The organism is Pseudomonas sp. AAC (genome assembly GCF_000725445.1).
In the GTDB taxonomy this organism is placed as follows: domain Bacteria; phylum Pseudomonadota; class Gammaproteobacteria; order Pseudomonadales; family Pseudomonadaceae; genus Pseudomonas; species Pseudomonas citronellolis.
In genome coordinates, this window is record NZ_KL647099.1 from 167,222 (window position 1) to 219,806 (window position 52,585).

The window sequence follows — 52,585 nt, forward strand, 5'->3', positions numbered from 1 at the left end:
CGGCGGCGAGACGGCCATCGGCCTGGTGGAGCGCTACCCGAACCTGCTGGTGGCGCAGACGCTGTCCAAATCGCGTTCCCTGGCCGGGCTGCGCGTCGGCCTGGCGGTCGGCCACGAGGACCTGATCGAGGCCCTGGAGCGGGTCAAGAACAGCTTCAACTCCTACCCGCTGGACCGCGTGGCCCAGGCCGGCGCCATCGCCGCCTTCGAGGACCGCGAGTACTTCCAGCGCACCTGCCAGGCGGTGATCGACAGCCGCGAGAAGCTGGTCGGCGAACTGAGTGGCATGGGCTTCGAGGTGCTGCCGTCGGCGGCCAACTTCATCTTCGCCCGCCACCCGCAGCACGACGCCGCCGAACTGGCCGCCGGCCTGCGCGAGCAGGGTGTGATCGTCCGCCACTTCAAGCAGGCGCGCATCGCCCAGTTCCTGCGCATCAGCATCGGCACCGAGGAGCAGAACCAGGCGCTGCTGGACGCCCTGCGCACGCGGCTCTGAAACGCGACCGGCGGAAAAAGCAACGGCGCCCTCGGGCGCCGTTCTTCGTTACTGCTGCTGCGGCTGCTGCACCGGCGGAGTGGGCGGCGGGCGCAGGCCCACTTCCGCCTCCAGGGTGACGTGCTTGCCGTTGCGCAGCACCTGGATGCTGATCTTCTCGCCCGGCTTGGTGCGCGCCACCTGGTTCATCGCGGTGCGGCCGTCGGCGGCCTTCTTGCCGTCGATGTCGAGGATGATGTCGCCCGGCTGCATGCCGGACTGGGCGGCCGGGCCGTCGCGGTAGACACCGGCGACCACCACCCCGCCCTGGTCCTGCAGGCCGAAGGACTCGGCCAGCTCCGGCGTCAGCGGCTGCACCTCGACGCCCAGCCAGCCGCGGATCACCGAGCCGTGCTCGACGATCGACTTCATCACCTCCAGCGCCAGCTTGATCGGGATGGCGAAGCCGATGCCCTGGGAGCCGCCGGACTTGGAGAAGATGGCGGTGTTGATGCCCACCAGGTTGCCGCTGGCGTCGACCAGGGCGCCGCCGGAGTTGCCCGGGTTGATCGCCGCGTCGGTCTGGATGAAGTCCTCGTAGGTGTTCAGCCCCAACTGGTTGCGGCCGGTGGCGCTGATGATGCCCATGGTCACCGTCTGGCCCACGCCGAAGGGGTTGCCGATGGCCAGGCAGACGTCGCCGGTGCGGATGCCGTCGGAGCGGCCGAGGGTCATCACCGGCAGGTCCTTGAGGTCGATCTTGAGTACCGCGAGGTCGGTTTCCGGGTCGCTGCCGACCAGGCGCGCCGTGGTTTCGCGGCCGTCGCGCAGGGCCACGACTATCTGGTCGGCGCCGGCGGTGACGTGGTTGTTGGTCAGCAGGTAGCCCTCGGGGCTCATGATCACCGCCGAGCCCAGGCTCGACTCCATGCGCTTCTGCTGCGGCAGGTTGTCGCCGAAGAAGCGGCGGAACAGCGGGTCGTCGAGCATCGAGTTGCCCGGCCGGCTGACCATCTTGGTGGTGTACAGGTTGGCCACCGCCGGCGCGGCGCGGGTCACAGCGTCGGCATAGGTTCCGGGGCCCTGCTGCAGGCGGCTGAGCAGGGGCGCCTGCTGCAGGTGGACTTCCTGTTCGGGCAGGCCGACCCATTCGGGGTTACGCTGGATGATCAGCAGCGCCAGCAAGACGCCGACAAGCGCGGGCCAGCCGAGAAAACGCAGGGCCTTCAGCATCGGAGGACGATCCTTGGGGGTTGCTCGGCCTGGGGAAGGCCGCTAGGGTGGCCGCCATTATACGGGCGGCGTGGCAAGAAAATAGCCGTCTCCCCTAATGCCTGGAGGAAATTCGATGGCGATCGATCTGACCGAGCTGGTCGAAGAGGCCGACCGCTACCTGGACGCCGCGCGCATCCAGGACTACTGCCCCAATGGCCTGCAGGTGCAGGGCCGGCCGCAGGTGCGGCGCATCGTCAGCGGCGTGACCGCCAGCCAGGCGCTGCTGGACGCGGCGGTGGCCGCGCAGGCCGATGCGGTGCTGGTCCACCATGGCTACTTCTGGAAGGGCGAGAACCCTTGCGTGGTGGGCATGAAGCAGCGCCGCCTGAAGACCCTGCTGGCCCACGACATCAGCCTGATCGCCTACCACCTGCCGCTGGACCTGCACCCGCAGGTGGGCAACAACGTGCAGCTGGGCCAGCAGCTCGGCCTGGACATCGAAGGCCCGCTGGAGCCGGGCAACCCGCGTTCCATCGTGCTGCTGGGCGCGCCCGCGGCACCCGTGGCGCCGGCCGATTTCGCCGCCCACGTGGCCCGGGTGCTGGGCCGCGAGCCGCTACTGGTGGAAGGCGAGCGGCCGATCCGGCGCATCGCCTGGTGCACCGGCGGCGCCCAGGGCTACATCGACCAGGCCATTGCGGCGGGCGTGGACGCCTACCTCACCGGCGAGGTCTCCGAGCAGACGGTGCACAGCGCCCGCGAGAACGGCATCACCTTCATCGCCGCCGGCCACCACGCCACCGAGCGCTACGGCGTGCAGGCGCTGGGCCGCTACCTGGCCGAGCGCTTCGGCATCGAGCACCGCTTCATCGACTGCCCGAACCCCGCCTGAGCGCCGCGGGCGCTCACGGCGTCGAGGCGTAGCGGCGCCGGGCCTGGTCCACGGCCGCGCCGAGCTGCCAGACCGCCATCGCGTAGTGGGTGCTGTGGTTGTAGCGGGTGATCACGTAGAAGTTCGGCAGGCCGTACCAGTACTGGTAGTTGCGGCCCATGTCCAGGCGCAGCAGGCTGGCGCTCTGGTGCTTGCCCAGCGGCGCCTGCGGGCGCAGCCCGGCGGCGCTCAGCGTCTGGAGCGGATACTGCGTCTTGAAGCCATCCTCGAGCCCGCGCGCCTGGCCGCTGGCCGGCACGGCGATGCTGTCGTGGGTGACCCAGCCGTGCTGCTGGAAATAGTTGGCGACGCTGCCGATGGCGTCCTGCGGGTCCCACAGGTCGACGTGGCCGTCGCCATCGAAGTCCACCGCGTAGCGGGCGAACGAGGTCGGCATGAACTGGCCGTAGCCCATGGCGCCGGCGTAGGAGCCGCGCAGGGCCAGCGGGTCGTCGCGCTCCTTGCGCGCCAGCAGGAGGAACTGCTCCAGCTCGCCGGTGAAGAAGTCGGCGCGCCGCGGGTAGTCGAAGGCCAGGGTGGCCAGGGCATCCATGATCCGCGTCTTGCCCATCACCCGGCCCCAGCGGGTTTCCACGCCGATGATGCCGACGATGATCTCCGGCGGCACGCCGTAGATCTTCGAGGCGCGTTCGAGGGCGTCTTCGTACTGGTTCCAGAAGGCCACGCCGTTCTGGACGTTGTCCGGGGTGATGAACTTCTTGCGGTAGCGCAGCCAGGCGCCGTTCGGCCCGCTAGGCGCCTGGTAGGTCGGCGCCTGGCGGTCCATCAGGCGGATCACCCAGTCCAGGCGCTGGGTGCGGCCCAGCACGTCCTGCAACTGCTGGCGATCGAAGCCGTGCAGGCTGACCATCCGGTCGACGAAGCGCTGGGCGTTGGGGTTGTTGGCGAAGTCGCCGGTCAGCGGGCGGATCGGCTGCACCGGGTTCGCCGGGGTGTATAGGCGCGTCGTGCCGGTGGTGGCGCTTTTCTGCGGGGCGGCTGCCGGCGTCGGCGCGGTGGGCTTGCTGCTGCAGGCGGCGATGAGAAGGAACAGAGGCAGGAGCGGAGCGATACGGCGCATGGGAAATCTGCTGGGGCGTGGGGAATGAGGAATAGGGTAGCGCAGATGGGGGCGCTTACCGGGGCCTACTCTAGCGGAGGGCGGGATGCGCTTCCTCCTGAATCTGTTTCCGGGCTCGGAGCGGGTGGCGGCTTTGCGGGTGAAGGGCAGTTCGTCGGAGAGGCGGGCGTCTGTGGATATCTCGTTTCCAGCGGCGCGCCCCATCCGCCCGGCCAAGCCCGGGGCCTTAGTCTCCTGGGCGCTGGCGCGGTCTGACAAGTGGCTATATGGGTATATTCTTTCGGTATAAGTGGCCGCCCGGTTAGAGTCTGACGTTGTGGTAGAGTGCGCCCTCGTCTACGGCCCGAAGGCCGTCCATAAGCAATTCCGTGAGTAGCCATGGTCGACAAACTGACGCATCTGAAACAGCTGGAGGCGGAAAGCATCCACATCATCCGCGAGGTGGCCGCCGAGTTCGACAACCCGGTGATGCTGTACTCGATCGGCAAGGACAGCGCGGTGATGCTGCATCTCGCGCGCAAGGCCTTCTTCCCCGGCAAGCTGCCGTTCCCGGTGATGCACGTCGACACCCGCTGGAAATTCCAGGAGATGTACCGCTTCCGCGACAAGATGGTCGAGGAGATGGGCCTGGACCTGATCACCCACATCAACCCCGATGGCGTGGCCCAGGACATCAACCCCTTCACCCACGGCAGCGCCAAGCACACCGACATCATGAAGACCGAGGGCCTCAAGCAGGCGCTCGACAAGTACGGCTTCGACGCCGCCTTCGGTGGCGCCCGCCGCGACGAGGAGAAGTCCCGCGCCAAGGAGCGCGTCTACTCCTTCCGCGACAGCAAGCACCGCTGGGACCCGAAGAACCAGCGCCCGGAGCTGTGGAACGTCTACAACGGCAAGGTGAAGAAGGGCGAGTCGATCCGCGTCTTCCCGCTGTCCAACTGGACCGAGCTGGACATCTGGCAATACATCTACCTGGAACAGATCCCGATCGTCCCGCTGTACTTCGCCGCCGAGCGCGAAGTCATCGAGATGAACGGCGCGCTGATCATGATCGACGACGAGCGCATCCTCGAGCACCTCAGCGACGAGCAGAAGGCCAGCATCCAGAAGAAGATGGTGCGCTTCCGCACCCTGGGCTGCTACCCGCTGACCGGCGCGGTGGAATCCACCGCCACCACGCTGCCGGAAATCATCCAGGAAATGCTGCTGACGCGCACTTCCGAACGCCAGGGCCGGGTCATCGACCACGACCAGGCAGGTTCCATGGAAGAGAAGAAGCGGCAGGGGTATTTCTAAGCTTGAAGCTGAAAGCGGGAAGCTTGAAGCAAGAGCGGCAGGGATGGCTGCATGGATTTCGAAAAACTGGATGTGTGGAAGCGGGCGGCCCGGCTCTCGGCAAATCTTTATCGAGAACTGGGTAGCCTGAGAGACCTGGGGTTCAGGGACCAGATCACTCGAGCTGGGCTTTCGATTCCGAGCAATATTGCCGAGGGCATGAGCCGGGACGGGGCTCGGGAGAAGGTCAGGTTCCTGCTGATCGCGAAAGGCTCCTGTGCGGAGCTACGAACGCAACTGTACATCGGACTGGATGTTGGTTTTGTGCCGAGGGATTTTGCGCAGACCAGTATTCAGGAAACCCGGGAAATCGCCGCCATGCTGTCCAGTCTGATTCGCGTGATACGCCAAGACTGATACTGCGATGCGCTGTTGGCTTCAAGCTTCCAGCTTCAAGCTTCCAGCTCGGAGAATGCAATGAGTCACCAATCCGATCTGATCAGCGAGGACATCCTCGCCTACCTGGCCCAGCACGAGCGCAAGGAACTGCTGCGCTTCCTCACCTGCGGCAACGTCGACGACGGCAAGAGCACCCTGATCGGGCGCCTGCTGCACGACTCCAAGATGATCTACGAAGACCATCTGGAAGCTATCACCAAGGATTCCAAGAAGGTCGGCACCACCGGTGACGAAGTCGACCTGGCGCTGCTGGTCGACGGCCTGCAGGCCGAGCGCGAGCAGGGCATCACCATCGACGTGGCGTACCGCTACTTCAGCACCGCCAGGCGCAAGTTCATCATCGCCGACACCCCCGGCCATGAGCAGTACACCCGCAACATGGCCACCGGCGCCTCCACCTGCGACCTGGCCATCATCCTGATCGACGCCCGCTACGGCGTGCAGACGCAGACCCGCCGGCACAGCTTCATCGCATCCTTGCTGGGCATCAAGCACATAGTCGTGGCCATCAACAAGATGGACCTGAAGGACTTCGACCAGGGCGTCTTCGAGCAGATCAAGGCCGACTACCTGCAGTTCGCCGAGAAGATCAACCTGAAGACCAGCTCGCTGCACTTCGTCCCCATGTCGGCGCTCAAGGGCGACAACGTGGTCAACAAGTCCGAGCGTTCGCCCTGGTACACCGGCCAGTCGCTGATGGAAATCCTCGAGAGCGTCGAGATCGCCGGCGATCGCAACCTGGACGACATGCGCTTCCCGGTGCAGTACGTCAACCGCCCGAACCTGAACTTCCGCGGCTTCGCCGGCACCCTGGCCAGCGGCATCGTGCGCAAGGGCGACGAGGTCGTGGCGCTGCCGTCGGGCAAGGGCAGCAAGGTCAAGTCCATCGTCACCTTCGAGGGCGAGCTGGAACACGCCGGCCCCGGCCAGGCCATCACCCTGACCCTGGAAGACGAGATCGACGTCTCCCGCGGCGACATGCTGGTCCACGCCGACAACCGCCCGCTGGTCACCGACGGCTTCGACGCCATGCTCGTGTGGATGGCCGAGGAGCCCATGCTCCCGGGCAAGAAATACGACATCAAGCGCGCCACCAGCTACGTGCCGGGCTCGATCCCGAGCATCGCCCACAAGGTGGACGTGAACACCCTGGAAGAGACCGCCGCCAGCGAACTCAAGCTCAACGAGATCGCCCGCGTGAAGGTCAGCCTGGATGCGCCCATCGCCCTCGACGGCTATGCGCAGAACCGCACCACCGGCGCCTTCATCGTCATCGACCGGCTGACCAACGGCACCGTCGGCGCCGGCATGATCATCGCCGCGCCGCAGGCCGGCCAGAGCCATGCCAGCCACCACGGCCAGGGCGCCCACGTGAGCCGCGAGGAGCGCTCTGCGCGCTTCGGCCAGCAGCCGGCCACGGTGCTGTTCAGCGGCCTCTCCGGCGCCGGCAAGAGCACCCTGGCCTACGCCCTGGAGCGCAAGCTGTTCGACATGGGCCGCGCGGTCTACGTGCTGGACGGCCAGAACCTGCGCCATGACCTGAACAAGGGACTGCCGCAGGACCGCGCCGGGCGCACCGAGAACTGGCTGCGCACCGCCCACGTCGCCAGGCAGTTCAACGAAGCGGGGCTGATCAGCCTGTGCGCCTTCGTCGCCCCCAGCGCCGAAGGCCGCGAGCGGGCCAAGGCGCTGATCGGCGACGAGCGCCTGATCACCGTCTACGTCCAGGCATCGCCGCAGGTCTGCCGCGAGCGCGACCCGCAGGGCCTGTACGCGGCCGGCCAGGACAACATCCCCGGCGAGTCCTTCCCCTACGACGTGCCGCTGGATGCCGACCTGGTGATCGACACCCACCACCAGTCGGTGGAAGAGGGCGTGAAAGCGGTCCTCGACCTGCTGCGCCAGCGCGGCGCGATCTGATCGCGACAGCGTTGTGAAAAGCCCCGCCTAGCAGGCTGTGTGAAAACCCGAGCGGCTCTTCGAAGAGTGCGTTCCTACGTGAAATCTGAAAAGGCTTGGCTATTCAGCCAACCCAGAATCCGCGTAGAAACGCGAAATCCAGGTTGTTTTTTAACCAGCTGGACCGATCCGGAGGTTTTCACACAGCCTGCTAGGCGGGGCTTTTTCTTTGGTGCTCGGCGGGGGCCGGAACGCCACGCCTCACGGTGAGCTGTAGGAGCGGACTCCGTCCGCGATTCGCGCGCAGGGCGCGCTCCTACAAGGGGTGCGAAAGGTAGGATGTTGCGCTCCCTGGTTTGCCTGGCCTCTCTGTAGGACGCCCTGCTAAGACGATATTTGGTATCCGAAGGTCGTGTACTGGTTTGGCTACGAGTGCGTGAGTAGTAAGCCGATGGCCATTTGCCGAGGGTAGGCGGGGTGGGGGACTGGAAAAGCATCCAGGTTAATGGTGTAATTTCACCCGGTTTATGGATGAATTTACATAATGTACCCACGCAAAATCCGCCAGTACACGCTTGAAGCTTTGGGTGACTCTCCGGTCGTTCTGGTCAATGGCGCCCGCCAGACAGGCAAGAGCACCCTGGTTCGAACTCTGGAGCAGGATGTCCGCTATTTCACCTTTGACGATCCGGCTGTGCTGGCGGCTGCTCAAGCCGACCCGTTCGGCTTCATCGGGGCGCTCGAAGGGGCGGTCTGCCTGGATGAAGTGCAGCGAGCTCCCGGGATTTTTCTGGCCATAAAGGCCGAGGTGGACAAGGATCGTACGCCCGGCCGTTTCCTACTGACCGGATCGGCCAACGTCCTGCTACTGCCCCAGATTGCCGATTCTCTGGCCGGGCGTATGGAGGTGTTGACGCTCTGGCCGCTGGCGCAGAGTGAAATTGCCGGCCGGCCAATCAGCATGATCGATAGGCTGTTCGACGGGGAGTTCCCGGATCGCTGTGCCTATCAACGCGATGACTTCATCGGGCGGCTGATGGCTGGGGGCTATCCGGAGGCATTATCGCGTACGAGCGAGCGCCGGCGCGAAGCCTGGTTCGACAACTACCTGAGCACCATCCTGTTGCGTGACGTTCGTGATCTGGCCCAGATCGAGGGGCTGACGGAGCTGCCCCGGTTGATGCAGTTGCTGGCCGCGCGTAGTGGTGGCCTGCTCAACGCTGCTGAGCTGTCCCGCGCCACAGGCATTCCGCAGACGACTTTGAAGCGCTACCTGACGCTGCTGGAAACACTTTTCCTGATTCGACAGGTTCCGGCCTGGTCCTCCAATCTGGGCAAACGCCTGCAGAAGTCCCCCAAGCTATTCGTGACGGACTATGGGCTGATGGCTCACCTGCTGGGGGTGAGCAAATCCGGCGTATCAGCTTCGCTCGGTTTGCCGGGTGACCTAGTGGAGGCCTTTGTATATGCGGAGCTGGCCAAGCATCAGACGTGGGCGGAGATACGCACGACATTGATGCACTATCGAACTTCCACGGGGATGGAGGTCGACTTTGTCCTGGAGAACCGGCGGGGTGAGCTGGTCGGGGTAGAGGTCAAGGCGGCTACCACGATCAGTGCGAAGGACTTCAACGGCCTGCGTCACCTGCGTGATACGACCCCTCGGCAGTTCAAGCGAGGAATCGTTTTCTACACGGGGGAGCAGGTGGTGCCTTTCGACCAGCAACTGACGGCCGTTCCGCTTTCTCTGTTCTGGGGATGATTGGCTGAAACGGTTCTTCAGATGCGCAATTGCACTTCTCTTGACTGTCCATTGACCACACATTGCGCCTCCCCTGGCTCGTGGCTCGCTCAGGGACTTTTGCGGGGAACCGTCGGAAATCGTCTGACATTGTTGGGCATCGATTGCAGCGAGCGCCATTTTTAGTTTTTAAAAATCAAAGCCTTACAGTCTAAATGCGTAGATGGGGTGCGTGGTGGGGGCGGCGTAGGACTTCATCCGTGATCCGCGCCGACATCTTCGATCATCGCGGACAAAGTCCGCTCGCTGTGCTCTTTCCATGAATCAGCCTCCGAGTGGAGGGCTGACTATCGCGGACGGAGTCCGCTCCTACAGGGGATGCTCGTCGCCAGTGCCTGTAGGTCGCTTCTGAAATGAAAAAGCCCCGCCATGGCGGGGCTTTTCTGCGGGCGCTGCGGGCTCAGAGCTTGCGCTTGAGGCCGTAGGTCTCGTCCAGGGTGCCGGGGCCTTCGCCGCTCTTCGGCGCGTAGTCCTTCGGCGCTTCCTGGCTGGCCGGCGGGGTCAGGCGCTCGCGGCGTTCGGGGTAGCCGTCCTCGGCGTGCAGGGCGGCCAGCAGGCGCTGCTTGGTCTGCTCGTCCAGGGCCAGGCGCTCGGCGCTCTCGGACAGGTGTTCCTGGACGTCCTGGTAGCTCTGGGTGAGCTTCTTCACCAGGCTGGCGGTGGTGTTGAAGTGCGTCACCACCTCGCGCTGGTAACTGTCGAAGCGTTCCTGCAGGTCATCGACCTGGCGTTGCATGCGGTTGGGTGCGGCGCTGGGCAGCAGGCGAGCGATCAGGAAGCCGACAGCGGCCCCGACGAGCAGAGCGATGACCGGGACCAACCAGGTGGTGAGGGACTGTTCCACGCGAATCCTTCCTCTATAGACGGCTTTGCTTTACGTTAGCGGCTTGCACCTGCGCTGTATACCACGGGGCGAGGCCTCGGTGTCGGCGCGGTATCGAGCTAGACGAGACGACCCGCTTCGGGGTCACGGAGTTGTTGTTTGTCCACCCGCGAAATCCCCCTGTTCATCGATGGCCCGGACGGCCCCCTGGAAGCCCTGCACCTGGACACCCCCGACGCCATCGGCGTGGCGCTGATCTGCCATCCGCACCCGCTGTTCGCCGGCACCATGCAGAACAAGGTGGTCGCCACCCTGCAGCGCATCGCCCGCGATGCCGGCTACGCGACCCTGCGTTTCAACTTCCGCGGCGTCGGCCAGAGCGCCGGCAGCTACGCCGAAGGCCGTGGCGAAATCGACGACGCCCTGGCCGCGGCCCGCTGGCTCGGCGGGCGACATCCCGGCCTGCCGCTGACGCCGATGGGCTTCTCCTTCGGCTCCTGCGTGGCCGGCAATGCCGCCGCGCGCCTGGAAGGGCAGGGCGTGGCCCTGCGTCACCTGTTCATGCTGGCGCCGCCGGTGGAGCGCTTCGCGGTCGAGCTGCCGCGGCAGTGCCCCATCACCGTGGTACAGCCCGAAGATGACGAAGTGGTGACCCCGGCCCGCGTCTACGCCTGGAGCGAGTCGCTGGCTCTGCCTCACGAACTGCTGCGCGTGCCCGGGTGCAGCCACTTCTTCCACGGCAAGCTGATCGAGCTCAAGGACCTGCTGCAGCCCCGGCTCGCGCCGGCCGGCGCCGCGGGTTAACATCCAGGCCGCTCATTTTTCCCGCGCTGATTTCTGGTATCCCATGACGACCCGCATCCTCACCGGCATCACCACCACCGGCACCCCGCACCTGGGCAACTACGCTGGCGCCATCCGCCCGGCGATCGTCGCCAGCCGCGACCCGCAGGCCGACTCGTTCTACTTCCTGGCCGACTACCACGCGCTGATCAAGTGCGACGACCCGCTGCGCATCCAGCGCTCGCGCCTGGAGATCGCCGCCACCTGGCTGGCCCTGGGCCTGGATACCGACAAGGCGACCTTCTACCGCCAGTCCGACATTCCCGAAATCCCCGAGCTGACCTGGCTGCTGACCTGCGTCTCGGCCAAGGGCCTGCTCAACCGCGCCCACGCCTACAAGGCCTCGGTGGACAAGAACGTCGAGGCCGGGGAGGACCCGGACGCCGGCGTCAGCATGGGCCTGTACAGCTACCCGATCCTGATGGCCGCGGACATCCTGATGTTCAACGCGCACAAGGTGCCGGTCGGCCGCGACCAGATCCAGCACGTGGAAATGGCCCGCGACATCGGCCAGCGCTTCAACCACCTGTTCGGCAACGGCAAGGAGCTGTTCACCCTGCCGGAAGTGGTGATCGAGGAAGAAGTGGCGACCCTGCCGGGCCTGGACGGGCGCAAGATGTCCAAGAGCTACGACAATACCATTCCGCTGTTCGGCAGCAGCAAGCAGCTCAAGGATGCCATCGCCCGCATCGTCACCGACTCCCGCGCCCCCGGCGAGCCGAAGGACCCTGACAACTCGCACCTGTTCACCCTCTACCAGGCCTTCGCCACGCCGGCGCAACTGGCCGAATTCCGCGCCGCGCTGCTCGAAGGCCTGGCCTGGGGCGAGGCCAAGCAGCGCCTCTACGAGCTGCTGGAAGCCGAGCTGGGCGAGGCCCGCGAGCGCTACCACACGCTGATCACCCGCCCGGGCGACCTGGAGGACATCCTCCTGGCCGGCGCCGCCAAGGCCCGCCGCATCGCCACCCCGTTCCTCGGCGAGCTGCGCGAAGCAGTTGGTCTGCGCTCCTTCCGCGAGCAGGTGCAGGTGGCCGGCGAGGGCAAGAAGAAGGCCGCCAAGAGCGCGCGCATCGTCAGCTTCCGCGAGGACGACGGCAGCTTCCGCTTCCGCCTGCTGGACGCCGCCGGCGAGCAGCTGCTGCTGTCCAACGCCTTCGCCGACGGCAAGTCCGCCGGTGCGGTGAGCAAGCGCCTGCAGGGCGGCGAGGCGCTGGACCTGCGCGTCGAAGGCAATGCCTTCGCCCTGTGGCTGGATGGCGCGGCCGTGGCGCAAAGCCCCGAGTTCGCCGACGCCGCCAGCCGCGACGCCGCCATCGAGCGCGTGCGCGAGGCCCTGGCGCCCCAGGACTAAGCCCGTACACGGCCATCCTCGACGGATGGCCGATTGCCAAGAAGCGGGGCCGTCGCTAAAGTGTCGGCCCCGTTTTCGTTGCCTTGCTACCGATCATGACGCCCCTTCAGCGCTACCAGGAAGACCTCAAACGTCCCGATTTCTTCCACGATGCGGCCCAGGCCAATGCCGTGAAGCACCTGCAGCGTCTATATGACGACCTGCTGGCGGCCGACCAGGCCAAGCCCGGGCTGTTTGGCAAGTTGCTCGGCAAGAAGTCCAACGGGCCGGTCAAGGGCCTGTACTTCTGGGGCGGCGTGGGACGCGGCAAGACCTACCTGGTGGACACCTTCTTCGACGCGCTGCCGTTCAAGCAGAAGATGCGCACGCACTTCCACCGCTTCATGAAGCGCGTGCACGAGGAAATGAAGACCCTCAAGGGCGAGAAGAACCCGCTGACCATCATCGGCAAGCGCTTCGCCGACGAGGCCCGGGTGATCTGCTTCGACGAATTCTTCGTCTCCGACATCACCGACGCCATGATCCTCGCGACCCTGCTGGAGGAGCTGTTCAAGAACGGCGTCAGCCTGGTGGCGACCTCCAACATCGTGCCCGACGGCCTGTACCGCGACGGCCTGCAGCGCGCCCGCTTCCTGCCGGCCATCGCCCTGCTCAAGGAGCACACCGAGGTGGTCAACGTCGACAGCGGCGTGGACTACCGCCTGCGCGCCCTGGAACAGGCCGAGCTGTACCACTGGCCGCTCACCGAGCAGGCCGAGCAGGCCATGGCCCGCGACTTCCGCAAGCTCACCCCGGAATGCGCCGCGGCCACCCGCGACGACGTGCTGATGATCGAGAACCGCGAGATCCGCGCGCGCCTGACCTGCGACGACGTGGCCTGGTTCGAGTACCGCGAGCTGTGCGACGGCCCGCGCAGCCAGAACGACTACATCGAGCTGGCGAAGATCTTCCACGCGGTGCTGATCTCCAACGTCGAGCAGATGAACGTGGCCAAGGACGACATGGCCCGCCGCTTCATCAACCTGGTGGACGAGTTCTACGACCGCAACGTCAAGCTGATCATCTCCGCCGAGGTGGAGCTGAAGGACCTGTACACCGGCGGGCGCCTGGAGTTCGAATTCCAGCGCACCCTGAGCCGCCTGCTGGAGATGCAGTCCCACGAGTTCCTCAGCCGGCCGCATCGGCCCTGATGGGGGCGTGGTGATGCGAAAAGGGCTGCCGGATGGCAGCCCTTTTTCGTTTTGGGCTCTTCGTAGGAGCGAGCTTGCTCGCGAATGGCATTTACAGGTGGCGCTAGTGCATCCGTTTGGTTCCTTTCCCTCTCCCCAGCCCTCTCCCTGAAGGGAGAGGGGGCCGTACGGCATAAAGCGCAATCTCAGTGCTCATTGCTACCGTGATGCTGCCGGCGAACGCCGATATGTCCGTTGGCACGGACAGTTCCCTCTCCCTTCAGGGCGGGGCGCGCAGCCGAGGGTTAGGGAGAGGGGATCTTCGGGACGAACACCAAGTGGCTGCCGGCAAACCCCCTTCGAGAGCAAGCTCGCTCCTACGAAAAGCGTTCAGCGTTGCGCCGTCTGCGCCTCCGCCTTCTGCAACAACTGCTTCGCATGCGCCACTTCCAATGCCTCCATGGCATTGATCGGCTTGATCGCCACCGCTTTCCTCAACTGTTCCAGCGCCTTGTCCTGTTCGTCGTCGCCATACACATAGCCCAGCGCATTGGCATATTCGTAGTGCCCGATGGGCAGGTCGTCGCTGGCGCGGAAGGAGCGGGCGAAGTAGGTCTCCATCTTGTCCGCGCTGACGCCGTAGGTCATGCGCCCGACCAGCTTGCCGACCTTGCGGATCACCCCGGCCTCGTAGCCGCCGTACAGCGCCAGGGCGAAGGGCTGGCTGGGCTGCTTGGCGAGGATGGCGTCCAGTTCCTTGGGAATGTCGCTGGTGTAGCCGCGCTTGAGCACCACCGGGACCGGCAGTTCCTCGGCCAGCCGCGCCTTGGCGTAGGCGCGGCCGAACTGGGCGATGGGGTCGGCGTTGAGCAGCGGGCCGGCCTGGTCGGTGTAGCTGATCACCTCTTCCAGCAGTTGCTGCTTGTCCGCCGCCGGAGCCAGGAACATGGCGTAGAGCACCTGGGCGAACATCGCCGGCACCTGGCCGCCGACGCCCAGAGCCAGGCCGTCCTGCTTGGCCTGGGCGAAGTCGCCGCGGAACAGCTTGCGCCATACGTCCTGCAGCTTCTCGGCATAGGCCTGGGCTTCCTCGGGCTTGCCGCTGAAGCCGCTGCCGGCGGCGACGGTCTTCGCCACTGCGTCCGGGTGGGCGGCGGCCATCTTCGTCACCCAGTCGGCGTCGGGGAAGGGGTAGCCGCCGAAGCCGCGGGTCAGCCGTGGCCAGGCGCTGCGCAGCTTGTCGCCGGAGTAGTCGAAGGCGCTCTGGTCGTAGGGGAAGGGCTTCCAGTCGCCGGCGGCGAAGGCGGGCAGGCAGAAGCAGGCGAGCAGGACGAGCAGTAGACGGCGCATGAGGGAATCCCGTGTTCTTGTTCTGGAAGGGCAGCCCCGATCATAGGGAGCTGCCCGCAGGCACGGGACCTATCCTATGGATAGCGTGTTTCAGGCCTCTTTCCGTCGGTACTGGTTGCGGTAGTGGTTGGGCGACAGCTTGGTGTGCTGGCGGAACAGCCGGGCGAAGAAGCTGGCGTCGTCGTAACCCACCTCGTAGCTGATGGTCTTGATGCTCTTGCGCGAGGTCGACAGCAGGCTGCGCGCCGTCTCGATGCGCAGGCGCTGCAGGTAGTGCAGCGGCTTGTCGCCGGTGGCGGCCTGGAAGCGGCGCATGAAGTTGCGGATGCTCATGCCGTGCTCGCGGGCCACGTCCTCGAAGCGGAACTTGTCCGCGTAGTGCTCCTCCAGCCACTGCTGGACCTGCAGGATGGCCGGGTCGTGGTGCAGCTTCTGGCCGCCGAAGCCCAGGCGCCCGGGGGTGTAGCTGCGCTGCACCTCGAAGAGGATGTCGCGGGACACGCCCTGGGCCACGCTGGCGCCGCAGAAGCGCTCGATCAGGTACAGGTAGAGGTCGCGGGCCGAGGTCACGCCGCTGGCGGCGTAGAGATTGTCGGCGTCGGTGATGTGCTTCTCGCGGTTGAGCAGCACCTTGGGGTAGCGCGCGGCGAAGTCGTCGAAGAAGCGCCAGTAGGTGGTCGCCTCCTTGCCGTCCAGCAGGCCGGCCTCGGCCAGCCAGAACACCCCGGTGGCCTCGCTGCCGATGGCGCTGCCGGCGGCATGGCGTTCGCGCAGCCAGGGCACCACCTGCGGGTAGCGCGCCAGGAGCTGGTCGAAGTCGCCCCAGAAGGCCGGCAGTATCACCAGGTCGGATTCCTCGAGGGCGCCGTCCACCGCCAGCAGGTCGCCGCTGAAGGCGCGCACCGGCTGGCCGTCGGGGCTGACGATGCGGCTTTGCAGCAGCGGCGTGAGGCCCAGGCCTTCCTGCCTGCCGAAGCGCAGGCTGGCCATGTGCAGGAAGTCCCGCGCCTGCATGAGGGTGGAGGCGAAGACACCGTCGGTCGCCAGGATGCAGACCCTTTTCAGGGAAGATTCGGATTGTTCGGACATCGTTCTTATCATTGTTGTGGAGGGCTGCATTCGACGCCTAACCGGTCAAATGGCGGCTGGATCGTCTTATTTTTTGGCGCAAGTGTCCAGTAGGCGCCGCTCGGCGGGCTGACCTACATTCGGCCCTCCAGCGAGGCGCCAGGAGGCGAGCATGATCCCCAGAACCCTGTTCAGTTCCGACCACGAGCTTTTCCGCGACAGCGTGCGCAAGTTCCTCGAGCAGGAAGCCGTGCCCTTCCATCACCAGTGGGAAAAGGACGGCCACATCGACCGCGCCCTGTGGAACAAGGCGGGGGAGGCGGGCATGCTCTGCTCGCACATCCCCGAGGCCTACGGCGGCATGGCCGCGGACTTCCTCTACAGCGCCGTGGTGATCGAGGAGATCGGCCGTTTCGGCCTGACCGGCATCGGCTTCTCCCTGCACTCGGACATAGTCGCGCCCTACATCCTGCATTACGGCAGCGAGGCGCAGAAGCAGCACTACCTGCCCAAGCTGGTTTCCGGCGAGATGGTCGGCGCCATCGCCATGACCGAGCCGGGCGCCGGTTCCGACCTGCAGGGGGTGAAGACCACCGCGGTGCTGGATGGCGACGAATACGTGATCAACGGCTCCAAGACCTTCATCACCAACGGCTTCCTCGCCGACCTGGTGATAGTGGTCGCCAAGACCGATCCCAAGGCCGGCGCCAAGGGCACCAGCCTGTTCCTGGTGGAGGCCGGCACCCCGGGCTTCGAGAAGGGCAAGCGCCTGGAGAAGGTCGGCATGAAGGCCCAGGACACCTCGGAACTGTTCTTCCAGGACGTGCGCGTGCCCAAGGAGGCGCTGCTCGGCCAGCCGGGGCAGGGCTTCATCTACCTGATGCAGGAACTGCCCCAGGAGCGCCTGACCGTGGCCCTGGGCGCCCTGGCCTCGGCCGAGGCGGCGCTGAAGTGGACGCTCGACTACACCCGCGACCGCAAGGCCTTCGGCAAGGCCGTGGCGGACTTCCAGAACACCCGCTTCAAGCTGGCCGAGATGGCCACCGAGATCCAGGTCGGGCGCACCTTCGTCGACCGCTGCCTGGAACTGCACCTGGAAGGCAAGCTCGACGTGCCCACCGCGGCCATGGCCAAGTACTGGACCACCGACCTGCAGTGCAAGGTGCTGGACGAGTGCGTGCAGCTGCACGGCGGCTACGGCTTCATGTGGGAATACCCGGTGGCCCGCGCCTGGGCCGATGCGCGGGTACAGCGCATCTATGCGGGGACCAACGAGATCATGAAGGAAATCATCGCCCGGGCGCTGTAAGCGGCAAGGCCCTCCTGCGAGGTGCAGGAGAAACGCCACCGTAGGATGGGTTGAGCGAAGCGATACCCATCGCCACCACCGCATGGGTTTCGCAGGCTCAACCCATCCTGCGAAGAGCGCAGTCGGCAAGACAGTAGCTCCTACAGGCGGCAGGCTCTTGCCTGCAGCCTATGGCTTGTAGCCTGCCGCCGCTTTTTTCAGGGCGCCGGGTTCGGCTGGTCCTTGTGGATCGCCTCGATGCCGGCCAGCACTTCCTCGGAGAGTTGCAGCTGGAAGCTGGCGAGGTTGCTTTCCAACTGCTCCAGCGAGGTCGCACCGATGATGTTGCTGGTCACGAACGGCTGGCGGGTGACGAAGGCCAGGGCCATCTGCGCCGGGTCCAGGCCGTGTTCGCGGGCCAGGGCCACGTAGCGGGCGCAGGCGCGCTCGCTCTGCGGGTTGGTGTAGCGGGTGAAGCGGCTGAACAGGGTGATGCGGGCGTTGGCCGGGCGCGCGCCGTTGTCGTACTTGCCCGAGAGCATGCCGAAGGCCAGCGGCGAGTAGGCCAGCAGGCCGCAGCGCTCGCGGATGGCGATTTCCGCCAGGCCCACCTCGAAGCTGCGGTTGAGCAGGTTGTAGGGGTTCTGGATGGAGACCGCGCGCGGCCAGCCGCGCTCTTCGGCCAGCTGCAGGAAGCGCATGGTGCCCCAGGGCGTCTCGTTGGACAGGCCGACATGGCGGATCTTGCCGGCGCGCACCTGCTCGTCGAGCACCTCCAGGGTTTCCTCCAGCGGGGTGAAGTCCTGTTCCTTGTGCTGGTAGCCGAGCTGGCCGAAGAAGTTGGTGCTGCGCTCGGGCCAGTGCAACTGGTAGAGGTCGATCCAGTCGGTCTGCAGGCGCTTCAGGCTGGCGTCCAGGGCCGCGACCAGGTTCTTGCGGTCGTGCTTGAGCTGGCCGTCGCGGATGTGGCTGATGCCGTTGCCGGGGCCGGCCACCTTGCTGGCCAGGATCCAGTCGGCGCGGTCGCCGCGCTGGCGGAACCAGTTGCCGATGATCTGCTCGGTGCGCGAGTAGGTCTCCGCGCGCGGCGGCACCGGGTACATCTCGGCGGTGTCGATGAAGTTGACGCCGGCGGCCTTGGCCAGGTCGATCTGGGCGAAGGCCTGGGCCTCGGTGTTCTGCTCGCCCCAGGTCATGGTTCCCAGGCACAGGGCGCTGACTTTCAGTTCGGTGCGGCCGAGCGGGCGGTACTCCATGGCGTCTCCTCGTGAAATCAAGTGGTTAACAAGGTTGTAAATTCTGCCGGAATCTGCATAATTCGGCAGCCTTTCATCGGTAGGGGATGCCTAGCCTGCCGATTGATACATCTAGTCGTTACGGACGCACACTGACCCGAGCCCCAAATCGTGTCTGTTTCTGGCTGTCCTTGACTTGTCAAGGCAACCACTGTCCAGTAAGATTCGCCGTCTTATTTTCAGGCGGCCCCTGAGGCTATAACGAATGAAAACTTTCACCGCGAAACCAGAAACTGTTAAGCGCGACTGGTTCGTCGTCGACGCTGCTGGCCTGACCCTGGGTCGTCTGGCTACCGAAATCGCTACCCGCCTGCGCGGCAAGCACAAGCCGGAATACACCCCGCACGTTGACACCGGCGACTACATCGTCGTGATCAACGCCGAGCAGGTCCGTGTCACCGGCGCCAAAGCCACCGACAAGATGTACTACCATCACTCGGGCTTCCCGGGCGGTATCAAGTCGATCAACTTCGAGAAGCTGATTGCCAAGGCTCCCGAGCGCGTCATCGAGATCGCGGTCAAAGGCATGCTGCCGAAGAACCCGCTGGGTCGCGACATGTACCGCAAGCTGAAAGTGTACAAGGGTGCCAACCACCCGCACACCGCTCAGCAGCCTCAAGAACTGAAGATTTAACGGGATAGCTCATCATGTCGGCGACTCAAAATTACGGCACTGGCCGTCGTAAGACCGCTACCGCACGCGTCTTCCTGCGTCCGGGTACCGGCAATATCTCCATCAACAACCGCAGCCTGGACGTGTTCTTCGGCCGCGAAACCGCTCGCATGGTCGTGCGTCAGCCCCTCGAGCTGACCGAGAACACCGAGAAGTTCGACATCTACGTCACCGTCGTCGGTGGTGGTGTCAGCGGCCAGGCCGGTGCGATCCGTCACGGTATCACCCGCGCCCTGATCGAATACGACGAGACCCTGCGCAGCGCCCTGCGCAAAGCCGGCTACGTTACCCGCGATGCCCGTGAGGTCGAGCGTAAGAAAGTCGGTCTGCGTAAAGCGCGTAAGCGTCCGCAGTACTCCAAGCGTTAATACGACGCTTCGAAAAAAACGCCCAGCGCCGAGAGGACTGGGCGTTTTTTTATGCCTAGGATTAAGGGGGCCGGTAATTTATGCGGCAAGGTGTCGCACGGTCTGGGAGCCGCATGGCGCAAGGGTTCCAGCTTCCTGCTCGGGGGTAATTACCTTGTCAGCTACAGGGCTTTTCTTTACCATTTGGCGAATTTTTCTGCGGCACAACTTTTACTCTAAGGCCCGAGAAGATAACGGGCTAAAGCTGATGGGAGACGACTGAATGAGTAATGACGGCGTGAATGCAGGCCGGCGTCGCTTCCTCGTCGCGGCCACTTCGGTGGTCGGCGCCGCGGGAGCTGTCGGAGCTGCGGTCCCGTTCGTGGGGTCATGGTTCCCCAGTGCCAAGGCCAAGGCGGCCGGCGCGCCGGTGAAGGTGAACGTCGGCAAGATCGAGCCAGGACAGCAGGTCATCGCTGAATGGCGCGGCAAGCCGGTGTTCCTGGTTCACCGAACCAAGGAAATGCTCGATGCCCTGCCGACCCTCGAAAGTCAGCTGGCCGACCCGGAATCCAAGGCTTCCGAGCAGCCGACCTACGTCGATCCCAAGCTGCGCTCCATCAAGCCGGAACTCGCCGTCATCGTTGGTATCTGCACCCACCTGGGCTGCTCGCCGACCTTCCGCCCGGAAGTCGCTCCCGCCGACCTCGGCCCGGACTGGAAGGGTGGCTACTTCTGCCCCTGCCACGGCTCCCACTACGATCTGGCCGGTCGCGTCTACAAGGGCCAGCCCGCGCCCCTGAACCTGCCGATTCCGCCCTATAGCCTCGATGGTGACGTGCTGACCATCGGTGTGGACCAGGAGAAAGCCTGATGAACAAGTTCATGGCTTGGGTCGATGCCCGCTTCCCCGCGACCAAGATGTGGGAAGACCATCTGAGCAAGTATTACGCCCCGAAGAACTTCAACTTCTGGTACTTCTTCGGCTCCCTGGCACTGCTGGTGCTGGTCAACCAGATCCTCACCGGTATCTGGCTGACCATGAGCTTCACGCCGTCCTCGGAAGAAGCCTTCGCCTCCGTGGAATACATCATGCGCGATGTGGACTACGGCTGGATCATCCGCTACATGCACTCCACCGGTGCATCGGCGTTCTTCATCGTGGTCTACCTGCACATGTTCCGCGGCCTGCTCTACGGCTCCTACCAGAAGCCGCGCGAACTGGTCTGGCTGTTCGGCATGCTGATCTACCTCGCCCTGATGGCCGAGGCCTTCATGGGCTACCTGCTGCCCTGGGGCCAGATGTCCTACTGGGGCGCCCAGGTGATCATCTCGCTGTTCGGCGCCATCCCGGTGGTGGGCGAGGCGCTGGCGCAGTGGATCCGCGGTGACTTCCTGATCTCCGGCATCACCCTGAACCGCTTCTTCGCCCTGCACGTGATCGCCCTGCCGATCGTCCTGCTCGGCCTGGTCGTGCTGCACATCCTGGCGCTGCACGAAGTCGGCTCGAACAACCCCGACGGCGTGGACATCAAGAAGAAGAAGGACGAGAACGGCATCCCGCTGGACGGCATCCCGTTCCACCCGTACTACACCGTCAAGGACATCCTCGGCGTGGTGGTCTTCCTGTTCGTGTTCTGCACCGTGATCTTCTTCTTCCCGGAAATGGGCGGGTTCTTCCTCGAGAAGCCCAACTTCGAGATGGCGAACCAGTTCAAGACCCCCGAGCACATCGCCCCGGTGTGGTACTTCACCCCGTTCTACGCGATCCTGCGCGCGGTTCCGGACAAGCTGATGGGCGTCATCGCCATGGGCGCCGCCATCGCCGTGCTGTTCGTCCTGCCGTGGCTCGACCGTAGCCCGGTGCGCTCGATCCGCTACAAGGGCTGGCTGAGCAAGATCTGGCTGGTGATCTTCGCGGTGTCCTTCGTGATCCTCGGCTACTACGGCTCGCAAGCGCCGTCGCCGCTGGGCACCACGCTGTCGCGTCTGTGCACCATCCTGTATTTCGCGTTCTTCATCCTGATGCCGTTCTACACCCGGATGGAGAAAACCAAACCGGTTCCGGAAAGGGTGACTGGCTGATGAAAAAGCAATTCGCAGCATTGATTCTGGCCCTGGTGCCCCTCTTCGGCTTCGCCGCCGAAGGCCACGGACCGGCCCTCGATCACGTCGACATCGACCTGACCGACAAAGCAGCCATGCAGGATGGCGCGCGTACCTTCGCCAACTACTGCATGGGTTGCCACAGCGCCAAGTTCCAGCGCTACGAGCGCGTTGGCCGTGACCTGGGGATTCCCGAGGAGCTGATGCTCAGCCACCTGGTGTTCACCGGGGCGAAGATCGGCGACCACATGGACATCGGCATGAAGCCGGCCGACGCCAAGGTCTGGTTCGGCGCCGCGCCGCCGGACCTGACCCTGGTGGCCCGCGTGCGTGGCACCGACTGGCTGTACACCTACCTGCGCTCCTTCTACGAGGATCCCAAGCGTCCGTGGGGGGTGAACAACAAGGTGTTCCCCAACGTCGGCATGCCCAACGTGCTGGGTAGCGTGCAAGGCCGCCAGGTTATCGGTTGCAAGCAGATCCAGGTCGTGGAAAATGGCAAGAAGCAGTTCGATCCGCTGACCGGTACGCCGCTGACGCACGAGGCCTGCGACCAGCTCACCGTGGTGCCGAAGACCGGCCAGCTGACCGAAGCGCAGTTCGACGAGAAGGTGAAGAACCTGGTGACCTTCCTGGCTTACTCGGCTGACCCGAACAAGCTGGATTCCCACCGCATCGGCACCTACGTCCTGCTGTACCTGGCCTTCTTCTTCGTGTTCGCCTACCTGCTCAAGCGCGAGTACTGGAAGGACGTGCACTAAGCACAAGCCAGTTCCAAGCGTTGAAGCGCGCGCGCCCTACGGGGCGCGCGCGTCTTTTTACCTCCCTGAAATGCTGTTGCGAGGAGGCCCGGCATGGCCGCAGTCAATAAGCTCACCTGTTACTCCGACCCTGCCGATCACTACTGCCATCGTGTGCGTCTGGTCCTGGCGGAAAAGAACGTCCAGGCCGACATCGTCGAGGTCCAGGCCGGGCGTTGCCCGCCGAAGCTGGCCGAGGTGAACCCCTACGCCAGCGTGCCGACCCTGGTCGACCGCGATCTCGTACTCTACGAGTCGACGGTGATCATGGAGTACCTCGAGGAACGCTATCCGCACCCGCCGCTGATGCCGGTGTACCCGGTGGCGCGGGCCAACACCCGCCTGCTGGTGCATCGCATCCAGCGCGACTGGTGCGCCCTGGTCGACCGCATCCTCGACGATCGTCAGAAGGATGGCGATCGCGCCTTGGCGCGCAAGGAGTTGCGTGAGAGTCTAACGGGTGTGTCGCCGCTGTTCGCCGAGAAGCCTTTCTTCCTCAGCGAGGAGTTGAGCCTGGTCGACTGCTGCCTGCTGCCGATCCTCTGGCGCCTGCCGCTGCTCGGCATCGAGCTGCCGCGCCAGGCCAAGCCGTTGCTCGACTACATGGAGCGGCAGTTCGCCCGCGACAGCTTCCAGGCTAGTCTGTCCTCCATCGAACGTGATATGCGCTAAGGAAACCGATGATGAATTCCAGTCGACCCTACCTCGTACGAGCCCTCTATGAGTGGATCGTCGACAACGGCTGTACGCCGCATATCCTGGTGAACGCCGAATATCCAGGGGTCAGGGTGCCGCCGGGATATGCCAGCGATGGCCAGATCGTCCTCAATGTGTCGCCCACGGCGGTGCGCCACCTGCAGATGGACAACGAGGCGGTGAGTTTCGAGGGGCGTTTCGGTGGCGTGGCGCAGAGCCTGTACATCCCCTCCCAGGCGGTGATGGCGGTTTACGCGCGGGAGAACGGCCAGGGCATGGTCTTCGACCTGGAGCCGCCGGTGCCGGCGGACGACGAGGAACTGCAGGACGACGGCGGGCCCAGCGACGAGCCGCCAAGGCCCAGCGGGCGGCCCAGCCTGAAAGTGGTCAAGTAGAAAAAAGGCGATCCTCGGATCGCCTTTTTCATGCCCGCGCGGTTTCGATGGTTCGCCGCCAGGTTGCATTTCTCCGGTGTGCCAACGTCTACGGGTTATCCGCCGAATCGCGGACAGAGTCCGGGCAAACACAACGCCCCGTAGGATGGTGTTGAGCGAAGCGATACCCATCGCCACGACCGCATGGGTTTCGCCAAGGCTCAACCCACCCGTTGAGGCGCACCTCGGCGCGGCCTGCAGGACAGTTGCTCCTACGGTTCCAGGGAAGCACGGGTGTAGGAGCGGACTCCGTCCGCGATTGGTTTCGCCGGCCACGCCGGACACCTCGGCGGCACGGCCAACGGCGGATAACCGCGAACGGTTATTCGCCCTACGTTCCTGCCAAGGAAAAAGCCCCGCATGGCGGTAACGCTGTTCACTTAAGAAGGGATGCCGTTTCTCTGCCTGGGGGAAACGGTATTTTTCATTTGGGGTTATGGCTTGGCTCGCGAAGCTTGCCCCACTCCGGCCTTAACCTCGTCATTGCCGCGAGCAATACTAATAACCCAGTTGCCTTGGCTTGGGTGTTTCTGCGCCGCACCGAGTCTGCCCGACCGTCTTGTTTCGCCCCCTCGGGCGAGTCCCTTTTGTCAGTCGGTGGAAGGCCACCCCCGCAAAAAGGAACCAAAAAGGCTTGCCCCGACATACGGGCCCGACACAGTCGGGCTACCCTCGCGAATTCCCCCGCCACGGAGGCCCGAACTAGGCGTCCCCCCCCGAGCGTACGTCCCTGTAGCCCATCGGGGCTCTCGCGACCTCCATGTCGCATGACCTCCTGAGCGCGGGTTTCGCTCGGCCTGCTGAAGGGGCGTTCCGGTGCGCTCGGATATTTCTCTGGAAATCCCAAGAGCAAACGCGCTTTTGCTTTTGCTTTTCGTAGGAGCGAGCTTGCTCGCGAACCCAGGGTTCGCGTTCGCGGGAATGACGGGGTGGGGTTAGGCGTTTCAGGAAGACTCCGAGCTCTCCAGCCACTCAGGACAGCCCCCTCTCCCTTCAGGGAGAGGGTTGGGGAGAGGGTGCTCTTGAGTCCTACGCCACCGACAAACCCCGTTCGCGAGCAAGCTCGCTCCTACAGGGGAGACGCCATGCCTTCCGCTGGACTGTAGACGCCCCGGTGGCACGGCCGACGACGGATAACCGCGAACGGTTATGCGCCCTACAGCGGTCGCGGTAGCAAGAAAAAAAGCCCCGCGTGGCGGGGCTTTTTCAACTGGCTGAAGTCGCTCAGTCGATGTACTCGAACAGCCGCACGATCTTCTGCACGCCATTGACGTTCTGCACCACCTGGGTGGCCAGGTCGCCTTCGCGGCGGGTCACCAGGCCCAGCATGTAGACGATGCCGTTCTCGGTGACGACCTTGATGCGCGAGGACGGCACGTTGGCGTCGGTGAGCATCTGCGTCTTGATCTTGGTGGTCAGCCAGGTGTCGTTGTTGCGCGCCAGCAGCGAGGAGGGCTGCAGGACCTGCAGCTCGTTGTGCACGGTCTTGACCTTCTGCACGTTGCGCGCGGCCTGCTCGGCCTTGTTCTTCAGGTCGGCGCGCGGCGTCTGGCCGGCCAGCAGGACCACACCGTTGTAGCTGATGACCACGATGTGCGAGTTGCGGTCCAGGTCCGGATCGGCCTTGGCGACGTTGACCGCGACCTTGGTCTCGATCAGCGAGTCGTCGATGGTGCTGCCGATGGTGCGGGTGCCGCGGTTGTCGTCGATGGGCTCCTCGCGGGTGGCGCTGAGGAAGCTGCTGCAGCCGCCCATGACCAGGGTCAGGGCAAGGAGGCCGGCGAGGGTCAGCGGACTACGACTCATTCTTCACTCCCGAACAGTTGACGATCGATGAGGTCGCACAGGCAGTGGATCACCAGCAGGTGCACTTCCTGGATGCGTGCGGTCACCTTGGCCGGCACGCGGATTTCGACGTCCTCCGGCAGCAGCAGCGAGGCCATGCCGCCGCCGTCGCGGCCGGTCAGGGCCACCACCACCATCTCGCGGTCGTGGGCGGCCTGGATGGCCTGGATGACGTTGGCCGAGTTGCCGCTGGTGGAAATCGCCAGCAGCACGTCGCCGGGCTGGCCGAGGGCGCGGATCTGCTTGGAGAACACCTCGTTGTAGCTGTAGTCGTTGGCGATCGAGGTGATGGTCGAGCTGTCGGTGGTCAGGGCCACTGCGGGCAGGCTCGGGCGCTCGCGCTCGAAGCGGTTGAGCAGCTCGGAGGAGAAATGCTGGGCGTCGCCCGCCGAGCCGCCGTTGCCGCAACTGAGGATCTTGCCTTCGTTGAGCAGGGCATTGACCATCACCATGCTGGCCTGTTCGATATGCGGAATCAGCACTTCCGTGGCCTGCTGCTTGGTCTCGATGCTGGCATGGAAGAGCTGGCGGATACGGGATTGCATGTCCATCAGGTGTGACCTTTCGTCGAGCGTCTGATCAGGTGTCAAAGGCGTTGGTGATCCAGTTCAGTTGAGCGGGTGGGGTTCCCGCGGAGGGCTGCACCGCTATTACGTCGAACCGGCAAGGGTGCCGGGACCAGCGGGCTTCCTGTTGCAGAAAATGTTCGGCGGCGGCGATCAGCCGTTGGCGCTTGTGCGCGTCCACGCTTTCCAGGGCGCCGCCCCAGGCCTGGTGCCGGCGGCAGCGAACTTCGACGAATACTACTGTATCGCCGTCCAGCATGACCAGATCGAGCTCGCCGCGGCGGCACCGCCAGTTCTGCGCCAGCAGGCGCAGGCCCTGGCGCTGCAGGTGCTCGCGGGCGAGCTGCTCGGCGCGGCGCCCGAGTTCCTGCGAGTCGCCGCGCCGTCCGCTCAAAGGCCGCCGTTCTCCAGCGGCTGCGCCTGGCCATTGCGGAATTCCGCCCAGGGCAGCTGGCGCTGGATGCGCTGGTTGGGCGCCAGGCTCAGGTTGCCGGTGAAGCCGTCGAGCTGCATGCTCGGCAGCGCCTTCAGTTCCGGCAGGCGCGGCGCCAGGCGATAGGCGTCGGCGCCCATGGCGTAGAGCCGGCCGAGGCTGCTGGCGGCCTGCGGCCACTGGGCCACGACCTGCTGGCGCAGCGGGTTGCCGGTCTGCAGCAGCCAGGGCGTCTCGCAGAAGCGAATGCCGTTGAGGTCCTGGTCCTGCGCCGGGTTGTTCTGCCCGGTGTAGAGGTTGGAGGTGGCGTAGACCGGCAGGTCGCCGGCGTACTGGAAGGCCAGGGTCGGCTTGATCTGGCGCGCCTGCTGCGGGGTCGAGGCGAGGAAGATGAAGTCGATGTCCTGGCGCCGCGAGGGCTGGGTGTCGACGTTGCTGTCGAGCACGCCCTGCAGGCGCTTGGCGCGGCCTTCGCTCTGGCGCAGCTGGAGCAGGTCGGCGATCTGCTGGGCCAGCTCCACCGGCTGGTCGACGTGCTCGGCGGCGATCAGGGTGCCGCCGCGGGCCTGCCAGTCACGGCTGAAGGCGGCCAGCACGCGGTCGCCCCAGTCGCCGCGCGGCACCAGCGCCACGGCGCGGCGCATGCCGTCGTCCCAGGCCTTGCGGGCCACTTCGCGGGCCTCGTCCTCGGCCGACAGGCCGAACTGGAACAGCTGGGCTGGGCCGGCCTGGGCACTGTCGGTGTAGTTCAGCGCCAGGGTGGTGATGGGCAACTGCGGGCGGTCGCCGAGCTGCTTGACCAGCGGCTTCTCCAGCGGGCCGACCACCAGTTGCACGCCGTCGGCCTGGGCCTGGCGGTAGAAGTCGTCCAGCGAGCGCACCTGGCTGCTGTCGTAGAGCTGGATGGACGGTTGCTGGCTGCCGCTCTGCTGGGCCTGGTAATAGGCGGCCATGAAGCCGTCCTGCAGGGCGCGGGCGACGCCGGCCAACTGGCCCTGCTGGGGCAGCAGCAGGCCGATCTTGTTCAGCGGCTGGGCGGCCAGCGACTTGAGCTTCTCCAGGGCGTCCGGCAGTTGCTTGGCCGCCGGGTGCTGCGGGTTCTGCTGGCGCCAGGTGTCGATGTTGGCCTGCTGCTCCTGCAGGGTCGAGGCGCTCTTCACCACGCGGGCCAGCTCCATCCAGCCGTTCAGGTCGCCTTCGTTGGCCACGGGTTGCAGCTGCTCCACCGGCAGGCTGGAGACCAGGCCCCAGATGGCCTCGTGGTTGGCCTTGCTGGCCTCGGCGTTGAGCAGTGGGTCGACGAACACGCGTTCGCGGGCGGCGGCCAGGGTCTGGCCGTCGGCGGCCAGGGCCTGGGCCTTGACCAGGCCGCTGCGCGCCTGCTGTTCCACCGGCAGTTCGCCCAGGTGGGTGAAGCTGGGGTGGTCGAAGGCCTTGAGGGCGGCCTTGGGCTTGTTGCGGGCCAGGGCGATCTGCGCGTCCAGGGTGCTGGCGAAGATCTGCTGCGCCGGCTTCAGGCTATCCATCGGGATCTGTTCGAGGATCTGCGCGGCGCGGCCGACGTCCTTCTGCTGGTAGGCCAGGTCGGCGGCCGACAGCTTGAGCAGCACGGCTTCCTCGGGCTTGGCGGTGGCGGCCTGCTGCAGCAGTTGCTCGATGCTGGCGTTCGGGGTGCGCGGCAGTTCGCCGAGGTTGGAAGAGGGCGAACTGGCGCAGGCGGCCAACAGGGTGGCCAGGCACAGGGCGGAAAGCGGACGCAGTCGAGCGATCATCATCGGGCTTCTCGTGGCGCATTCAAAAAGAGTCGGCAATTGTACCCAAGGCGGCTGGCCGAGGCGATGGCGGGTGCCGGAAACGGGATACAATGGGGAATTTTCCGGTTCGGCTTTAAGGAGTGCTGCGTGTCCCTCGGTACCTTGTATGTGGTGGCTACGCCCATCGGCAACCTCGACGACATCAGCGCCCGCGCCCAGCGCACCCTGCGCGAGGTGGCCCTCATCGCCGCCGAGGACACCCGTCATTCGATCCGCCTGCTGCAGCACTTCGGCATCGAGACGCCGCTGGCCGCCTGCCACGAGCACAACGAGCGCGAGCAGGGCGGGCGCTTCATCACCCGCCTGCTGGCGGGGGACGACGTGGCGCTGGTGTCCGACGCCGGCACGCCGCTGATTTCCGACCCCGGCTACCACCTGGTGCGCCAGGCGCGCGCCGCGGGTATCCGGGTGGTCCCGGTGCCGGGGGCCTGCGCGCTGATCGCCGGGTTGTCGGCTGCGGGCCTGCCGTCGGACCGCTTCGTCTTCGAAGGGTTCCTGCCGGCGAAGACCGCCGGGCGCAAGGCGCGCCTGGAAGCGCTGCGCGAGGAGCCGCGCACGCTGATCTTCTACGAGGCGCCGCACCGCATCCTGGAGTGCATCCAGGACATGGCCGAGGTGTTCGGCGAGGCGCGCCAGGCGGTGCTGGCTCGCGAGCTGACCAAGACCTTCGAAACCCTCAAGGGCCTGCCCCTGGGCGAGCTGCGCGACTGGGTGGCGGCGGACGCCAACCAGCAGCGCGGCGAGTGCGTGCTGCTGCTGGCCGGCTGGGAGGCGCCTGAGGATGAGGGCATCGACGCCGAATCGCTGCGGGTGCTCGACCTGCTGCTGGCGGAGCTGCCGGTCAAGCGCGCGGCGGCGCTGGCGGCGGAGATCACCGGGGTGCGCAAGAACCTGCTGTACCAGGCGGCGCTGGAGCGCAAGGCGGACTGAAGCGTCGGTTCGCGATTTTAAGACCTTCGTACCAGGCTGGCGGATTGCCCTTGCGGCTGGCCGCCGCTGTCGCTAACCTTGGCGGCGGAGAGTCGATTGGACAGTCGCTGCTTCGTGGTTCGCCACGGGGGGGAGGAAAGTCCGGGCTCCATAGGGCAGAGTGCCAGGTAACGCCTGGGAGGCGCGAGCCTACGGAAAGTGCCACAGAAAATAACCGCCTAAGCGCTACAGCGCCGGTAAGGGTGAAAAGGTGCGGTAAGAGCGCACCGCACGGCTGGCAACAGTGCGTGGCTAGGTAAACCCCACTCGGAGCAAGACCAAATAGGAATCCGTTGCGTGGCCCGCGCTGGATTCGGGTAGGTCGCTTGAGGCGTTCAGTGATGGATGTCCCAGAGGAATGGCTGTCCTCGACAGAACCCGGCTTACAGATCGACTCTCTCCTCTTTTCCCACTTCTTCCCACAACGACCATTTGTCGCGCGATGGAAGAAACATAAATCTTAAGAAGTTGCTTTAAGTAGAAAAGCCCAGTGTTTTGAAAACACTGGGCTTTTTGCCTTTCAAGGTGGCGTCAAAAACGCTGCGAAACCTCTTAAAAGCACGCTAAATCTCCGTCCTATAAGGATTTTTCCCTCCAGCCTCGCCTTGACGGTGGGGAGCGCGCATTTCTATAGTGTGCGCAAGTGGTATGAAGTGGGTAAAAGTGGGATCAACTGGCAAGGAAAGCCAACCACCGGGGGAAACGCTGACGTGTTTCGCGGAGCTAACGCCATCAGTCTCGACGCCAAAGGGCGCCTCGCGATGCCGAGTCGGTATCGTGACGAGCTCGTTTCGCGTTGCAATGGCCAGCTCATCGTCACCATCGATGCCGTCGACCCCTGCCTGACCGTCTACCCCTTGCCCGAATGGGAAATCATCGAAGCCAAGCTCCGCGAGCTGCCCTCGCTGCGTGAAGAGACGCGGCGCCTGCAGCGTTTGCTGATCGGCAACGCGGTGGACCTGGAACTGGATGGCAACGGGCGTTTCCTGGTGCCGCCGCGGCTGCGCGAGTACGCCAAGCTGGACAAGCGGGCGATGCTCGTCGGCCAGTTGAACAAGTTCCAGTTGTGGGACGAAGACAAGTGGAATGCGGTGGCCGAGGCCGACCTCGCCGCCATCAAGGAACCCGGCGGACTGCCGGACGAACTACGCGACCTTATTTTGTGAGCCTGCCTGTGAACGCCACCTACCAACACATCACCGTACTGCTCGAGGAGGCCGTCGAAGCGCTGGCCCCAAGGGCGGGCGGCTGCTATGTGGACGGTACCTTCGGCAGGGGAGGGCACAGCCGGGCCTTGCTTGGCAGGCTGGACCCGGGCGGGCGGTTGCTCGGGTTCGACAAGGACCCCCAGGCGATAGCCACGGGTCAAGCACTGGCGGCCGAAGATGGCCGCTTCGTCGTTGTACAAAGGTCGTTCGCCGAGATGGGCGAAGAGCTGGCCGCGCGCGGCCTGACCGGCCAGGTCGACGGCGTTCTGCTGGACCTGGGCGTGTCCTCGCCGCAGCTGGACGACCCCGAGCGCGGCTTCAGCTTCCTCAACGACGGCCCGCTGGACATGCGCATGGACCCCAGTCGCGGTGTCAGCGCCGCCCAGTGGATCGCCAGCGCCGCCGAGGACGAGATCGCCCGGGTGTTCAAGGAGTACGGCGAGGAGCGTTTCGCCAAGCGCATGGCCCGCGCCATCGTGCAGCGCCGGGCGGAGAAGCCCTTCGTACGCACCGCCGACCTGGCCGCCGTGATCACCGAGGCCAACCCGGCCTGGGAAAAGGGCAAGAACCCGGCCACCCGGGCCTTCCAGGGCCTGCGTATCCACGTCAACAACGAACTGGGCGACCTCGAGCGCGGCCTGGACGCCGCCCTGGAGGCGCTGGCCGTGGGCGGCCGCCTGGTGGTGATCAGCTTCCATTCCCTGGAAGACCGCATCGTCAAGCAGTTCATGCGCAAGCACGCCAAGGGCGAGGCGGACAACCTGCCGCGCGACCTGCCGATCCGCGCCAAGGCCTTCGAGCCGCGCCTGAAGCTGCTGGGCAAGCCGCAGTACGCTTCCGAGGCCGAGCTCAAGGCCAACCCGCGCTCGCGCAGCGCGGTGATGCGCGTGGCGGAGAAGCTGCGATGAGCCGCCTGTTCGCCAAGCGCCTGCCCACCGGCAGCTTCATCATGCTGCTGCTGTTCATCGGCGTGCTGCTGTCGGCGATTTCCGTGGCCTACAGCGCCTACTGGAACCGCCAGTTGCTGAACACCCTGTACACCGAGCTGAGCGTGCGCGACAAGGCGCAGGCCGAGTACGGCCGGCTGGTCCTGGAGCAGAGCACCTGGACCGCCTACAACCGCATCGAGACCCTGGCCACCGGCCAGTTGAAGATGCGCGTGCCGGACCCGGCGGAAATCATCATGGTGGCGCCATGAAGAACCTCAACGGCGCGCTCTACCCCTGGCGTTTCCGCGTCGCCGTCGGCCTGTTGCTGGCGATGGTGTCGGCCATCGTCTGGCGCATCGTCGACCTGCACGTGATCGACCACGACTTCCTTCAGGAGCAGGGCGACGCGCGCAGCGTGCGGCACATCTCCATTCCGGCCCACCGCGGGCAGATCACCGACCGCAACGGCGAGCCGCTGGCGGTGAGCACGCCGGTCGCCACCCTCTGGGCCAACCCCAAGGAGCTGGTCCTCGAACGCGACAAGTGGCCGATCCTGGCCCATGCCCTGGGGATCAACCGCGACGCGTTGAGCGCGCGGCTGGAGCAGATGGCCGACAAGGAATTCATCTACCTGGTCCGCGGGCTGACGCCCGAGCAGGGCGAGGCGGTGATGGCCGAGGTCAAGGCCAACAGGATTCCCGGCGTCTACTCCATCGAGGAGTTTCGTCGTTTCTACCCGGCCGGCGACGTCACCGCCCAGGTGGTCGGCTTCACCGACGTGGACGACCGCGGCCGCGAGGGCGTCGAGCTGTCCTACGACAGCTGGCTGGCCGGCGTGCCGGGCAAGCGCCAGGTGCTCAAGGACCGCCGCGGCCACCTGATCCGCGACCTGCAGGTCACGCGCAACGCCAAGGCCGGCAAGACCCTGGCGCTGTCCATCGACCTGCGCCTGCAGTACCTGGCCAACCGCGAGCTGCGCAACGCCATCGTCGAGAACGGCGCCAAGGCCGGCAGCCTGGTGATCCTCGACGTGAAGACCGGCGAGGTCCTGGCCATGGCCAACCAGCCGACCTACAACCCGAACAACCGCCGCGACATGCAGCCGGAGATGATGCGCAACCGCGCCATGATCGACGTCTTCGAGCCGGGTTCGACCATGAAGCCGTTCTCCATGAGCGCGGCCCTGGAAACCGGGCGCTGGAAGCCCAGCGACACCGTCGAGGTCTACCCGGGCACCCTGCAGATCGGCCGCTACACCATCCGCGACGTGTCGCGCACCGAAGGCCCGGTGCTGGACCTCACCGGCATCCTCATCCGCTCCAGTAACGTGGGCATGAGCAAGGTCGCCTTCGACATCGGCGGCGAAGCCATCTACCAACTGATGCAGAAGGTCGGCCTCGGCCAGGACACCGGCCTTGGCTTCCCCGGCGAGCGCGTCGGCAACCTGCCCAACTACCGCGAGTGGCGCAAGGCCGAGACCGCGACCCTGTCCTACGGCTACGGCCTGTCGGTCACCGCCATCCAGCTGGCCCATGCCTACGCGGCCCTGGCCAACAACGGCCAGACGGTGCCGCTGACCATGGTCCGCGCCGACCGCCTGCCGACCGCCACCCAGGTGATCCCGGAGCCGGTCGCCAAGACCATGCAGGGCATGCTGCAGCAGGTGGTCGAGGCGCCGAACGGCGTCTACCGCGCCCAGGTCCCCGGCTATCACGTGGCCGGCAAGTCCGGTACCGCGCGCAAGACCCAGACCGGCGCCAAGGGCTACGCCGAGAACTCCTACCGCTCGCTGTTCGCCGGCTTCGGGCCGATGAGCAACCCGCGTTTCGTGGTCGTCGTGGTGATCGATGAACCCAGCAAGGCCGGCTACTTCGGTGGCCTGGTCTCGGCCCCGGTGTTCAGCAAGGTGATGTCCGGCACGCTGCGCTTGATGAACATTCCGCCAGACAACCTGCAGACGACCCCGCAGCAGCAAGCCGATGCTGCGCCCACGAAAGGAGGGCGTGGCTGATGCCGATGAGCCTCAACCAACTGCTGCCGCAGGCCGAAGCCGGCGTGCTGATCCGCGAGCTGACCCTGGACAGCCGCGCGGTCAAGCCGGGCGACCTGTTCCTGGCCATTCCCGGCGCCCAGCATGACGGCCGCGCGCACATCGCCGATGCCGTCGCCCGTGGCGCCGCCGCCATCGCCTACGAAGCCGAGGGCGCGTCCGTCGCGCCCATCGGCGATACGCCGCTGGTCGCCATCAAGGGCCTGGCCGCCCAGCTCTCGGCCATCGCCGGGCGCTTCTACGGCGAGCCCAGCCGCGGCATCGAGCTGATCGGCGTGACCGGCACCAACGGCAAGACCAGCGTCAGCCAGCTGCTGGCCCAGGCCCTGGACCTGCTCGGCCAGCGCTGCGGCATCGTCGGCACCCTCGGCAACGGTTTCCACGACGCCCTGGAAAGCGGCAAGCACACCACGCCCGACGCCCTGGCGCTGCAGGCCACCCTGGCGCGGCTGAAACAGGCCGGCGCGCGCGCCGTGGCCATGGAAGTGTCCTCCCATGGCCTGGAGCAGGGCCGCGTGGCCGCCCTCGAATTCGACGTCGCGGTGTTCACCAACCTGTCCCGCGACCACCTCGACTACCACGGCACCATGGAAGCCTATGGCGCCGCCAAGGCCCGGCTGTTCGCCTGGCCGGGCCTGAAGTGCCGGGTGATCAACCTGGACGACGCCTTCGGCCGCCAACTGGCCGGCGAAACCCATCCCTCGCGCCTGATGGGCTACAGCCTGGAAGACGCCAGCGCCTTCCTCTATTGCCGCGAGGCGCGCTTCAGCGACGCCGGCGTCGAAGCCCTGCTGGTCACGCCCAAGGGCGAAGGCGTGCTGCGCAGTTCGCTGCTCGGCCGCTTCAACCTGAGCAACCTGCTGGCGGTGGTCGGCGCGCTGCTCGGCTTGGACTACCCGCTTGGCGACATCCTCAAGCTGCTGCCGCAGCTGCAAGGCCCGGTGGGCCGCGTGCAGCGCCTGGGCGGTGGCGACAAGCCGCTGGTGGTGGTGGACTACGCCCACACCCCCGACGCCCTGGAGAAAGTCCTGCTGGCGCTGCGTCCGCACGCCCACGGCAAGCTGCTGTGCCTGTTCGGCTGCGGCGGCGACCGCGACCGCGGCAAGCGCCCGATCATGGCCCAGGTGGCCGAACAGCATGCCGACGGCGTGCTGGTGACCGACGACAACCCGCGTAGCGAAGACAGCGCGCGGATCATCGACGACATCCGCGCCGGTTTCGCCAGGCCCGAGGCCGTGCGCTTCGTGCCGGGCCGCGGCCAGGCCATCGCCGAGCTGATCGCTAGCGCCAGCGCCGACGACGTGGTGCTGCTGGCCGGCAAGGGCCATGAGGATTACCAGGAGATCGCCGGCGTCCGCCATTCGTTCTCCGATCTGCAAGAAGCCGCCAAGGCGCTGGCTGCCTGGGAGGTGAAGAAAGATGCTTAAGCCGCTGCTGCTCAGTGAAGTCGCCGCCGCCCTCGAGGGCCGCGTGCTCGGCGCCGACGTCGCCTTCGACGCGGTGAGCACCGACAGCCGCGCCATCGAGGCCGGCCAGCTGTTCGTCGCCCTCGCCGGGCCGCGCTTCGACGGCCATGACTACCTTGCCGAGGTCGCCGCCAAGGGCGCCGTCGCCGCCCTGGTGCAGCGCGAAGTGGCGGATGCGCCGCTGCCGCAACTGCTGGTGGCCGATACCCGCGAGGCCCTTGGCCGCCTGGGCGCGCTGAACCGCGCCGGTTTCACCGGCAAGGTGGCGGCGGTCACCGGCTCCAGCGGCAAGACCACGGTCAAGGAGATGCTCGCTAGCATCCTGCGCACCCAGGGCGAAGTCCTGGCCACCCGCGGCAACCTGAACAACGACCTGGGCGCGCCCCTGACCCTGCTGCAGATCGGCCCGCAACACGCCAGCGCGGTGATCGAGCTGGGCGCCTCGCGCGTCGGCGAGATCGCCTACACCGTCGGCCTGACGCGCCCGCAGGTGGCCATCATCACCAACGCCGGCACCGCCCACGTCGGCGAGTTCGGCGGCCAGGACAAGATCGTCCAGGCCAAGGGCGAGATCCTCGAAGGGCTCGACGATACCGGCACCGCCGTGCTCAACCTCGACGACCGCGCCTTCGACACCTGGAAGAAGCGCAATGGCGAACGCCGCGTGCTGAGTTTCGCGCTGAACAAGACCAGCGCCGACTTCCACGCCCGCGACCTGCAGCGCGACGCCCGCGGCTGCGTCGGCTTCACCCTGCTGGGGCTGGCCGGCGAGGCGCGCATCCAGCTCAACCTGCTGGGCGAGCACAACGTCGCCAACGCCCTGGCCGCCGCCGCCGCCGCCCACGCCCTTGGCGTGCCGCTGGTCGGGATCGTCCAGGGCCTTGCGCAACTGCAGCCGGTCAAGGGCCGCGCGGTAGCCCAGCTGGCGACCAACGGCATGCGGGTGATCGACGACAGCTACAACGCCAACCCGGCGTCAATCTGCGCGGCCATTGATATACTCGCCGGCTTTTCCGGCCGGACCGTCCTGGTCCTCGGGGACATGGGCGAACTGGGCGCCTGGGCCGAGGCCGCGCACCGCGAGGTGGGCGCCTACGCCGCGGGCAAGGTCGGTGCGCTCTATGCCGTGGGGCCGCTGATGCGCAACGCCGTCGAGGCGTTCGGCGCGGCGGGCCGGCACTTCGCCGACCAGGCCAGCCTGATCCAGGCCCTGGCCGGCGAACCCTCCACCACCACCATTCTGATCAAGGGCTCGCGCAGCGCGGCGATGGACAAGGTCGTCGCGGCGCTGTGCGCGTCCCCCGAGGAGAAACATTAATGCTGCTGCTGCTCGCCGAGTACCTGCAACAGTTCTACAAGGGCTTCGGCGTCTTCCAGTACCTGACCCTGCGCGGCATCCTCAGCGTGCTGACCGCGCTCGCCCTGTCGCTGTGGCTGGGGCCGTGGATGATCCGCACCCTGCAGATCCGCCAGATCGGCCAGGCCGTGCGCAACGACGGGCCGCAGTCGCACCTGTCGAAGAAGGGCACCCCGACCATGGGCGGCGCCCTGATCCTCACCGCCATCGCCATCAGCACCCTGCTCTGGGCCGACTGGTCGAACCGCTACGTCTGGGTGGTGCTGGCCGTGACTCTGCTGTTCGGCGCCATCGGCTGGGTCGACGACTACCGCAAGGTGATCGAGAAGAACTCCCGCGGCCTGCCGAGTCGCTGGAAGTATTTCTGGCAGTCGGTGTTCGGCCTGGGCGCCGCGGTCTTCCTCTACCTGACCGCCGAGACGCCGGTCGAGACCACGCTGATCCTGCCGCTGCTGAAGAACATCGAGATCCCCCTGGGCATCTTCTTCGTGGTGCTGACCTACTTCGTCATCGTCGGCTCCAGCAACGCGGTGAACCTGACCGACGGCCTGGACGGCCTGGCGATCATGCCGACGGTGATGGTCGGCGGCGCCCTGGGCATCTTCTGCTACCTGTCGGGCAACGTGAAATTCGCCGAATACCTGCTGATCCCCAACGTGCCGGGGGCCGGCGAGCTGATCATCTTCTGCGCCGCCATCGTCGGCGCCGGGCTGGGCTTCCTGTGGTTCAACACCTACCCGGCGCAGGTCTTCATGGGCGACGTCGGCGCGCTGGCCCTGGGCGCCGCGCTGGGCACCATCGCGGTGATCGTGCGCCAGGAAATCGTGCTGTTCATCATGGGCGGGGTGTTCGTCATGGAAACCCTGTCGGTGGTCATCCAGGTCGCCAGCTTCAAGCTGACCGGGAAACGGGTGTTCCGCATGGCGCCCATCCACCACCACTTCGAACTCAAGGGCTGGCCGGAGCCGCGCGTGATCGTGCGCTTCTGGATCATCACGGTGATTCTCGTGCTGATCGGCCTGGCCACGTTGAAACTGCGTTGAGGGCAGAGCGAGCATGAGCCTGATCGCTTCGGACAATTTCCGCATCGTTGTCGGCCTCGGCAAGAGCGGCATGTCGCTGGTGCGCTTCCTGGCGCGCCAGGGCGTGCCTTTCGCCGTGGCCGACACCCGCGAGAATCCGCCGGAGCTGGCCAGCCTGCGCGCCCAGTACCCGCAGGTGGAAGTACGCTGCGGCGAGCTGGACGCCGGCTTCCTCTGCCGCGCCAGCGAGCTGTACGTCAGCCCCGGCCTGTCGCTGCGCACGCCGGCGCTGGTCGAGGCCGCCGCCCGTGGCGTGCGCCTGTCCGGCGACATCGACCTGTTCGCCCGTCACGCCAAGGCGCCGATCGTCGCCATCACCGGCTCCAACGCCAAGAGCACCGTGACCACCCTGGTCGGCGAGATGGCCGCGGCGGCCGGCAAGCGCGTGGCCGTGGGCGGCAACCTGGGCACCCCGGCCCTGGACCTGCTGGCCGACGACGTCGAGCTGTACGTGCTGGAGCTGTCCAGCTTCCAGCTGGAGACCTGCGAGCGCCTGGGCGCCGAGGTCGCCACCTGCCTGAACGTCAGCGAAGACCACATGGACCGCTACGACGGCATGGCCGACTACCACCTGGCCAAGCACCGCATCTTCCGCGGCGCGCGCCAGGTCGTGGTGAACCGCGCCGACGCCCTGAGCCGGCCGCTGATCGCCGACTCGGTGCCGTGCTGGACCTTCGGCACCAACAAGCCCGACTTCAAGGCCTTCGGCCTGGTGGAAGAGGGTGGCGAGAAGTACCTGGCCTTCCAGTTCGAGGCGCTGATGCCGGTGCGTGAGCTGAAGATCCGCGGCGCCCACAACCAATCCAACGCTCTGGCCGCCCTGGCCCTGGGCCACGCCGTAGGCCTGCCGTTCGAGCCCATGCTGCGGACCCTGCGTGAATTCGCCGGCCTGGCCCACCGTTGCCAGTGGGTCGGCGAGCGCGCCGGGGTGAGTTTCTATGACGACTCCAAGGCCACCAACGTCGGCGCCGCGCTGGCCGCCATCGAAGGCCTGGGCGCCGACATCGACGGCAAGCTGGTGCTGCTCGCCGGCGGCGACGGCAAGGGCGCGGACTTCAGCGCCCTGCGCGAGCCGGTGGCGAAGTTCTGCCGCGCCGTGGTGCTGCTCGGCCGTGATGCCGAGCTGGTCGGCGCCGCGTTGAGCGACGAGACGCCGAAGGTGCGCGTGCAGACCCTGGACGAAGCCGTGCGCAAGGCCGCCGAGCTGGCCAAGCCGGGCGATGCCGTGCTGCTGTCGCCGGCCTGCGCCAGCCTGGACATGTTCAAGAACTTCGAAGAGCGCGGCCGCCTGTTCGCCAGGGCCGTGGAGGAGATCGCCTGATGTTCTCCTTCCTGCGTCCGTACCCGTCCCCGCTGATCAGCCGCAACGGCATCGATCTGGACTTCCCGCTGCTCGCCGGTTGCCTGGCGCTGCTCGGCCTGGGTCTGGTGATGGTGACCTCGGCGTCCTCGGAAGTGGCGGCGGCGCAGTCGGGCAACCCGCTGTACTTCTCGGTGCGCCACCTGATCTACCTGGCCATCGGCTTCGTCGCCTGCGGCGTGACCATGCTGACGCCGATGGAGACCTGGCAGCGCCACAGCTGGAAGCTGCTGGGCGTGGCCTTCCTGCTGCTGGTGGCGGTGATCACCCCCGGCGTCGGCCGCGAGGTCAACGGTTCCATGCGCTGGATCGGCTTCGGCCTGTTCAACATCCAGCCCTCGGAGATCGCCAAGGTCTTCGTGGTGGTGTTCATGGCCGGCTACCTGGTGCGCCGCCAGCACGAGGTGCGCGAGAGCTGGATCGGCTTCTTCAAGCCCTTCGCCGTGCTGCTGCCGTTCGCCGGCCTGCTGCTGCGCGAGCCGGACTTCGGCGCCACCGTGGTGATGATGGGCGCCGCGGCGGCCATGCTGTTCCTCGGCGGCGTCGGCCTGTTCCGCTTCGGCCTGATGGTGGCCCTGGCGGTGGGCGCGGTGGCCCTGCTGATCTGGACGCAACCCTACCGGATGGCGCGCCTGACCAACTTCAGCGACCCCTGGGCCGACCAGTTCGGCGCCGGCTACCAGCTCAGCCAGGCGCTGATCGCCTTCGGCCGCGGCGGCTGGCTGGGCATGGGCCTGGGCAACAGCATCCAGAAGCAGTTCTACCTGCCCGAGGCGCACACCGACTTCGTGTTCGCCGTGCTGGCCGAGGAGCTGGGCATCGTCGGCGCCCTGGCCACCGTCGGCCTGTTCGTCTTCGTCGGCCTGCGCGCGCTCTACATCGGCATCTGGGCCGAGCAGGCCAAGCAGTACTTCTCCGCCTACGTGGCCTACGGCCTGGCGTTCCTGTGGATCGGCCAGTTCCTGATCAACGTCGGGGTGAACGTCGGCCTGCTGCCGACCAAGGGCCTGACCCTGCCGTTCCTCAGCTACGGCGGTTCCTCGCTGGTCATCTGCTGCGGCTGCCTGGGCATGCTGCTGCGCATCGAATGGGAGCGGCGCACCGCGGTGGGCAGCGAAGAGTACGAATTCACCGAGGAGGACTTCGCCGATGAAAGGTAACGTCCTCATCATGGCCGGCGGCACCGGCGGCCACGTGTTCCCGGCCCTGGCCTGCGCCCGCGAGTTCCAGGCCCGCGGCTATGCCGTGCACTGGCTCGGCACCCCGCGCGGCATCGAGAACGACCTGGTGCCCAAGGCCGGTCTGCCGCTGCACCTGATCAACGTCAGCGGCCTGCGCGGCAAGGGCCGCCTGGCCCTGCTGCGCGCGCCCTTCGACCTGCTCAAGTCGCTGTTCCAGGCCCTGGGCGTGGTGCGCAGGCTCAAGCCGGTGTGCGTGCTCGGCCTGGGCGGCTACGTCACCGGTCCCGGCGGCGTGGCGGCGAAGCTGAGCGGCGCGCCCCTGGTGATCCACGAACAGAATGCCGTCGCCGGCACCGCCAACCGTGGCCTGGCGCCGTTGGCCAAGCGCGTCTGCGAGGCCTTCCCGGACACCTTCCCGGCCAGCGCCAAGCGCCTGACCACCGGCAACCCGGTGCGCGCCGAGCTGTTCCTCGAGGCCGATGCCCGCGCCGAGCTGGCTGGCCGCAAGGTCAACCTGCTGGTGCTGGGCGGCAGCCTGGGCGCCGAGCCGCTGAACAAACTGCTGCCCGAGGCGCTGCGGCTGATCCCCGCCGAGCAGCGCCCGGCCATTCGCCACCAGGCCGGTCGTCAGCATGCCGAGGTCACCGCGGAGCGTTACGCCCAGGCCGGTGTCCAAGCCGACGTCGCTGCGTTCATCGGCGACATGGCCGCGGCCTACGCCTGGGCCGACCTGGTGATCTGCCGCGCCGGCGCCCTGACCGTCAGCGAGCTGACCGCCGCCGGCCTGCCGTCCTTCCTGGTGCCGCTGCCCCACGCGATCGACGACCACCAGACCCGCAATGCCGAATTCCTGGTACGGGAGGGCGCCGCCCGCCTGCTGCCGCAAAAGTCTACCGGCGCCGCCGACCTGGCCGCGCAGCTGTCCGAGGTATTGATGCATCCCGAATCCCTGAAGCAGATGGCCGCCAGCGCCCGCCGCCTGGCCATGCCCGAGGCTACCCGCACGGTAGTCGATGCCTGCCTGGAGGTGGCCCGTGGTTAAGGAACCCAACGGCATCACCCGCACCATGCGGCGCATCCGCCGCATCCACTTCGTCGGCATCGGCGGCGCGGGCATGTGCGGTATCGCTGAAGTGCTGCTGAACCTCGGCTACGAAGTGTCCGGTTCCGACCTCAAGGCCTCGGCTGTGACCGAGCGCCTGGAGAAGTTCGGCGCCCAGGTATTCATCGGCCACCGCGCGGAAAACGCCGACGGCGCCGACGTGCTGGTGGTTTCCAGCGCGGTGAACAAGGCCAACCCGGAAGTCGCCGCCGCCCTGGAGCGCCGCGTGCCGGTGGTGCCGCGCGCGGAAATGCTCGCCGAGCTGATGCGCTACCGCCACGGCATCGCCGTGGCCGGCACCCACGGCAAGACCACCACCACCAGCCTGATCGCCTCGGTGTTCGCCGCCGGTGGGCTGGACCCGACCTTCGTCATCGGCGGCCGCCTGAACGCCGCCGGCACCAACGCGCAGCTGGGCACCAGCCGCTACCTGGTGGCCGAGGCCGACGAGAGCGACGCCAGCTTCCTGCACCTGCAGCCGATGGTCGCCGTGGTCACCAACATCGACGCCGACCACATGGCCACCTACGGCGGCGACTTCAACAAGCTGAAGAAGACCTTCGTCGACTTCCTGCACAACCTGCCGTTCTACGGCCTGGCGGTGATGTGCGTGGACGACCCGGTGGTCCGCGAAATCCTCCCGCAGGTGGCGCGCCCGACCGTCACCTACGGCCTGAGCGAGGACGCCGACGTCCGCGCCATCAACATCCGCCAGGAAGGCATGCGCACCTGGTTCACCGTGCTGCGCCCGGAGCGCGAGCCGCTGGACGTCTCGGTGAACATGCCCGGCCTGCACAACGTGCTGAACTCCCTGGCGACCATCGTCATCGCCACCGACGAGGGCATCTCCGACGAAGCCATCGTCCAGGGCCTGTCCGGCTTCCAGGGCGTGGGCCGGCGCTTCCAGGTCTACGGCGAGCTGCAGGTCGACGGCGGCAGCGTGATGCTGGTCGACGACTACGGCCACCACCCGCGCGAAGTCGCGGCGGTGATCAAGGCCGTGCGCGGCGGCTGGCCGGAACGGCGCCTGGTGATGGTCTACCAGCCGCACCGCTATACCCGCACCCGCGACCTCTACGAAGACTTCGTGCAGGTGCTCGGCGAGGCCAACGTGCTGCTGCTGATGGAGGTCTACCCGGCCGGCGAGGAGCCGATCCCCGGCGCCGACAGCCGCCAGCTGTGCCACAGCATCCGCCAGCGCGGCCAGCTCGACCCGATCTACCTGGAGCGTGACGGCGACCTCGCCGCGCTGCTCAAGCCGCTGCTGCGCGCCGGCGACATCCTGCTCTGCCAGGGCGCCGGCGACATCGGCGGCCTGGCCCCGGCGCTGATCAAGAACCCGATGTTCGGCGGCGACGCCCCGAGGAAGGCGTGATGAACGACGCACTCAAATCCACCCTCGAGCCCCGCGCCTTCGGCCGCGTCGCCGTGCTCTACGGCGGCAAGAGCGCCGAGCGCGAGGTCTCGCTGAAGTCCGGCGGCATGGTCCTCAAGGCCCTGCAGGACGCCGGGGTGGACGCCTTCGGCATTGACGTGGGCGACGACCTGCTGCAGCGCCTGCTGAGCGAGAAGATCGACCGCGCCTTCATCATCCTCCACGGCCGTGGCGGCGAGGACGGCAGCATGCAGGGCCTGCTGGAAGTCGCCGGCATCCCCTACACCGGCAGCGGCGTGCTGGCTTCGGCCCTGGCCATGGACAAGCTGCGCACCAAGCGCGTGTGGCTGAGCCTTGGCCTGCCGACGCCGGCCTATGCCGTGCTGGCCAGCGAGGACGACTGCCGCCGCGCCGCGACGGAACTGGGCTTCCCGCTGATCGTCAAGCCGGCCCATGAAGGCTCCAGCATCGGCATGGCCAAGGTCGACGGCGTGGACGCGCTGATCGCCGCCTGGCGCAGCGCCGCCGAATACGACTCGCAAGTGCTGGTCGAGCAGTGGATCAGCGGCCCCGAGTTCACCGTGGCCACCCTGCGCGGCCAGGTGCTGCCGGCCATCGGCCTGGGCACCCCGCACAGCTTCTACGACTACGACGCCAAGTACCTGGCCAGCGACACCCAGTACCGCATCCCCTGCGGCCTGAGCCCCGAGAAGGAGCGCGAGCTGCAGGACCTGTGCGCCCGCGCCTGCGAGGCCCTCGGCATCCAGGGCTGGGGGCGGACCGACGTGATGCAGGACGCCGAGGGGCGTTTCTGGCTGCTCGAAGTCAACACCGCACCGGGCATGACCGACCACAGCCTGGTGCCCATGGCCGCGCGCGCGGCCGGCCTGGATTTCCAGCAACTGGTGCTGGCGATCCTCGCCGACAGCGTCGAGGCAAGGGGGTAAGACCATGAACGGCGCGATGCTCCGCCACTCGCAACCCGGTATCGGCCGCGTGCCCGCACGCAAGCCGGTGCCGCGCGGCGCCAGCCGCCTGGTGGCGAAGGAGCCGATCAGCGCTCGCCTGCCCAGGCCCAGCTTCGGCTTCCTGCGCATGCTGATGTGGCCGGTGCTGCTGGCCGTGCTGGGCTTCGGCGCCTACCAGGGCGCGCAGTACGTGCTGCCCTATGCCGACCGCCCGATCGCCAAGATCAGCGTCGAAGGCGACCTCAGCTACATCAGCCAGCAGGCGGTGCAGCAGCGCATCGCACCGTTCGTCTCGGCCAGCTTCTTCAGCATCGACCTGGCCGGCATGCGCCAGGAACTGGAGCAGATGCCCTGGATCGCCCACGCCGAAGTCCGCCGCGTCTGGCCGGACCAGGTGGTGATCCACCTGGAGGAACAACTGCCGGTGGCCCGCTGGGGCGACGAAGCGCTGCTGAACAACCAGGGCCAGGCCTTCGCGCCCCACGAGGTGTCGCACTACGAGCACCTGCCGCGCCTGTCCGGCCCGCAGTTCGCCCAGCAGAAGGTGATGCAGCAGTACCAGATCCTCAGCCAACTGCTGCGGCCCCTGGGCTTCACCATCGCCAGCCTGGAGATGAGCTCGCGCGGCGCCTGGACCCTGGATACCGCCCAGGGCGTGCAGATCGTCCTGGGCCGCGACCACACGGTCGAACAGATCCGCCGTTTCGTGACCATCTACGAAAAGGCCCTGAAAGAACAGATATCGAAGATTGCGCGCATCGACATGCGCTACCCCAACGGCCTGGCCGTGGCGTGGCGCGACCCGCTGCCGCAGACGGACGTGGCCCAGGCCGCGCCCGCGCAGTGATTTGAGGAGACAGCAATAAACATGGCAAGCGTGCAGAGCGGCAAGATGGTCGTCGGCCTGGACATCGGCACCTCCAAGGTGGTGGCGCTGGTGGGCGAGGTAGCGGCCGATGGCAAGCTGGAGATCGTCGGCATCGGCACCCATCCGTCGCGCGGCCTGAAGAAGGGCGTGGTGGTGAACATCGAGTCCACCGTGCAGTCCATCCAGCGGGCCATCGACGAGGCGCAGCAGATGGCCGGCTGCCGGATCCACTCGGCCTTCGTCGGCATCGCCGGCAACCACATCCGCAGCCTGAATTCCCACGGCATCGTGGCGATCCGCGACCGCGAGGTGAGCCCGGCCGACATCGACCGCGTGCTCGACGCCGCCCAGGCCGTGGCGATCCCGGCCGACCAGCGGGTGCTGCACACCCTGGCGCAGGACTACGTGATCGACAACCAGGAAGGCGTGCGCGAGCCGCTGGGCATGTCCGGCGTGCGCCTGGAAGCCAAGGTGCACGTGGTGACCTGCGCGGTGAACGCCGCGCAGAACATCGAGAAGTGCGTGCGCCGCTGCGGTCTGGAAGTCGACGACATCATCCTCGAGCAACTGGCTTCGGCCTACTCGGTGATCACCGAGGACGAGAAGGAACTGGGCGTGTGCCTGGTGGACATCGGCGGCGGCACCACCGACATCGCCATCTTCACCGAAGGCGCCATCCGCCATACGGCAGTGATCCCGATCGCCGGCGACCAGGTCACCAACGACATCGCCATGGCCCTGCGCACGCCCACGCAGTACGCCGAGGAAATCAAGATCCGCTACGCCTGCGCACTGGCCAAGCTGGCCGGCGCGGGCGAAACCATCAAGGTGCCCAGCGTCGGCGACCGGCCGCCGCGGGAGCTGTCGCGCCAGGCCCTGGCCGAGGTGGTGGAGCCGCGTTACGACGAGCTCTTCACCCTGGTCCAGGCCGAGCTGCGCCGCAGCGGCTACGAGGACCTGATCCCGGCCGGGATCGTCCTGACCGGCGGCACCGCCAAGATGGAAGGCGCCGTGGAGCTGGCCGAAGAGATCTTCCACATGCCGGTGCGCCTGGGCGTGCCGCATGGCGTCAAGGGGCTGACCGACGTCGTGCGCAATCCTATCTATTCCACTGGCGTGGGCCTGCTCATGTATGGCCTGCAGAAGCAATCCGACGGCATCTCCATGTCCGGCGGCAGCTTCAGCGATGAACCCAAGACACCTGTTCTGGAACGGCTCAAACGCTGGGTCCAGGGCAATTTCTGATTTACCGGCGCGGTAAAACGTAGGCGACACAACTAGAAAGGAAGGAGAGGGGAAAATGTTTGAACTCGTCGATAACGTCCCACAAACGGCAGTAATCAAAGTCATCGGTGTCGGTGGCGGCGGCGGCAACGCCGTGAACCACATGGCCAAGAACAACGTCGACGGCGTGGAGTTCATCTGCGCCAACACCGACGCTCAGGCGCTGAAGAACATCGCGGCGCGCACCGTGCTGCAGCTCGGCCCGGGCGTGACCAAGGGCCTGGGCGCCGGCGCCAACCCTGAAGTCGGCCGCCAGGCCGCGATCGAGGATCGCGAGCGCATCGCCGAGGTGCTGGAAGGCGCCGACATGGTCTTCATCACCACCGGCATGGGTGGCGGCACCGGTACCGGTGCGGCGCCGATCATCGCCGAAGTGGCCAAGGAAATGGGCATCCTGACCGTTGCAGTGGTCACCCGTCCGTTCCCGTTCGAAGGCCGCAAGCGCATGCAGATCGCCGACGAGGGCATCCGCTCCCTGGCGGAAAGCGTCGACTCGCTGATCACCATCCCCAACGAGAAGCTGCTGACCATCCTCGGCAAGGACGCCAGCCTGCTGGCAGCCTTCGCCAAGGCGGACGACGTGCTGGCCGGCGCCGTGCGCGGCATCTCCGACATCATCAAGCGTCCGGGCATGATCAACGTCGACTTCGCCGACGTGAAGACCGTGATGAGCGAGATGGGCATGGCCATGATGGGTACCGGCGCCGCCAGCGGCCCGAACCGCGCCCGCGAGGCCACCGAGGCGGCGATCCGCAACCCGCTGCTGGAAGACGTCAACCTGCAGGGCGCGCGCGGCATCCTGGTGAACATCACCGCCGGTCCCGACCTGTCCCTGGGCGAGTACTCCGACGTGGGCAACATCATCGAGCAGTTCGCCTCCGAGCACGCCACCGTCAAGGTGGGCACCGTGATCGATCCGGACATGCGCGACGAACTGCACGTCACCGTGGTCGCCACCGGCCTGGGCGCACGCCTGGAAAAACCGGTCAAGGTGGTCGACAACACCGTGCAGACCCAGGCGGTCAGCAGCCAGGCTCCGGTACAGCGCGAGCAGCAATCGGTGAACTACCGCGACCTGGACCGCCCGACCGTGATGCGCAACCAGGCGCACGGCAGCGCGGCCACCGCGGCCAAGCTCAACCCGCAGGACGACCTGGACTACCTGGACATCCCGGCATTCCTGCGTCGCCAGGCCGATTGAGGCAATTTATCAGGAGTATGAATGTGATTGGTGTTCAGCAAAGGGCGGTTCTGCTATCATCGCCGCCCATTGTTGACAACAGTTCGCAACTTGCGCGAAAGCGGCCAAAGCCATGATCAGACAACGCACCTTGAAGAACATCATCCGGGCCACCGGCGTCGGTCTGCACTCGGGGGAGAAGGTCTACCTCACCCTGAAGCCGGCTCCGGTGGACAGCGGTATCGTGTTCGTCCGTACCGACCTCGACCCGGTGGTGGAAATTCCGGCTCGGGCCTCGAACGTCGGCGAGACCACCATGTCGACCACCCTGGTCAAGGGTGACGTCAAAGTGGATACGGTGGAGCATCTGCTCTCGGCCATGGCTGGCCTGGGCATCGACAACGCCTATGTCGAGCTGTCCGCCTCGGAAGTGCCGATCATGGACGGCAGCGCGGGGCCCTTCGTATTCCTGATCCAATCCGCCGGCCTGCAGGAGCAGGAGGCGGCCAAGAAGTTCATCCGCATCAAGCGTGAAGTGACCGTGGAAGAGGGCGACAAGCGCGCCACTTTCGTTCCCTTCGACGGCTTCAAGGTGAGCTTCGAGATCGATTTCGATCACCCGGTCTTCCGTGGTCGCACCCAGAAGGCGACGGTGGACTTCTCCAGCACTTCCTTCGTCAAGGAAGTCAGCCGTGCGCGGACCTTCGGGTTCATGCGTGACATCGAGTACCTGCGTTCGCAGAACCTGGCGCTCGGTGGCAGCGTGGAGAACGCCATCGTGGTCGACGAGTATCGCGTGCTCAACGAAGACGGCCTTCGTTACGAGGACGAGTTCGTCAAGCACAAGATCCTGGACGCCATCGGTGACCTGTACCTGCTTGGTAACAGCCTTATCGGCGAGTTCCGCGGCTTCAAGTCCGGCCATGCCCTGAACAACCGCCTGCTCCGCGCACTCATCGCGGACAAGGAGGCCTGGGAAGTGGTCACCTTCGAAGACGCGAGCACCGCGCCGATTTCCTACATGCGGCCCGCTGCGGCCGTTTGAGGAAACCTCCTCCTTTCAAGCTGTACATATTGAAGGCCACCCCCGGGTGGCCTTTTTTTATGCGCGCGAAATGGCGCGGGCAGGAGGCTTGGAGTTTGGAGGGGGAAAGTTCTCACGAGTTCATCGGCAAGCGCCGACGAGGGGCGTTATGAGACCGGCGGTAGGCGAGGGGTTCAGTCTTCGCGCGGGCGGCTGCGGCTGGCCAGGCGTTCCAGGGCCGCGCGCAGGCGCGGGTTGGCGATGCCTTCGGCGGCCTCCTGCAGGGCCTCGGCGGCGGCGGGGGAGAGCTGGTGGGTGTGCACCGGCGCCTGGCGCTCGACCTGGGGCTGGACCTTGAACAGGATGTGCTGCAGCCCGGCGAACTCGTCGAACATCTGCAACTGGCGCAGCAGGCGCTTCTGCTGGTAGCGCAGGCGCGTGGCCCAGTGCGCGTCGGTGAGCACCAGCAGCAGGTTGCCGCCGCGCCAGGAGGCGACCCGGCAGTGCGGGCGCGCGGCCGGCTGCAGCTGGCTGTCGAGCAGCTGTTGCAACTGGGCGAGGCGCTGGGCCTCGTTGAACAGCGACTGCAGCGGCTTGGCTTCGCGCAGCAGCTTGGTGGTGGCCTGTGCGGGCAGCGGGCGGAACGCCATGGTGAAAATTCCGGGGTTGTTGAGCGCCGATGGTATCAGAATGCGGTCGTCGCAGGCCGTCGCGCCGACGCCCGCCGGCGCCGAGCCTTGAACTTTGCCGGCGCGACACAATATAAAGCAGGCGGACTGCCAGTCCTCCCCCGAGTTCCTGCCGGGCAATGTGCGCGCATGGAAAGTCCCCGGCATGACCTGGGCACTTCTTTCGTTCACGTTTCCGAGTAGAATGCCCCCTTTGCCGTCGATGCAAGCCGCGGCCAGCCAGTCGGGCAGCCCTCCATTCCCCAAGTTCGGATGACCCAGTCGATATGTTTGCGCCTTTGTTGAAAAAACTCTTTGGAAGCAAGAACGAGCGTGAAGTGAAGCGCATGGCCAAGCAGGTCCAGGCCATCAATGCGCTCGAACCACAGATGGTGGCGCTTTCCGATGAGCAACTGAAGGCCAAGACCGAGGAATTCAAGCAGCGCCTGGCCAAGGGCGAGACCCTCGACCAGATCCTCCCGGAAGCCTTCGCCGTGTGCCGCGAGGCGGGCAAGCGGGTGATGGGCATGCGTCACTTCGACGTCCAGCTGATCGGCGGCATGACCTTGCACGAGGGCAAGATCGCCGAGATGCGCACCGGCGAGGGCAAGACCCTGGTGGGCACCCTGGCGGTGTACCTGAACGCGCTGTCCGGCAAGGGCGTGCACGTGGTCACCGTGAACGACTACCTGGCCCGCCGCGACGCCAACTGGATGCGTCCGCTGTACGAGTTCCTCGGCCTCTCGGTGGGCATCGTCACGCCCTTCCAGCCGCCGGAAGAGAAGCGCGCGGCCTACGCCTCGGACATCACCTACGGCACCAACAACGAATTCGGCTTCGACTACCTGCGCGACAACATGGCCTTCAGCCTGCAGGACAAGTTCCAGCGCGAGCTGAACTTCGCCGTGGTCGACGAAGTGGACTCCATCCTCATCGACGAGGCGCGGACCCCGCTGATCATCTCCGGCCAGGCCGAAGACAGCTCCGAGCTGTACATCAAGATCAACAAGCTGATCCCGCGCCTGAAGCGCCACATCGAGGAAGTCGAGGGCCAGGTGACCCAGCAGGGCCACTACAGCATCGACGAGAAGACCCGCCAGGTCGAACTCAACGAGCAGGGCCACGCCTACGTCGAGGAACTGCTGAGCCAGGCCGGCCTGCTCGGCGAGGGCGAGAGCCTCTACTCGGCGCACAACCTCAGCCTGCTGACCCACGTCTACGCCGCGCTGCGCGCCCACACGCTGTTCCACCGCAACGTCGAGTACATCGTCCAGGGTGACCAGGTCCTGCTGATCGACGAGCACACCGGCCGCACCATGCCCGGCCGCCGCCTCTCCGAGGGCCTGCACCAGGCCATCGAGGCCAAGGAAAACCTGCCGATCCAGGCCGAGAGCCAGACCCTGGCCTCCACCACCTTCCAGAACTACTTCCGCCTCTACACCAAGCTGTCCGGCATGACCGGCACCGCCGACACCGAGGCCTTCGAGTTCCGCCAGATCTACGGCCTGGACGTGGTGGTGATCCCGACCCACCGGCCGGTCGCCCGTAAGGACTTCAACGACCTGGTCTACCTGACCCAGGAAGAGAAGTACGCCGCGATCATCACCGACATCCAGCAGAGCCAGGCCCTGGGCCGGCCGATCCTGGTCGGTACCGCTTCCATCGAAACCTCCGAGTACGTGTCCAAGCTGCTGGAGCAGGCCGGCATCGAGCACAAGGTGCTCAACGCCAAGTACCACGAGAAGGAAGCCGAGATCATCGCACAGGCCGGCGCGCCGGGCTCGGTGACCATCGCCACCAACATGGCCGGCCGTGGTACCGACATCCTCCTGGGCGGCAACTGGGAAGCCGAGATCGCCAGCCTGGAGAACCCCAGCGACGAGCAGATCGCCCAGATCAAGGCCGAGTGGCAGAAGCGCCACCAGCAGGTGATCGAGGCCGGCGGCCTGCATGTGATCGCCTCCGAGCGCCACGAATCCCGCCGTATCGACAACCAGCTGCGGGGCCGTTCCGGCCGCCAGGGCGACCCGGGTTCCAGCCGCTTCTACCTGTCGCTGGAAGACAACCTGATGCGCATCTTCGCCTCCGACCGGGTGAAGAACTTCATGAAGGCCCTGGGCATGCAGCCGGGCGAGGCCATCGAGCACCGCATGGTCAGCAACGCCATCGAGAAGGCGCAGCGCAAGGTCGAAGGCCGCAACTTCGACATCCGCAAGCAACTGCTCGAATTCGACGACGTGGCCAACGAGCAGCGCAAGGTGATCTACCACATGCGCAACAGCCTGCTGGCCGCGGAGAACATCGGCGACACCATCGCCGAGTTCCGCGAGGAAGTGCTGAACAACACCATCAGCCAGCACATCCCGCCGCAGTCGCTGCCCGAGCAGTGGGACATCGCCGGCCTGGAAGCCGCGCTGTACAGCGACTTCGGCCTGAAGCTGCCGGTCCAGCAGTGGCTGGACGACGACGAGAAGCTCTACGAGGAGACCCTGCGCGAGAAGATCCTCGCCGAGCTGGTCGCCGCCTACAACGAGAAGGAAGACCTGGCCGGCGCCGAGGCCCTGCGCACCTTCGAGAAGCAGATGCTGCTGCGCGTGCTGGACGACCTGTGGAAGGACCACCTGTCCACCATGGACCACCTGCGCCACGGCATCCACCTGCGCGGCTACGCGCAGAAGAACCCGAAGCAGGAGTACAAGCGCGAGTCCTTCAACCTGTTCCAGGAACTGCTGGACTCGATCAAGCGCGACACCATCCGCGTGCTGTCCTTCGTCCAGGTCCGCCGCGAGGACCCGGCCGAGGAAGAGGCGCGCCTGCGCCGCGAAGCCGAGGAAATGGCCAAGCGCATGCAGTTCCAGCATGCCGAGGCGCCGTCCATCGACCAGGCCCCCGATGCCGAGGAAGGCGAAGAGGGCGAGCAGGGTCCGGGCCAGGTCGTGCCGCTGGAGCCGGTGCGCGCCGAGCCGAAGATCGGCCGCAACGAGCTGTGCCCCTGCGGTTCCGGCAAGAAGTACAAGCATTGCCACGGCCAGGTGAACTGATCCGCCTGCCGTCGTAACCCCCGACGCCGCGACCGGCCCTGCCGCTCGCGGCGTTTTTCACATTCGATCCACCCTTTTTCCTGAGGAGCACATCCATGGCTGTCGGTCTCGGCCCCATCTCCACCCTGCACCCGGTCCCCGGCTTCGAACTCGGCATCGCTTCCGCCGGCATCAAGCGCCCCGGTCGCAAGGACGTCGTGGTGATGCGATGCGCCGAAGGCTCCAGCGTGGCGGGTGTGTTCACCACCAACGCCTTCTGCGCCGCGCCCGTGCTGCTGTGCAAGCAGCGCTTCCTCGGGCCGGTGCGCTACCTGGTGACCAACACCGGCAACGCCAACGCCGGCACCGGCGAGCCGGGCCTGGCCAACGCCTCGGCGGTATGTGCCAAGCTGGCCGAGCTGGCCGGCGTGGACGAAAGCCAGGTGCTGCCGTTCTCCACCGGGGTGATCGGCGAGCCGCTGCCGGTGGCCAAGATCGAAGCCGCGCTGCCGGCCGCCCTGGCCGCCCTGGGCCCGGACAACTGGGCCGAGGCCGCCGCCGGCATCATGACCACCGACACCCTGCCCAAGGGCGCCAGCCGCCAGTTCGTGCATGACGGCGTCACCGTCACCGTCACCGGCATCAGCAAGGGCGCCGGCATGATCAAGCCGAACATGGCCACCATGCTCGGCTACATCGCCACCGACGCCAAGGTCGCCCAGGGCGTGCTGCAGGACCTGCTGCGCGACGCGGCGAACAAGTCGTTCAACCGCATCACCATCGACGGCGATACCTCCACCAACGACAGCTGCATCCTGGTCGCCACCGGTCAGGCCGCGCTGCCGGAGATTACCCAGGCCAGCGGCGCGCTGTTCAGCGCCCTGAAGCAGGCGGTGATCGAGGTGTCCATGGAGCTGGCCCAGGCCATCGTCCGCGACGGCGAGGGCGCCACCAAGTTCGTCACCGTGCAGGTCAACGGCGGCGGCACCCACCAGGAGTGCCTGGACGTCGGCTACGCCGTGGCCCACTCGCCGCTGATCAAGACCGCGCTGTTCGCCTCCGACCCGAACTGGGGCCGCATCCTGGCCGCGGTCGGCTACGCCGGCGTGCCGAACCTGGACGTCAGCAGGATCGACGTCTTCCTCGACGAAGTCTGCATCGCCAGCCGCGGCTGCCGCGCCGCCAGCTACACCGAGGACCAGGGCGCGCGGGTGATGGCCCAGGAAGAGATCACCATCCGCATCGAACTGGGCCGCGGCGACTGCAGCGAGACCATCTGGACCACCGACCTGTCCCACGAGTACGTGAAGATCAACGCGGAATACAGGACTTGATGGGAGCGGGAAGCTTGAAGCTGGAAGCTGGAAGCCGGAAGTGAAAGGCGCCACGCTCTCTAGCTTCTAGCTTCTAGCTTCTAGCTTCTAGCTTCTAGCTTCTAGCTTCTAGCTTCTAGCTTC

47 protein-coding genes and 1 other RNA gene (1 of these 48 only partly in view) are annotated in these 52,585 nt (G+C 66.4%); 37 read left to right on the forward strand and 11 right to left on the reverse strand.

Annotated features, from left to right (window positions below; all coding sequences use genetic code 11):
• On the forward strand, positions 1 to 496 hold the final stretch of the coding sequence (gene hisC / locus FG99_RS22075; protein ID WP_009617840.1) for a histidinol-phosphate transaminase. Its footprint begins 563 nt before the window's first position; the window shows 496 of its 1,059 coding nt (coding positions 564-1,059); its start codon lies beyond the left edge, outside the window; its stop codon occupies positions 494 to 496.
• Positions 497 to 544: 48 nt separating this feature from the next.
• Here the strand turns inward: hisC and algW are convergent, their stop codons facing one another.
• Positions 545 to 1,708 carry a Do family serine endopeptidase AlgW gene (algW, locus tag FG99_RS22080; RefSeq protein ID WP_009617842.1) on the reverse strand — a complete coding sequence of 388 codons (1,164 nt, stop codon included), beginning with the start codon at positions 1,706 to 1,708 and terminating at the stop codon, positions 545 to 547.
• 115 nt (positions 1,709 to 1,823) lie between these two features.
• On the opposite strand from algW, the gene FG99_RS22085 reads away from it, so the two are divergent.
• Positions 1,824 to 2,582, forward strand: a complete 759-nt coding sequence (locus tag FG99_RS22085; protein WP_043272354.1) for a Nif3-like dinuclear metal center hexameric protein — start codon at positions 1,824 to 1,826, stop codon at positions 2,580 to 2,582.
• A 13-nt stretch (positions 2,583 to 2,595) separates the two neighbouring features.
• Here FG99_RS22085 and mltB read toward each other — a convergent pair whose 3' ends face one another.
• Entirely contained in the window at positions 2,596 to 3,702 is a 1,107-nt protein-coding gene (gene mltB, locus FG99_RS22090; RefSeq protein ID WP_043272355.1) for a lytic murein transglycosylase B, read from the reverse strand.
• A 378-nt stretch (positions 3,703 to 4,080) separates the two neighbouring features.
• Here mltB and cysD point away from each other — a divergent pair, with 378 nt between their 5' ends.
• From cysD to FG99_RS22115, 4 genes are all read left to right on the forward strand, one after another.
• Positions 4,081 to 4,998 carry a sulfate adenylyltransferase subunit CysD gene (gene cysD / locus FG99_RS22100; protein WP_043272357.1) on the forward strand — a complete coding sequence of 306 codons (918 nt, stop codon included), beginning with the start codon at positions 4,081 to 4,083 and terminating at the stop codon, positions 4,996 to 4,998.
• Between the two features lie 51 nt (positions 4,999 to 5,049).
• Positions 5,050 to 5,394: a four helix bundle protein gene (locus tag FG99_RS22105; RefSeq protein ID WP_043272358.1), complete on the forward strand. Its 345-nt coding sequence runs from the start codon at positions 5,050 to 5,052 to the stop codon at positions 5,392 to 5,394.
• A 60-nt stretch (positions 5,395 to 5,454) separates the two neighbouring features.
• Entirely contained in the window at positions 5,455 to 7,356 is a 1,902-nt protein-coding gene (gene cysN / locus FG99_RS22110) for a sulfate adenylyltransferase subunit CysN (RefSeq protein WP_043272359.1), read from the forward strand.
• Positions 7,357 to 7,879: 523 nt separating this feature from the next.
• Complete coding sequence (locus FG99_RS22115; protein ID WP_051879119.1) at positions 7,880 to 9,097, forward strand: ATP-binding protein; 1,218 nt, start codon at positions 7,880 to 7,882, stop codon at positions 9,095 to 9,097.
• Between the two features lie 439 nt (positions 9,098 to 9,536).
• Here the strand turns inward: FG99_RS22115 and FG99_RS22120 are convergent, their stop codons facing one another.
• Positions 9,537 to 9,980 carry a Z-ring associated ZapG family protein gene (locus FG99_RS22120; protein WP_009617861.1) on the reverse strand — a complete coding sequence of 148 codons (444 nt, stop codon included), beginning with the start codon at positions 9,978 to 9,980 and terminating at the stop codon, positions 9,537 to 9,539.
• Between the two features lie 138 nt (positions 9,981 to 10,118).
• Here FG99_RS22120 and FG99_RS22125 point away from each other — a divergent pair, with 138 nt between their 5' ends.
• The 3 genes from FG99_RS22125 (at position 10,119) to zapE (ending at position 13,343) form a co-directional block, all read left to right on the forward strand.
• A complete protein-coding gene (locus FG99_RS22125; protein WP_043272361.1) occupies positions 10,119 to 10,763 on the forward strand; it encodes an alpha/beta hydrolase in 645 nt (214 codons plus the stop codon).
• Positions 10,764 to 10,806: 43 nt separating this feature from the next.
• On the forward strand, positions 10,807 to 12,153 hold the full coding sequence (locus tag FG99_RS22130; protein WP_043272362.1) for a tryptophan--tRNA ligase: 1,347 nt from the start codon (positions 10,807 to 10,809) through the stop codon (positions 12,151 to 12,153).
• A 95-nt stretch (positions 12,154 to 12,248) separates the two neighbouring features.
• Positions 12,249 to 13,343: a cell division protein ZapE gene (gene zapE / locus FG99_RS22135; RefSeq protein ID WP_043272363.1), complete on the forward strand. Its 1,095-nt coding sequence runs from the start codon at positions 12,249 to 12,251 to the stop codon at positions 13,341 to 13,343.
• 369 nt (positions 13,344 to 13,712) lie between these two features.
• Here the strand turns inward: zapE and FG99_RS22140 are convergent, their stop codons facing one another.
• Together FG99_RS22140 and FG99_RS22145 are read right to left on the reverse strand one after the other, a co-directional pair.
• A complete protein-coding gene (locus FG99_RS22140; RefSeq protein WP_043272364.1) occupies positions 13,713 to 14,672 on the reverse strand; it encodes a hypothetical protein in 960 nt (319 codons plus the stop codon).
• 90 nt (positions 14,673 to 14,762) lie between these two features.
• Positions 14,763 to 15,662 carry a GlxA family transcriptional regulator gene (locus FG99_RS22145; RefSeq protein ID WP_161788523.1) on the reverse strand — a complete coding sequence of 300 codons (900 nt, stop codon included), beginning with the start codon at positions 15,660 to 15,662 and terminating at the stop codon, positions 14,763 to 14,765.
• Positions 15,663 to 15,912: 250 nt separating this feature from the next.
• On the opposite strand from FG99_RS22145, the gene FG99_RS22150 reads away from it, so the two are divergent.
• The gene (locus tag FG99_RS22150) at positions 15,913 to 17,049 is read left to right on the forward strand and encodes an acyl-CoA dehydrogenase family protein (RefSeq protein ID WP_043272365.1); all 1,137 of its coding nucleotides are present in this window, start codon (positions 15,913 to 15,915) and stop codon (positions 17,047 to 17,049) included.
• Between the two features lie 197 nt (positions 17,050 to 17,246).
• Here FG99_RS22150 and FG99_RS22155 read toward each other — a convergent pair whose 3' ends face one another.
• Positions 17,247 to 18,284 (reverse strand): NADP(H)-dependent aldo-keto reductase, encoded by a 1,038-nt coding sequence (locus tag FG99_RS22155; protein ID WP_043272366.1) that lies wholly within the window; start codon positions 18,282 to 18,284, stop codon positions 17,247 to 17,249.
• A gap of 244 nt (positions 18,285 to 18,528) precedes the next feature.
• Here FG99_RS22155 and rplM point away from each other — a divergent pair, with 244 nt between their 5' ends.
• From rplM to FG99_RS22190, 7 genes are all read left to right on the forward strand, one after another.
• Positions 18,529 to 18,957, forward strand: a complete 429-nt coding sequence (gene rplM, locus FG99_RS22160; RefSeq protein ID WP_009617884.1) for a 50S ribosomal protein L13 — start codon at positions 18,529 to 18,531, stop codon at positions 18,955 to 18,957.
• A gap of 14 nt (positions 18,958 to 18,971) precedes the next feature.
• Positions 18,972 to 19,364: a 30S ribosomal protein S9 gene (gene rpsI / locus FG99_RS22165; protein ID WP_009617885.1), complete on the forward strand. Its 393-nt coding sequence runs from the start codon at positions 18,972 to 18,974 to the stop codon at positions 19,362 to 19,364.
• Positions 19,365 to 19,626: 262 nt separating this feature from the next.
• Positions 19,627 to 20,217: a ubiquinol-cytochrome c reductase iron-sulfur subunit gene (gene petA / locus FG99_RS22170; RefSeq protein ID WP_009617887.1), complete on the forward strand. Its 591-nt coding sequence runs from the start codon at positions 19,627 to 19,629 to the stop codon at positions 20,215 to 20,217.
• Complete coding sequence (locus FG99_RS22175; protein ID WP_009617889.1) at positions 20,217 to 21,428, forward strand: cytochrome b; 1,212 nt, start codon at positions 20,217 to 20,219, stop codon at positions 21,426 to 21,428. The genes petA and FG99_RS22175 overlap by 1 nt, the downstream gene beginning before the upstream one ends.
• Positions 21,428 to 22,210, forward strand: coding sequence for a cytochrome c1 (locus FG99_RS22180; protein ID WP_009617891.1), 783 nt, complete (start codon positions 21,428 to 21,430; stop codon positions 22,208 to 22,210). The genes FG99_RS22175 and FG99_RS22180 overlap by 1 nt, the downstream gene beginning before the upstream one ends.
• 93 nt (positions 22,211 to 22,303) lie before the next feature.
• On the forward strand, positions 22,304 to 22,921 hold the full coding sequence (locus FG99_RS22185; RefSeq protein WP_009617896.1) for a glutathione S-transferase N-terminal domain-containing protein: 618 nt from the start codon (positions 22,304 to 22,306) through the stop codon (positions 22,919 to 22,921).
• Between the two features lie 11 nt (positions 22,922 to 22,932).
• Positions 22,933 to 23,340, forward strand: a complete 408-nt coding sequence (locus FG99_RS22190) for a ClpXP protease specificity-enhancing factor (RefSeq protein WP_024128168.1) — start codon at positions 22,933 to 22,935, stop codon at positions 23,338 to 23,340.
• A 1,263-nt stretch (positions 23,341 to 24,603) separates the two neighbouring features.
• Here FG99_RS22190 and FG99_RS22195 read toward each other — a convergent pair.
• Genes FG99_RS22195 through FG99_RS22210 form a run of 4 tightly spaced genes read right to left on the reverse strand, consistent with a single transcriptional unit; the run spans position 24,604 to position 27,995 of the window.
• Positions 24,604 to 25,185 carry a BON domain-containing protein gene (locus FG99_RS22195; protein WP_009617898.1) on the reverse strand — a complete coding sequence of 194 codons (582 nt, stop codon included), beginning with the start codon at positions 25,183 to 25,185 and terminating at the stop codon, positions 24,604 to 24,606.
• Positions 25,182 to 25,775 carry a phosphoheptose isomerase gene (locus FG99_RS22200; protein WP_009617899.1) on the reverse strand — a complete coding sequence of 198 codons (594 nt, stop codon included), beginning with the start codon at positions 25,773 to 25,775 and terminating at the stop codon, positions 25,182 to 25,184. Before FG99_RS22200 ends, FG99_RS22195 begins: the two co-directional genes overlap by 4 nt.
• A 28-nt stretch (positions 25,776 to 25,803) precedes the next feature.
• Complete coding sequence (locus tag FG99_RS22205) at positions 25,804 to 26,184, reverse strand: YraN family protein (RefSeq protein WP_043272367.1); 381 nt, start codon at positions 26,182 to 26,184, stop codon at positions 25,804 to 25,806.
• A complete protein-coding gene (locus tag FG99_RS22210; RefSeq protein WP_043272556.1) occupies positions 26,181 to 27,995 on the reverse strand; it encodes a penicillin-binding protein activator in 1,815 nt (604 codons plus the stop codon). The genes FG99_RS22205 and FG99_RS22210 overlap by 4 nt, the downstream gene beginning before the upstream one ends.
• 129 nt (positions 27,996 to 28,124) lie before the next feature.
• Between FG99_RS22210 and rsmI the strand changes: the two genes are divergently transcribed.
• From rsmI to lpxC, 18 genes are all read left to right on the forward strand, one after another.
• The gene (gene rsmI / locus FG99_RS22215) at positions 28,125 to 28,967 is read left to right on the forward strand and encodes a 16S rRNA (cytidine(1402)-2'-O)-methyltransferase (RefSeq protein WP_043272368.1); all 843 of its coding nucleotides are present in this window, start codon (positions 28,125 to 28,127) and stop codon (positions 28,965 to 28,967) included.
• 88 nt (positions 28,968 to 29,055) lie between these two features.
• An RNA gene (rnpB, locus tag FG99_RS30885) (RNase P RNA component class A) lies at positions 29,056 to 29,408 on the forward strand.
• 308 nt (positions 29,409 to 29,716) lie between these two features.
• Positions 29,717 to 30,172 carry a division/cell wall cluster transcriptional repressor MraZ gene (gene mraZ, locus FG99_RS22220; protein ID WP_043272369.1) on the forward strand — a complete coding sequence of 152 codons (456 nt, stop codon included), beginning with the start codon at positions 29,717 to 29,719 and terminating at the stop codon, positions 30,170 to 30,172.
• A gap of 8 nt (positions 30,173 to 30,180) precedes the next feature.
• The gene (gene rsmH, locus FG99_RS22225; RefSeq protein WP_009617904.1) at positions 30,181 to 31,122 is read left to right on the forward strand and encodes a 16S rRNA (cytosine(1402)-N(4))-methyltransferase RsmH; all 942 of its coding nucleotides are present in this window, start codon (positions 30,181 to 30,183) and stop codon (positions 31,120 to 31,122) included.
• Positions 31,119 to 31,412, forward strand: coding sequence for a cell division protein FtsL (gene ftsL, locus FG99_RS22230; RefSeq protein WP_009617905.1), 294 nt, complete (start codon positions 31,119 to 31,121; stop codon positions 31,410 to 31,412). Before rsmH ends, ftsL begins: the two co-directional genes overlap by 4 nt.
• A complete protein-coding gene (locus tag FG99_RS22235; RefSeq protein ID WP_043272370.1) occupies positions 31,409 to 33,154 on the forward strand; it encodes a peptidoglycan D,D-transpeptidase FtsI family protein in 1,746 nt (581 codons plus the stop codon). Before ftsL ends, FG99_RS22235 begins: the two co-directional genes overlap by 4 nt.
• Complete coding sequence (locus FG99_RS22240) at positions 33,154 to 34,620, forward strand: UDP-N-acetylmuramoyl-L-alanyl-D-glutamate--2,6-diaminopimelate ligase (protein WP_043272371.1); 1,467 nt, start codon at positions 33,154 to 33,156, stop codon at positions 34,618 to 34,620. Before FG99_RS22235 ends, FG99_RS22240 begins: the two co-directional genes overlap by 1 nt.
• Entirely contained in the window at positions 34,613 to 35,977 is a 1,365-nt protein-coding gene (gene murF / locus FG99_RS22245; protein ID WP_043272372.1) for a UDP-N-acetylmuramoyl-tripeptide--D-alanyl-D-alanine ligase, read from the forward strand. The genes FG99_RS22240 and murF overlap by 8 nt, the downstream gene beginning before the upstream one ends.
• Positions 35,977 to 37,059 (forward strand): phospho-N-acetylmuramoyl-pentapeptide-transferase, encoded by a 1,083-nt coding sequence (gene mraY / locus FG99_RS22250; RefSeq protein WP_009617910.1) that lies wholly within the window; start codon positions 35,977 to 35,979, stop codon positions 37,057 to 37,059. The genes murF and mraY overlap by 1 nt, the downstream gene beginning before the upstream one ends.
• 13 nt (positions 37,060 to 37,072) lie before the next feature.
• Entirely contained in the window at positions 37,073 to 38,419 is a 1,347-nt protein-coding gene (murD, locus tag FG99_RS22255) for a UDP-N-acetylmuramoyl-L-alanine--D-glutamate ligase (RefSeq protein WP_043272373.1), read from the forward strand.
• Positions 38,419 to 39,618 carry a putative lipid II flippase FtsW gene (ftsW, locus tag FG99_RS22260; protein ID WP_043272374.1) on the forward strand — a complete coding sequence of 400 codons (1,200 nt, stop codon included), beginning with the start codon at positions 38,419 to 38,421 and terminating at the stop codon, positions 39,616 to 39,618. The genes murD and ftsW overlap by 1 nt, the downstream gene beginning before the upstream one ends.
• On the forward strand, positions 39,608 to 40,681 hold the full coding sequence (gene murG / locus FG99_RS22265) for an undecaprenyldiphospho-muramoylpentapeptide beta-N-acetylglucosaminyltransferase (RefSeq protein ID WP_043272375.1): 1,074 nt from the start codon (positions 39,608 to 39,610) through the stop codon (positions 40,679 to 40,681). Before ftsW ends, murG begins: the two co-directional genes overlap by 11 nt.
• Complete coding sequence (murC, locus tag FG99_RS22270; RefSeq protein ID WP_009617917.1) at positions 40,674 to 42,116, forward strand: UDP-N-acetylmuramate--L-alanine ligase; 1,443 nt, start codon at positions 40,674 to 40,676, stop codon at positions 42,114 to 42,116. The genes murG and murC overlap by 8 nt, the downstream gene beginning before the upstream one ends.
• Positions 42,116 to 43,063: a D-alanine--D-alanine ligase gene (locus tag FG99_RS22275; protein ID WP_043272376.1), complete on the forward strand. Its 948-nt coding sequence runs from the start codon at positions 42,116 to 42,118 to the stop codon at positions 43,061 to 43,063. Before murC ends, FG99_RS22275 begins: the two co-directional genes overlap by 1 nt.
• A gap of 4 nt (positions 43,064 to 43,067) precedes the next feature.
• Positions 43,068 to 43,931: a cell division protein FtsQ/DivIB gene (locus FG99_RS22280; RefSeq protein WP_043272377.1), complete on the forward strand. Its 864-nt coding sequence runs from the start codon at positions 43,068 to 43,070 to the stop codon at positions 43,929 to 43,931.
• Positions 43,932 to 43,952: 21 nt separating this feature from the next.
• Complete coding sequence (ftsA, locus tag FG99_RS22285) at positions 43,953 to 45,197, forward strand: cell division protein FtsA (protein WP_043272378.1); 1,245 nt, start codon at positions 43,953 to 43,955, stop codon at positions 45,195 to 45,197.
• 55 nt (positions 45,198 to 45,252) lie between these two features.
• Positions 45,253 to 46,437 (forward strand): cell division protein FtsZ, encoded by a 1,185-nt coding sequence (ftsZ, locus tag FG99_RS22290; RefSeq protein ID WP_009617925.1) that lies wholly within the window; start codon positions 45,253 to 45,255, stop codon positions 46,435 to 46,437.
• Positions 46,438 to 46,549: 112 nt separating this feature from the next.
• Positions 46,550 to 47,461 (forward strand): UDP-3-O-acyl-N-acetylglucosamine deacetylase, encoded by a 912-nt coding sequence (gene lpxC / locus FG99_RS22295; protein WP_009617927.1) that lies wholly within the window; start codon positions 46,550 to 46,552, stop codon positions 47,459 to 47,461.
• A 173-nt stretch (positions 47,462 to 47,634) separates the two neighbouring features.
• On the opposite strand, the gene FG99_RS22300 is transcribed toward lpxC, so the two are convergent.
• Positions 47,635 to 48,090, reverse strand: a complete 456-nt coding sequence (locus FG99_RS22300; RefSeq protein WP_043272379.1) for a DciA family protein — start codon at positions 48,088 to 48,090, stop codon at positions 47,635 to 47,637.
• A gap of 305 nt (positions 48,091 to 48,395) precedes the next feature.
• Between FG99_RS22300 and secA the strand changes: the two genes are divergently transcribed.
• Both secA and argJ read left to right on the forward strand, forming a co-directional pair.
• Entirely contained in the window at positions 48,396 to 51,149 is a 2,754-nt protein-coding gene (gene secA / locus FG99_RS22305) for a preprotein translocase subunit SecA (protein WP_009617931.1), read from the forward strand.
• 95 nt (positions 51,150 to 51,244) lie between these two features.
• Positions 51,245 to 52,462: a bifunctional glutamate N-acetyltransferase/amino-acid acetyltransferase ArgJ gene (gene argJ, locus FG99_RS22310; protein WP_043272380.1), complete on the forward strand. Its 1,218-nt coding sequence runs from the start codon at positions 51,245 to 51,247 to the stop codon at positions 52,460 to 52,462.
• Positions 52,463 to 52,585: the final 123 nt, after the last annotated feature.

Excerpts from the sequence above, each read along its gene's own strand:
- ftsL (WP_009617905.1), top strand. The coding sequence starts at position 31,119 with ATGAGCCGCCTGTTCGCCAAGCGCCTGCCCACCGGCAGCTTCATCATG.
- FG99_RS22085 (WP_043272354.1), top strand. The coding sequence starts at position 1,824 with ATGGCGATCGATCTGACCGAGCTGGTCGAAGAGGCCGACCGCTACCTG.
- ftsZ (WP_009617925.1), top strand. The coding sequence starts at position 45,253 with ATGTTTGAACTCGTCGATAACGTCCCACAAACGGCAGTAATCAAAGTC.
- FG99_RS22150 (WP_043272365.1), top strand. The coding sequence starts at position 15,913 with ATGATCCCCAGAACCCTGTTCAGTTCCGACCACGAGCTTTTCCGCGAC.
- FG99_RS22280 (WP_043272377.1), top strand. The coding sequence starts at position 43,068 with ATGAACGGCGCGATGCTCCGCCACTCGCAACCCGGTATCGGCCGCGTG.
- FG99_RS22140 (WP_043272364.1), bottom strand. The coding sequence starts at position 14,672 with ATGCGCCGTCTACTGCTCGTCCTGCTCGCCTGCTTCTGCCTGCCCGCC.
- algW (WP_009617842.1), bottom strand. The coding sequence starts at position 1,708 with ATGCTGAAGGCCCTGCGTTTTCTCGGCTGGCCCGCGCTTGTCGGCGTC.
- FG99_RS22300 (WP_043272379.1), bottom strand. The coding sequence starts at position 48,090 with ATGGCGTTCCGCCCGCTGCCCGCACAGGCCACCACCAAGCTGCTGCGC.
- murG (WP_043272375.1), top strand. The coding sequence starts at position 39,608 with ATGAAAGGTAACGTCCTCATCATGGCCGGCGGCACCGGCGGCCACGTG.
- murD (WP_043272373.1), top strand. The coding sequence starts at position 37,073 with ATGAGCCTGATCGCTTCGGACAATTTCCGCATCGTTGTCGGCCTCGGC.
- argJ (WP_043272380.1), top strand. The coding sequence starts at position 51,245 with ATGGCTGTCGGTCTCGGCCCCATCTCCACCCTGCACCCGGTCCCCGGC.
- rpsI (WP_009617885.1), top strand. The coding sequence starts at position 18,972 with ATGTCGGCGACTCAAAATTACGGCACTGGCCGTCGTAAGACCGCTACC.
- FG99_RS22210 (WP_043272556.1), bottom strand. The coding sequence starts at position 27,995 with ATGATCGCTCGACTGCGTCCGCTTTCCGCCCTGTGCCTGGCCACCCTG.
- FG99_RS22130 (WP_043272362.1), top strand. The coding sequence starts at position 10,807 with ATGACGACCCGCATCCTCACCGGCATCACCACCACCGGCACCCCGCAC.
- mraY (WP_009617910.1), top strand. The coding sequence starts at position 35,977 with ATGCTGCTGCTGCTCGCCGAGTACCTGCAACAGTTCTACAAGGGCTTC.
- FG99_RS22200 (WP_009617899.1), bottom strand. The coding sequence starts at position 25,775 with ATGGACATGCAATCCCGTATCCGCCAGCTCTTCCATGCCAGCATCGAG.
- zapE (WP_043272363.1), top strand. The coding sequence starts at position 12,249 with ATGACGCCCCTTCAGCGCTACCAGGAAGACCTCAAACGTCCCGATTTC.
- petA (WP_009617887.1), top strand. The coding sequence starts at position 19,627 with ATGAGTAATGACGGCGTGAATGCAGGCCGGCGTCGCTTCCTCGTCGCG.
- FG99_RS22155 (WP_043272366.1), bottom strand. The coding sequence starts at position 18,284 with ATGGAGTACCGCCCGCTCGGCCGCACCGAACTGAAAGTCAGCGCCCTG.
- cysN (WP_043272359.1), top strand. The coding sequence starts at position 5,455 with ATGAGTCACCAATCCGATCTGATCAGCGAGGACATCCTCGCCTACCTG.
- FG99_RS22115 (WP_051879119.1), top strand. The coding sequence starts at position 7,880 with ATGTACCCACGCAAAATCCGCCAGTACACGCTTGAAGCTTTGGGTGAC.
- FG99_RS22145 (WP_161788523.1), bottom strand. The coding sequence starts at position 15,662 with ATGGCCAGCCTGCGCTTCGGCAGGCAGGAAGGCCTGGGCCTCACGCCG.
- FG99_RS22175 (WP_009617889.1), top strand. The coding sequence starts at position 20,217 with ATGAACAAGTTCATGGCTTGGGTCGATGCCCGCTTCCCCGCGACCAAG.
- FG99_RS22185 (WP_009617896.1), top strand. The coding sequence starts at position 22,304 with ATGGCCGCAGTCAATAAGCTCACCTGTTACTCCGACCCTGCCGATCAC.
- FG99_RS22240 (WP_043272371.1), top strand. The coding sequence starts at position 33,154 with ATGCCGATGAGCCTCAACCAACTGCTGCCGCAGGCCGAAGCCGGCGTG.
- FG99_RS22190 (WP_024128168.1), top strand. The coding sequence starts at position 22,933 with ATGAATTCCAGTCGACCCTACCTCGTACGAGCCCTCTATGAGTGGATC.
- cysD (WP_043272357.1), top strand. The coding sequence starts at position 4,081 with ATGGTCGACAAACTGACGCATCTGAAACAGCTGGAGGCGGAAAGCATC.
- lpxC (WP_009617927.1), top strand. The coding sequence starts at position 46,550 with ATGATCAGACAACGCACCTTGAAGAACATCATCCGGGCCACCGGCGTC.
- ftsW (WP_043272374.1), top strand. The coding sequence starts at position 38,419 with ATGTTCTCCTTCCTGCGTCCGTACCCGTCCCCGCTGATCAGCCGCAAC.
- secA (WP_009617931.1), top strand. The coding sequence starts at position 48,396 with ATGTTTGCGCCTTTGTTGAAAAAACTCTTTGGAAGCAAGAACGAGCGT.
- FG99_RS22180 (WP_009617891.1), top strand. The coding sequence starts at position 21,428 with ATGAAAAAGCAATTCGCAGCATTGATTCTGGCCCTGGTGCCCCTCTTC.
- FG99_RS22195 (WP_009617898.1), bottom strand. The coding sequence starts at position 25,185 with ATGAGTCGTAGTCCGCTGACCCTCGCCGGCCTCCTTGCCCTGACCCTG.
- FG99_RS22275 (WP_043272376.1), top strand. The coding sequence starts at position 42,116 with ATGAACGACGCACTCAAATCCACCCTCGAGCCCCGCGCCTTCGGCCGC.
- rplM (WP_009617884.1), top strand. The coding sequence starts at position 18,529 with ATGAAAACTTTCACCGCGAAACCAGAAACTGTTAAGCGCGACTGGTTC.
- FG99_RS22235 (WP_043272370.1), top strand. The coding sequence starts at position 31,409 with ATGAAGAACCTCAACGGCGCGCTCTACCCCTGGCGTTTCCGCGTCGCC.
- mltB (WP_043272355.1), bottom strand. The coding sequence starts at position 3,702 with ATGCGCCGTATCGCTCCGCTCCTGCCTCTGTTCCTTCTCATCGCCGCC.
- ftsA (WP_043272378.1), top strand. The coding sequence starts at position 43,953 with ATGGCAAGCGTGCAGAGCGGCAAGATGGTCGTCGGCCTGGACATCGGC.
- FG99_RS22105 (WP_043272358.1), top strand. The coding sequence starts at position 5,050 with ATGGATTTCGAAAAACTGGATGTGTGGAAGCGGGCGGCCCGGCTCTCG.
- murF (WP_043272372.1), top strand. The coding sequence starts at position 34,613 with ATGCTTAAGCCGCTGCTGCTCAGTGAAGTCGCCGCCGCCCTCGAGGGC.